Source organism: Mesorhizobium sp. WSM4808 (genome assembly GCF_055811675.1).
In genome coordinates this window covers 57,047-106,323 of sequence record NZ_JBVVQX010000011.1, presented here as the reverse complement: position 1 = coordinate 106,323, position 49,277 = coordinate 57,047, and the positions used below count along the sequence as shown (strand labels likewise).

Sequence of the window (49,277 nt, the reverse complement as noted above, 5' to 3'; positions counted from 1 at the left end):
CGGGCTGCTGCTGGGGCCCGCCCCCGCCCCCCTCCCCCCCCCCCCCCCGCCCCCGGGGGGGCGGGGGGGGGCCGCGCCCCCCCCCCCCCCCCCCCCCCGCGGCCGCCCCTCCCCCTCCCCCCCCCCCCCCCGCCCCCCTCCCCGCCCCCCCCCCCCCCCGGGGGGCCCCCCCCCCCCCCCCCCCCCCCCACTTCTTAAAGCATTTCTTCGCTGGGCTGGTTCAGGTGACCAGGAAAGACGATGCGGTAATCGACAGATGCGGAGAGAGGCTCGCGAAATGGATCTGGTTTGCGCCTCCGACGCCGTCGCTGTCGAAAGAAAGAGCTCCCGTCGAACTGTTGTAGATAATGTGATCGGAACTGTCATGCGCGGTTTTGCCGGCAAAGAAAGCGTCCGACGAGAGGCCCCCCTGATCGAGACCGGCAAAGATGGAATGATCGAGGTGGATTTTGTCCTGGGCTTTGTTGAAATCAGTGATCCTGTCGACATTTCCGTCGCCAAGAGCGGTACTGAAAACGAAGACATCACTGCCGCGGCCGCCGGTCAAAGTATCGGCTCCACCGCCGCCGTCGATCTTGTTGGCGCCGGCGTTGCCTTTGACGGTCTGAGCGAACTCATTGCCCGTCAGGTCGATCGCGGCCTTGCTGGACGCCTTGCTGGTCGCGAGTTGTTCGATGTGCGAGCCAGCCGATAGGGCGAAACTCACAGAGGCGAGGACTTTATCGATGCCGCTGCCCTTCTGCTCCACCACCTTGTCGTGAGCATTGTCGACGGAGTAGGTGTCATTGCCACCATATCCGGTCATCTTGTCGGCGCCACCGCCACCATTAATCTTGTTGGCGCCGCCATTCCCATAGATAGCTTGATCGAATTCGTTGCCGGTCAAGTTGATGGACCCCCTGCCACCCGAACTGGCGGTGGAGAGCTGCTCGATATGTGAGCCCGCCGTAAGAGCGTAACTCACCGAGGCCGCGACCTTGTCGAACCCCCCGCTTGGCGCTTCCATCGCCTTGTCATGGGCATTGTTGACGAGATATTTGTCATTGCCCGTGGTCGCGTGAAAAACGTCTGCGCCGCGCGTGCCATGGAAGACATGATCGCTGTCCGACGGGGCCGGCGCGGCCGGAACTGGAGCGGCGGCATCTGTCGGAGGCGTGGCCGGAGCAGGGGCGGCGACGTCGGTTGGAGGCGGGGTCGTGGTATCGATCGGATCGGTTACTGGGGGGGCGGCAGAGCCACCGGTGCTTTGGAGGTTGTGCTGCTGGAAGAAGGCCTGCAGCGCCGGCGAATTCTCCAGAGCTGTGTCTCCGTTCTGCGAACCCCAAGCATAGGCATAATCGAAAGCAGGCGACGGAACCAGTGCTGCCCAATGATCTATCATCGTTTGCATCTGTTCCGTCGTCGGCATCTGATGCTTCCCGCCCGTGTCGGTCGTCCAGTTGCCACCGCCAAAAGTCTGGTAGACCGGAATGATCTTGTCGATCGGGATGCCGGACTTCACTGCCGCGCCCACGGCCCTGTCGATCATGTTGTAGTCGACCGTGCTCACGTCATCGCGCACCGGGTAGGGGTCCAACCCATAGTAGTCGATGCCGGTACTTGCCGGATTATACGTGTTGGAAAAATCCGGGTTTGTTGGAGAGCCCATATTCATCATGGTGATGAACGTCTTGGCGCCTGGAAAATGGGAATGGATCCAGTCCGACTCCGCCTTCAGGGTTTCGGCACTTGCATATGTGCCCCATCTGCCGGTGGGATCTGGCTCGTCCATCAGGAAGAACCCGAACACCTTGGGATTGTTGAGAAAGGGCGTAACTTGTTCGATGAAAGAGGAGGTGACGCCGTCGTGGGCGCTGAGATAGACGAGGCCTTTCATGCCGTCCGGCAAAGCATTGACCTGCGAGAGATATTGAACATCGACCAGGTTGAACCCGGCGGTTGCGACTTCGGTGGCTGATCCACCGGACGCATAATGGAGTGTCATCCAATGATCCTTTGGTTGATTCGACTTATGCCCCGCGTCTGCTTAGGTGATTGCTACATTAGGATGAAATCAAATACGAAACACAGCGGGATAGAATGTTTGATTGATCTAAGTTGTTACTCAGAAGCAGGTATTTTGCTCAGCCTATCGTGGCACCTTTGAAAGTGTTTGGGAGCAAGGACATACGCCTCTTTGGCCGGCTCCGTTCTGACCAGTTCCTTTAGCGAAAATCGTCATCTTTCGGGAAGTTATCCCCAGACAGGGAGACGTCGGCGGTCGCGTTTCGCTGGTTCAGGCCACGAATCCGCTGCATTTTCCTCAAAGTCGACGTATGTAAGCAGAGCGTAATAAGGGGGGCGACGGATAGCGGCTGCTATGCGCACTAAGAAAGGTTTGAGCCATTACAACTTACGGAAGTAACGGCGCGGCAGTGTCGCGCGAACGACCGCTGGTCATGAAAACATCGGGGGCCGGTTCTCCCGAGCTCCGTTCCGCCATTCTCGCCTGCATGCCTGGGCTGCTTGGCGTGGCGCTGTTCTCGGCAGTGATAAACATTCTCGCTCTGACCGGTTCGGTCTACATGCTGCAGATCTATGATCGCGTTCTGCCGTCGCAGAGTGTTCCCACCCTGGTGGGGTTCACGATCGGAATGCTGGGCCTGTATGCCGTATACGGGCTTCTGGATTTCGTGCGGCTTCGCGTGCTGGTCCGCATCGGCAGCCGTCTCTATAGGAATTTGCAGCAAAAGGTGTTCTCCATCTCCCTGTCCCTGCCGCTTAAGGCAGGGCGTGATGCGGACCGTCTGCAGCCTTTGCACGATCTTGACCGACTGCGCGGCTTTCTCTCCGGAACGGGACCGACGGTCATCTTTGACGCCCCGTGGATCCCCTTTTATCTGCTGATCATTTATTTGCTTCATCCTTCGCTCGGCTTGCTGGCGACGGTTGGTGCGATCGCTGTGGTCCTCTTAACAGGGATCGCGGAAGTGTTTAGCCGAGGCCCCGCCGCGCGTGCCTCGGAGGAGCTGCTGTCGCAGCGGGCGCTTGCCGATTCCGGCCGCCGCAACGCCGAAGTCGTTCACGCAATGGGGCTTTCTGGTCGACTGGCTCGACGCTGGAGCGACGTCAGCCGAGCCTATCTCGCCCAGCAGGAACGCCTCTCTGACGTCGTTGGTGGCGCCAGTTCGCTGTCGAAGGCCCTGCGGATGGCATTGCAGTCCTGTGTTCTCGGTCTCGGCGCTTACCTGGTGATCGGCGGCGAGGCTTCACCTGGGGTGATCATCGCATCTTCCATTCTGCTTGGCCGCGCCTTGGCCCCGGTCGATGCTGCGATCGCAAACTGGAGAGGCTTTCTGTCGGCCCGGCGCAGCTATTCCGAGCTGGCAGCGGTCATGGCGGCATTCGGCCGCCAGGACGAGCCAATGGAGTTGCCTCGGCCGCAGGCGCGGTTTGCGGTCGAGCAATTGACCATTGCGCCGCCCGGCTTGCCAAAGCCGACCGTGGTGAATGTGAGCTTCCATCTGTCGAGAGGCGCTGGGATGGCCGTAATCGGCCCAAGCGGTTCCGGCAAGACAACTTTGGTGCGTTCGTTGGTCGGGGTGTGGAAGCCGCTCCATGGCTCGGTGAGATTGGACGGCGCCTCTCTCGATCAATGGAACTCGGAACAGCTCGGCGCCCATATCGGCTACATGCCGCAGGATGTGGAGTTGTTTGACGGCACGGTAGCAGACAACATTTCGAGGTTCCGAGGCAAGACGGATCCAAAAGGCGTCCTTGCGGCGGCAAGAGCAGCCGGCGTCGAGAAAATGATAATGCAACTCCCCCAGGGATTTCAGACCCGCATCGGCGAGGGCGGAGCGGCCCTGTCGGCAGGGCAGAGGCAACTCGTGGGTCTCGCCCGAGCACTTTATGGCGAGCCGTTTCTTGTCGTGCTCGACGAGCCGAACTCGAACCTCGACGTGGACGGGGACGCTGCCCTGGCCGGCGCCATACGGGCAGTGCGTCAGCGCGGAGGCATCGTCATTGTCGTTGCGCATCGTCCCTCAGCTCTCGCCAACATCGATCAGGTACTGGTTATGTCGAATGGGACGGTTCATGCCTTTGGCTCGCGCGAAGAGGTCTTGGCGAACGTGCTCCGACCGTCACCGCCTGTTCCACCTCGGCCATCTTCTTTGGCGCCGATACCGGGGGTTGCCGGGCATGCATGAGGCTCTGCTCGAAACATTCGTCACCTTCTCGTCGTATGCTCGGACCCTTCGTGGCAGCAAACCGCCTGCCGTGAGCGCGCCAGATCTGTCGGACGGTATACGGGCCAACCTGATATTCGGCTTGGCGATTACCGGTCTGCTGGTTCTTGGCGGTGGCCTGTGGCTGGGGTTGACCAACATCGCCGGCGCTGTGGTTGCACCAGCCACCGTGGTGGTGGAAACCAACGTCAAGAAGGTCCAGCATCAAACCGGAGGCACAGTGGGCGGGATCTTCGCGCAGGACGGAGATCATGTACGAGCCGGCGACGTGCTGGTCAGACTGGATGACACGCTGACTCGTGCGAACCTGCAAATCATCAGTGAGGATCTCGATCGCGCGACCGTCCGCCTCGCCCGGTTGGAGGCCGAGCGCACGGGCCTGGCGGAAATGCAGCTGCCGGCCGGCCTGAAGGCGCGAATGAACCAGCCGGAGCTGGCTGCGCTCGTCAATGGCGAGCGCGCTCTCTTTGAAACGCGCGCTTCGGCTTTGGCTGGACAGAAGGCACAGTTGAGAAGCCAATCCCAGCAACTTGAACGTCAGATCGACGGCCTTAAGGCGCAACAGAGCGCGGTGGATGAATCGGTTGCTCTGCTGAACAAGGATTTCGCGGACGTTGATTCCCTCTACGCCAAAAAACTCGTTTCCAAGGAGAGGCTAAGCAACATCAAGCTGGATGCCACCCGGGCCAGGGGAGAATCGGGGCGCCTCGCTGCAGCAGTAGCTGAAGCGCAGGCGCGCATCAGCGAAACGGGGTTGCAGATGCTGCAACTGGATGACCAAAGGCGCACTGACGTGACGACCGAACTCCGCGAGACGGAAGCTAAGCAGACCGAACTCAACGAACGGAGGATTGTGGCCCAGGATGAATTGACCAAGACAACGATCCGCGCGCCGCAGTCCGGAACGATACAGGAATCGGCTGTCCATACCGTCGGCGGCGTTATCGCGCCTGGCGAGATGCTCATGACCATCGTACCTGATGCCGATGATCTTGTGGTGGACGCGCTGATCCCGCCGTCGCGGGTCGACGACGTCCGCCCGGGGCAGCCAGTATCGATCCGTTTTCCGGCGTTCGACGTGGGAACCACTCCGGTCTGCCAAGGGTCAGTGAAACACATCTCGGCAGATCTGATTAAAGATCCGCAACGTCAGCTTTCCTATTTCTCGGCGCGTATCAAGGTTGAAAGCAAATCGAACTGCCTGACCGAAGCGAAGGTGCTGAGGCCAGGTATGCCCGCCGAGGTTCATATCCGCACCGATGAACGCAATGTCTGGTCCTATCTGTTGAAACCCTTTGTGGACCAGATGTCCAAGGCGTTTACGCAGTGATGGCGAGGTGGAGGAGGGAGAGCCAATAGGATATCGGGATTTCTGGCGGCCCGACGGCTTTTGGGGGCGGGCGGCCGTCGAGCCTAACCGGCGACGCGGGGATGAAGCGCCTCCGGCTGGAGGAAACATGCGCGTTATGTGACGCCACCGCATCATTCGAATAGCGAGGCTGGATTACCGCCCCCAGACGACGGCATTCTCGTGCCGTTTGATGATGTGCTTCAGATTCTCGAAGGCGGTCGTGACGTGGCCGGCGAAGCGCTCTGCCGCGGGCGAGCGTGGCCCGCTGACCCGGCGCAGGATTCCAAGCGAGCGGCTGGGCTGCGGAATTTCGTAGGGTAGCACCGTCACCCGGTTTTCCTTGCGCTGCGCGAAGACCACGGAGAACGGCAGCACCGCCAGCGCATCGGTTTCGGCAAGGAAGTTGATCACGCTCATCAGCGAGCCTCCCGAATAGCGGACGTTGAGGTCCGACATGCCGATGCTCATCAGGATCATCTGCAGGTCCGACATCAGCGGAGAACCGGGTAGGGGGGCAACCCAGGGAAAGCTGGTCAGGTCATGCGCCCTGAGGCGGCGATTTCGCAGCAGGGGATGGTCGGGCCGGCAAGCCACGACGTTGCGTCCGGGCAGGATTTCCGTGAATTCGAAGCCGGGTCCCAGGTCGAGCACGCCGATCGGCACGATCCCGAGATCGATCTGGTTGCTCTCCAGCGCCGCGACCATCTCGGGCAGGTTCATGTAGCTTTGCTGGACGGTGACCTCGGGCACGAGCTTCTGGAATTCTCCGATCATCCGGCTGATCATCGCATCCATGAAGAAAGGCACACCGCCGACACGGACGACGCCCTTGGTGCCTTTCATGAAGCCCTGCACCGCATCCGACGCCTTGCGCGACGCGGTGATCATCGTGCGGCCCTGCGCCGCCAGCTGGAAGCCGAGCGGTGTCGCCTGCAGCGGCCGGCGACCCTTGAGGAAAAGCGGCTCGCCCACCCGTGCCTCCAGCATGGCCAGCGATCGGCTGACTGCCGGCTGGGTCAGGCCCAGCATGGCGGCTCCTTCCGACACGCCGCCGGCATCCAGCACCGCGGCGAGCTGCATGAGGTGGCGCTCGTTCAGCTTCATAGCAAAACGCTATACAAGGGACGTCACATCTCATCAAGCATCGCGTCGGGCCGTGCTATCCCGCTTGGCAAGGGGAAGGGAGGCCCCGGCGGAATGCACGGCCATCACGACCCGAAGCGAGATGAATTCCCCAAGGCGATCTCGACGCAGGCCGAGGAATTCTCACGGCGCCTGACGGCAATGGGCCAGTCCCGCCTGGCGGCGGCGGCACAGGCAGCCGTCGACGGTTTGCACGCGCTGATCGTCGAGTTGCGGCCCTCCGGCGAGGAATTCCGGCAGGCGATCGATTTTCTGACCGAGGTTGGCCACTACGCCGATGCGCGGCGCCAGGAATGGGTGCTGTTCGCCGACGTCCTGGGCGTGTCTTCGCTGATCGAGGATCAGAACAGCCCGCGCCCTGTTGGGGCGACCCCAAACACCCTGGCCGGCCCCTTCTACCGGGCCGACGTGCCGGAGATGCCGCTCGGCGCGAACATTTCGCGCGATCACAAGGGTGAGCCGCTGGAAGTTGCCGGCCGGATCGTCGCGCTCGACGGCGCGGGGATCGGCGATTCGATGGTCGAGATCTGGCAGGCCAATGCCGAGGGTCTCTACGAGAACCAGGAACCTGATAAGCAGCCTGAATTCAATCTGCGCGGACGCTTCCGTACCGATCCGCAGGGGCGGTTCCGCTTCACGACGGTGAAGCCGAAGGGCTACACGCTGCCGTCGGACGGCCCAGTCGGCCAATTGATGTCGGCGCTTGGCCTTGGCCTCGAGCGGCCGGCCCACATCCATTTTCGCGTCTCGGCGGAGGGCTTCGAAACGCTGACGACCCACATCTTCGACCGGTCGGACCTCGCGATCGGCCGGGATGCGATCTTCGGGGTCAAGCCCGAACTCATGGCCGAGTTCCGCGCGCTGCCGCCCAACGGAGGAAAACGGAAGCACGCGCTCGACCTCAACCTCGTGCTCTGTCCGCAGCGGCGGGGCGAAACCGAAACCTCTGGGAGGAGATGACCGATGGCACGTGTCAGCGGCTACCACCATTTGACGCTCTCGACGGACAGCGCTCAGGAAGATTTTGATTTCTATACCAAGGCACTGGGCCTGCATTCGGTGAAGCGCACCGTCTTGTTCGATGGCGTCATCCCGGTCTATCACCTCTATTACGGCTCGCCCAACGGCGATGCCTCGACGATCATCACCACCTTCCCGTTCCGCAAGCCAGGCGTCTATGGCCGCCGCGGATCCAACCAGTCGCGTACCATCATGCAGTCGATCCCCAAGGGGGCCGCGGATTTCTGGGTCGACCGGTTGAATGCGCGTGGCATCGAGGCCATCAAGGTCACCCGTTTTGGCGCCGACCGTGCGGCTTTCGCACATCCCTGCGGTATCCCGCATGAGCTGGTGGAAAGCGACAGGGATCCACGCGCGCCCATCGCCAACGAAACGCAGGGCATCGGCAAGGCCCACGGCATCAAGGGAATCTACGGCGCCGTGGTGGCGGTGATGGACCGCACCGCCATGGACGACTTCCTGACCATCGCATTGCCGATGGAGAAAGAGGCCGACGACCACGAAGGGCTGGTGTTCCGCGTGCCCGACGCGGCCGGCGTCGCTCAGCGCGTGGAGGTCATTGTCGACCGCGACAGCCCGCAGGGCACCTGGACGCTGGCGGGCGGCACGATCCACCACCTCGCCCTCAACACCGGCGACGAAGAGAACCAGTTGAAACTGCGCGCCCATATAGAGGGCCTCGGCTTCACCGATATTTCGGAGCAGAAGGACCGCAACTACTTCAAGTCCTGCTATGTCCGCTCCCCCGGAGGCGCGCTGTTCGAAATTGCCTGGACCACGCCCGAAGGCTGGGCCAAGGACGAGCCCCCGGGCCAGATCGGCAAGACGCTGGTCTTCCCGCCATGGTTCAAGGACCGCGAGAGTGAATTGCAGGCCGGCCTGGAAGAGGCGGATTTCGCGTGAGTTCAGGCAGCGGTCCGCTCCGGCTTGGGCCAAGAGGTCCGGAGGCGAAGGCGATTTGCGTCTTCGTCCACGGCCGCGGCCAATCGCCCGAAGAGATGCAGTCGCATGTGCTGTCGCGGCTTTCCGCGACCGCCGTGGCCTTTATCTTGCCGCGTGCACCACACGGCATGTGGTGGGAGGCGCGTGCCGTCGACCCGTTGACGCCGGTCGCCCGCGCGCAGCTTTCCGACGCGCTTGACCACCTTGCGGCCGCAATGGTCGCGGCGCGGGCCGAACTGCCCGGACTGCCGCTTCTTCTCGCGGGCTTCTCGCAAGGGGCGTGTCTGTCGATCGAATATCTCTGCGCGGGGCTGCCGCCGCCGGACGCTTTGGCGGCCTTCACGGGCTGCCGTGTCGGCGTTCCGGCGGACGAAAGATCCGAGGCGGCGCCGGCCGGAATGCCGATCTATCTTTCCGGCGGCGATGCCGATCCCTGGATACCAGTCTCGGCGTTTGCCGATGCCGCGCAATCGCTAGGCCGGTTTGGCGCGAGCCTGCGGGCCGATCTGTTCCCGGGCCGCGGCCATGAGGTCTCGGACGCCGAGATCGCCATGCTGGGCACGATCCTCGACGACCTCGCGGCCGGGCGTGGCCCGCGCATGGAGGCGGCGCGATGATGGACAGCTTCACCTTTCCGGGCCTGACGACACGGGTGGTCTTCGGTTCCGGCACCATGGCTCGCGTCGAGGAGGAAGTCCGGCGGCTTGGCCATGACAAGGTGATGGTGCTGTCGACATCGCATCAGATGGGCGATGCGGAAAGACTGGCCGCAAGCCTTGGTGGCCTCGCCGCCGGGATATTTGCCGGCGCGGTCATGCATACCCCTGTCGATGTCACGGAAAAGGCCGTCGATGCCTTCCGCAGCAGCGGCGCTTCGGCGGTCGTCAGCCTCGGCGGCGGCTCGACCACCGGGCTCGGCAAGGCCATTGCCGTGCGCACCGGCGCCGACCAGGTGGTCATTCCCACCACCTATGCCGGCTCGGAAATGACCGACATCCTCGGCGAGACCGCGGCCGGCGAGAAGACCACCCGCCGCTCGCCGGACATCCGCCCCGAGACGGTGATCTACGACGTCGATCTGACATTGAGTCTGCCGGTAGGTCTCACCGTGACCTCGGCGATGAACGCGATCGCTCATGCGATGGAGACCTTCTATGCCCCCGATCGCAACCCGGTGATCGTGCTGATGTGCAGGGATGCCATGATTGCCTTCAAGGACGGCATTCCAAGGCTGATCGGCGACCCGCAGGATCGCGCGGCGCGGACGCAGGCGCTCTATGCGGCGTGGTGCTGCTCGACCGCACTCGGCTATGTCTCGATGGCGCTGCATCACAAGCTGGCGCATGTCTTCGGCGGCTCGTTCGATACGCCGCATGCCGAAACCCACGCCATCCTGCTGCCCTACACGACCGCCTTCAACGAAGCGGCAGTGCCCGATCTGCTGCGCCCCATCGCCGAGGCATTCGGCGGCGGCTCGGCGGGCGGCGGGCTCTGGGATTTCGCACAGTCGGTCGGCTCTCCGCTGAGCTTGAAGGCGATCGGCATCGCGGAGACCGATCTCGACCGCGCGGCGGCGATCGCGGTCAAGAATGCCTATGCGAATCCGAGGCCAATCGATCCAGGATCGATAAGGGAACTCCTTCAGGCGGCGTGGGAGGGACGCCGTCCGGGGGCTTGAGAATAAAACAAGAGGGAGGAACTGCACATGATCACAAGACGTAGCCTACTGAAAGCCTCGGCGGCGACAGGCCTGACGCTCGCCGGTTCGCGCCTGGCGACGCCGGCCATCGCGCAAGGCGCCAAGATCCGCCTGGGCTATGTTTCGCCGCAGACCGGGCCGCTTGCCGGCTTCGCGGAAAGCGATGCCTACAATATCAAGGCCTTCCTCGCTTCCGAGGCAGGCAAGAACTTCGAGGTCATCGTCAAGGACAGCCAGTCGAATCCCAATCGCGCGGCCGAGGTGGCGAAGAGCCTGATCGTCGATGACGAGATCAACCTGATGCTCGTCGGCTCGACGCCCGAGAACACCAACCCTGTGGCCACCACCTGCGAGGCGGAGGGCGTGCCGGTCATCTCGACGATGGCGCCGTGGCAGCCCTGGTTCATCGGCCAGCAGGGCAATCCGGCCGATCCGTCCTCATGGAAGCCTTTCAACTTCGCCTATCATTATTTCTGGGGTCTCGAAGACATCATCGCCGTCTACACCGGCATGTGGAAACAGCTTTCCACCAACGGCAAGGTGGGCGGGCTGTTCCCCAACGATGCCGACGGCAATGCCTGGGGCGACCCCAAGAATGGATTGAAGCCCGGCCTCGATGCCGCCGGCTTCAGCCTTGCCGATCCTGGCCGCTATCAGAACCTTTCGGACGATTTCACCGCGCAGGTCAACGCCTTCAAAGCCGCCAATGCCGAGATCGTTACCGGGGTGGTCATTCCCCCCGACTTCACCACCTTCTGGAACCAGGCCCGCCAGCAGGGCTTCAACCCCAAGGCGGTGACGGTCGCCAAGGCGATCCTTTTTCCGCAATCGGTCGAGACGCTCGGCGATGCTGGCCACAACCTCTCGTCCGAGGTCTGGTGGTCGGCCTCGCATCCGTTCAAATCGTCGCTGACGGGCGAGAGTTCGGCCGAACTCGCTGCGGATTTCACCGCCAAGACCGGCCGTCCCTGGACCCAGCCGATCGGTTTTGTCCATTCGCTGTTCGAGGTGGCGGCCAATGTCATGGGCCGCGTGTCGGATCCAACCAATGCCGAGGCGATCGCGGCGGCGATAGCGGCCACCGACATGACGACGGTGGTGGGCAAAGTGGCCTGGAGCGGTGCGGGATTGCCACCTTTCGCCGCGAAGAACGTCTGCAAGACACCGCTCGTTGGCGGGCAGTGGCGCAAGAAGGCCGGTGGCGGCTTCGATCTGGTGATCGTCGAAAACGCCGGCGCCTCCGAGATACCCACCGCCGGCAAGATGGAAGCCCTGGCCTGACGCTGCCGAGGGCGGCTGATACCGCCGCCCTCGTTCGGCGCGACCCAAGGATGATAGTGATGATACTCAGGCTGGAAAACGTTTCGAAGTCCTTCGGCGCCCTGAAGGTTGCGGATTCCGTGACCGTCAGCGTGCCGCGCGGCGAAGCGCTGGGCATTATCGGCCCGAACGGCGCGGGAAAATCGACGCTCTTCAACCTGATCACCGGCAATCTGTTTGCCAATGAGGGGCGCATCGAATTGCTCGGCCGCGACGTGACCCGTGCTCCGGCGATGGAGCGGGTGCGCATGGGCGTTGGCCGCAGCTTCCAGATTCCGCAGCCTTTCGAGGGGCTGACCGTGTTCGAAAATCTCTTGACCGCTGCCGCTTTCGGCCGCGGCGGACGCGAGGCCGAGATGGTCGACGATTGCGCTGGTATCCTCGAGGAGACGGAGCTTCTCAGGAAGGCCAATTTCGTGGCCGGCTCGCTGAGCCTTCTCGACCGCAAGCGCCTCGAACTCGCCCGCGCCCTGGCGACAGGCCCTGAGCTTCTGCTTCTGGACGAGATCGCCGGCGGTCTGACGGAGGGCGAATGCAAGGCCCTGGTCGCGACGATCAAGGCGATCCACGCCAGGGGCACGACAATCATCTGGATCGAGCATGTGCTGCACGCCCTGAATTCGGTGGTAGAGCGGCTTCTCGTGCTGGATTTCGGGCGTGTGATCGGGATCGGTGCGCCTGATGAGATCATGGCCTCGAAGGCGGTTCGCGAAATCTATCTGGGGCTCGAGGTCTGATGCTGGAAACGCGTGGCCTCACCGCGAATTACGGCCAGTTCCGGGCGCTGTTCGGTGTGGATATCAGCGTGGCCGCGGGCGAATGCGTGGCGATTATCGGCGCCAATGGCGCCGGAAAATCCACGCTGATGCGCTCGATCACGGGCGTGATCGGCAACGAGCCCGGCATGGTGCTGCACAGGGGCGAGTCGATCGGCGCGCTGTCTTCGGCCCAGATCATGAAGTGCGGCATCGCCATGGTGCCGGAGGGGCGCCGACTGTTCCCTTCGCTCACCGTCGAGGAAAACCTGCTGGTCGGCGGGCAAGCGCGCAAGGTGCCGGGGCCGTGGAACCTCGACGCGGTCTATGATCTTTTTCCGATCCTGCGCGAGCGGCGCAAGAGCCCCGGCACAGCGCTCTCGGGCGGCCAGCAGCAGATGGTGGCGATCGGCCGGGCGCTGATGTCGAACCCCGAATTGCTGCTCTGCGACGAGATCAGCCTCGGCCTCGCGCCCGTCGTCATCCGCGACATCTATGCAGCCCTTCCCAGGATCCGCGAAGGCGGCGCCGCGATCGTGCTGGTGGAGCAGGATATCGGCAAGGCGCTGGCGGTCGCCGACCGTGTCTACTGCATGATGGAGGGCCGCGTCACGCTGGCCGCCAGGGCGGCCGAGGTCAAGCGCGAAGACATCCATTCTGCCTATTTCGGAGTGGCGGCATGATCCGGAAACCGAGGCTCCGTCATCTGCTCGCGCAGCGCTCTTGTGGCCTGATCGAGGTGGCGCGGCGATGATCTGGCTGGACACCCTCGTGCAGGGGATTCTGCTGGGCGGGCTCTATGCCCTGTTTGCAGCGGGATTGAGCCTCGTCTTCGGCATCATGCGGCTGGTGAATCTCGCCCATGGCGACCTCATCATTCTTGCCGCCTATCTGGTTTTGATGGGCGTCACGCTGCTCGGCCTGTCGCCCTGGATCGCTGCCCTGGTCGCCATGCCGGCGATGTTCGCGCTCGGCTGGCTGCTGCAGACCGTCGTGCTGAACCGCGTGCTGGGCAAGGACATCCTGCCGCCGCTTTTGGTCACCTTCGGCCTGTCGGTCGCCCTGCAGAACGGCCTGCTCGAGGCCTTCTCCGCCGACAGCCGCCGCATTCCGGTGGGCGCGTTGGAAGGGGCATCGCTCGATCTCGGGCTGGTCACGGTGGGGATCATGCCGCTGATGACCTTTGCCTCGGCGATCGTGATGATCATTGCCCTGAACGGGCTCTTTTACCACACCGCGCTCGGCCGTGCCTTCCGCGCCACCTCGGACGACGCCGTGACGGCGGGGCTGATGGGGATAGAGCCGAAGCGGATTTTCGCGATCGCCACCGGGATCGCCATGGTCGTGGTGACGCTGGCGGCCCTCTATCTCGGCATGCGGGCAAACTTCGATCCTTCGATCGGGCCGGCGCGGCTGATCTATGCCTTCGAGGCGGTGATCATCGGCGGCCTCGGCAGCCTATGGGGAACGCTCGCGGGCGGGATCATCATCGGCGTGGCGCAGACGTTTGGTGCCGCGCTCAATCCGGAATGGCAGATCCTGGCCGGCCACATCGCCTTCCTGGCCGTGATGCTGCTCAAACCGCGCGGGCTTTTTCCGCGCGCAGTGGATTGAGGGGCGGCATGTATCGACTGACAACCCGCACCCGCGCCGGAACCGTAACCGCGATCACGGTGCCGATCGTCATCGTCGCCGCGCTCGCGCTGCCTGCCGTGGCCTCGCGGGGCGTTATACAGGATCTGTTCTTCATCCTCACCATGCTGACGCTGGCGCAGATATGGAACCTTCTAGCGGGCTATGGCGGCCTGGTCTCGGTGGGTCAGCAGGCCTTCGTCGGCATCGGCGCCTACGCGATGTTCGCCGGCGTGATCCTGCTTGGCTGGAATCCGGTCCTGGCGATCCCACTGGGGGGGCTTGCGGCGCTGGTGCTGGCGGTTCCGACGGCCTTCTTCGCATTCCGTTTGCAGGGCGCCTATTTCGCCGTCGGCACCTGGGTGATCGCTGAAGTGACGCGCCTGCTGGTCGCGCAGTGGAAGGCGCTCGGCGGCGGCACCGGCACTTCGCTGCCGCGCGAGGCGACGAGCAGTATTCTGGGCACCGATGCGATCAGGGCGCTGTTCGGCGTCCGCGAGGCCGCGGCACGCGATGTCCTGGCCTACTGGCTGGCTTTGGCGCTGGTCGTGGCTGTGACCGGCGGCATCTATTGGCTGCTGCGCAATCGCCTCGGGCTGGCGCTGGCGGCGGTGCGCGACAATGTCGACGCGGCGCAATCGGTCGGCGTCGATACTGGTCGGCTCAGATGGGCGGTCTTTCTGATCGCCGCGGCCGCCACCGGGCTGACCGGCGCGCTGATCTTTCTGCAGACGGCCCGCATCTCGCCGGGAGCGGCCTTTGCCGTCACCGACTGGACCGCCAACGTCATCTTCATAGTCGTCATCGGCGGCATCGGCACCATCGAGGGGCCGATCCTCGGTGTGCTGGTCTTCTTTGCGCTGCGCTCGGCGCTGGCCGACTACGGCAGCTGGTACTTGATGACGCTCGGCCTCATCGCCGTCGTCGTAATGCTTTTTGCACCAAAGGGGCTGTGGGGCCTGATCGCGTCCCGCAAGGGCCTGCACCTGTTTCCGGTTCGCCGCAGGCTGACCGGTCCGAAGATCGAGGGAGGAATTTGATGGCGGATATCGAAACCGACGTGCTGATCGTCGGCACTGGCCCGGCCGGCTCGGCCACCGCCGCGCTGCTGTCCAGCTATGGCGTCGCCAACATGATCGTCAATCGCTATCGCTGGTTGTCGAACACGCCGCGTGCCCACATCACCAACCAGCGCACCATGGAAGTGCTGCGCGACCTTGGGCCGGAGGTAGAGGCCGAGGCCATAATGCACGCCTCCCCGCAGGAGCTGATGGGCGAGAACGTGTTCTGCGAAAGCCTGGCCGGCGAGGAGATCGGCCGCATGAAGAGCTGGGGCGTCCATCCGCTCTCCAAGGCCGAACATCTCCTGTCGTCTCCCTGCTTCATGAACGATCTGCCGCAGACCTTCATGGAGCCGATCCTGTTCAAGTCGGCTTGCGCCCGCGGCACGCAGGCCCGCATGAGCACGGAATATGTCTGCCATGTCCAGGATGCGGACGGCGTGACGACGACCTGCCACGATCGGCTGTCGGGCAAGGATTTCACCGTGCGGTCGAAGTTCCTCGTCGGCGCCGACGGCGGCAACTCGCTGGTGGCCGAGCATCTGGGCCTGCCGCTCGAGGGCAAGATGGGCGTCGGCGGCTCGATGAACATCCTGTTCAGGGCCGATCTCTCGAAGTATGTCGCCCACCGGCCGAGCGTCCTCTACTGGGTCATGCAGCCCGGCGCCGACGTCGGCGGCATCGGCATGGGTCTCGTGCGCATGGTGCGGCCGTGGGACGAATGGCTGATCGTCTGGGGCTACGACATCAACCAGCCGCCGCCTGAAGTGACGCCGGAACTGGCCACCAGCGTCGCGCGTCAACTGGTCGGAGATCCCGCGCTCGAGATCGAGCTCCTGGGCGCCAACACTTGGACCGTGAACAACTGCTTCGCCACGCACATGCAGAAGGGGCGGGTGTTCATTATGGGCGATGCCGCGCACCGGCATCCGCCCTCGAACGGGCTCGGCTCGAACACATCGATCCAGGACGGGTTCAACCTCGCCTGGAAGCTTGCCAAGGTCGTCAAGGGGCAGGCGGGGGTCGGGCTTCTGGACAGCTTCTCGGCCGAGCGCGCACCGATCGCGCGCCAGATCGTGACACGGGCGAACCAGTCCATCGCCGAATTCGGACCGATCTTCGAGGCGCTCGGCATGGACGGCGGCGTGGATCACGACAAGATCCACAGGAACATGGAGGCTCGCGCCGATGCGACGCCCGTCGCCGAAGCGCAGCGCGAGGCGCTCCGCAAGGCCATCGCCTTCAAGAAATACGAGTTCGACGCCCATGGCGTCGAGATGAACCAGCGCTATGCCTCCGGCGCGGTGGTGACCGACGGCCAGCGCGAGCCGCCTTTCGAGAAGGATCGCGAGCTGCATTATGCGCCGACAACGTGGCCCGGTGCGCGCTTGCCGCATGTCTGGGTCTTCGAGCGCTCCGGCAGGAAAGTCTCGACGCTCGATCTTTGCGGGCATGGCGAGTTCACGCTGTTGACCGGCATTGGCGGCGAGGCGTGGGTCGCAGCGGCGGAGACGGTGGGCGCGGAACTCGGTCTGCCGATCCGCAGCCATGTGATCGGCCCGCGTCGCGCGATCGAGGATCATACCGGCGACTGGGCCGGCGCGCGGGAGATCCGCGACAACGGCTGCCTGATCGTTCGTCCCGACCATCATGTTGCCTGGCGTTCCGAAACGCTGGCGGCCGATCCGGCGGCCGAACTGCGCCGGGTCTTCAAATCCGTTCTGGCGCGCTGAGGAGGATCGCATGATCGACGAACACGAATCCGGCTATTTCACCGAAGCGAACTCGGCCGAGGTCGTGGTGGCGCGGAACAGGAACGCCAAGGACGAGCGACTCAAAGAGGTGATGGAGGTCATCACCCGCAAGCTGCACGAGGCGGTGAAGGAGATCGAGCCGACACAGGAGGAATGGTTCGGCGCGATCATGTTCCTGACGCGGACAGGCCAGATCTGCAACGAGTGGCGGCAGGAATACATCCTGCTGTCGGATGTTCTCGGTGTCTCGATGCTGGTCGATGCGATCAACAACCGCAAGCCGTCGGGCGCCTCGGAATCGACGGTGCTGGGACCCTTCCACGTCGCCGATGCGCCCGAACTGCCGATGGGCTCGAACATCTGCCTCGACCAGAAGGGCGAGCCCATGTTCGTGCATGGCCGCATCCTCGATACCGAGGGCAAGCCGATCGCAGGCGCCAAGATCGACGTCTGGCAGGCCAATGACGAGGGCTTCTACGACGTGCAGCAGAAGGGCATCCAACCCGACTTCAACCTGCGCGGCGTCTTCCGCACCGGCGCGGACGGGCGCTACTGGTTCCGCGGCGTGAAGCCCAAATACTACCCGATCCCGGACGACGGCCCGGTCGGCAAGCTGCTGGGCGCGCTGGGGCGTCACCCAAATCGTCCGGCGCATCTCCACTACATCGTCGAGGCCGCGGGCTTCGAAGCGCTGACCACGCACATCTTCGACCCGGACGACCCGTACATCGATTCAGATGCCGTCTTCGGCGTGAAGAAGAGCCTGCTCGCCGAATTCCGCAAGGTCGAGGACGCCGAAGCTGCCGCCAGGGTCGAGGTTGCGGCCCCGTTCTACGACGTGGAGTTCGATTTCGTGCTGTCGCACAAGGGAGGAAACTGATGGCCGCACTTGAGAAGATGTTCGATGTCAGAGGCAAGTCGGTGATCGTCACCGGGGGCGCCAGCGGCATCGGGCAGGCCTATGCCGAGATCATGGCCGAGCACGGAGCGAAGGTCTGTATCTTCGACCTGAACCCTGCCGGGCTTGACGCGACCGTGGCCGCGATCAGGGCGGTGGGTGGCGATGTCTGGGGCCAGGTTGTCAATGTCGGCGACCGCGCGGCCATGGCCGCAGCCTTCGACAAGGTCGCCGGGAAGGCAGGCTCGATCGATGTCGTGTTCGCCAATGCCGGGATCGATGCCGGGCCGGGCTTCAACACCCCGACGGGCGAAAGGAACCCCGAGGGCGCCATCGAGAACCTGCCCGACGAGCACTGGGACAAGGTGATCGAGATCAACCTGACCTCGGTCTACACCACGATCAAGCATGCCGTCCGGCATATGAAGCCGAATGGCGGCGGCCAGATCATCGTCACGTCGTCCATTGCATCGCTGATCAACGAGAGCATCGTGGGCACGCCCTACATGCCCGCCAAGGCCGCGGTGAACCATCTCGTTCGCCACATGGCGATGGAGCTTGGCGACTACAACATCCGCATCAATGCCATCCTGCCCGGACCGTTCATCACCAACATCGCCGGCGGCCGGCTGCGCAATCCGGCGGACCGCAAGGCCTTCGAGGCCCAGTCGCTGCTCGGTCGGATCGGCGACCCGGAAGAGATCAAGGGCCTGGCGCTTTATCTGGCGTCGCCGGCCGCGTCTTACGTCACGGGCTCGCTGATCGTAATCGATGGCGGCTCACTGCTGAGGATGACCTGAAGCCGCTTTGAACTGAGACCGGTCCCGTGGGCCGGAGAAACTTAACCCAGGGAGGAACCGACGATGAGCTACTACAACAGACTGGTGAAATCGGGCTTGCGGCCCAGCCGCCGAAGCGTCCTGAAGGGGATTGGAGCCGGCCTTGCCGCCAGCACGCTTGGCATGCCGGCCTATGTGCGCGCCGCGACGGCGGGAAAGATCAAGCTCGGCTATCTCAGCCCGACGACCGGACCGCTCGCCCTGTTTGGTGAAACGGATGGCTACACCTTGCAGAAGATCCGCGCCCTGCTCGGCGGCCAGCTGCAATGCGCCGACGGCAATACTTACGAAATCGAGATTCTTGACCGCGACAGCCAGTCCAATCCGAACAAGGCATCGGAAATCGCCGGCAATCTGATCCTGAACGACGAGGTGCATCTGCTCGTGCCGGCCTCGACCACCGACACGATCCTGCCCGCGGCCGAGCAGGCCGAGCTTTATGAAACGCCCTGCATTTCCTCGGGCGCTCCCTGGCAAGCGGTGATCATGCCGCGCGGCGGCGGCAAGCAGACTTTCGACTGGACCTATCATTTCTTCTGGGGCCTCGACGAGGCGTTGAACACCTTCGTCGGGCTCTGGAACCATCTGGAGACCAACAAGAAGGTCGGGATGCTGTTCCCCCAGAACATCGACGGCGAGACCTGGGGCAACGACGAATATGGCTTGCCAGCGCCGACCCGCAAGGCCGGCTACGAGGTCGTGGTGCCCGGCTATTTCCAGCCCCGCACCAATGATTTTTCCGCACAGATAGCCGAGTTCAAGAAGCAGGGCTGCGAGATCATCGGCGGCATTACCTATCCCGACGATCTGAAGACCTTCGTCACCCAGTGCAACCAGCAGGGCTTCAAGCCGAAGGCGGTCACGGTGGCGGCGGCGCTCTTGTTCCCGGGTGGCGTCGAGGCCATGGGTCCTCTAGGCAACGGCATGTCCTCGGAGGTCTGGTGGACCCCGGCCTTCCCGTTCAAGTCGTCGCTGACCGGCCAGGTCAGCAGCGACATCGCCAGCGAATGGGAAGCCGATACGAAGCGCCAGTGGACGCAGCCGCTGGGCTATTCGCATGCCTTGCTCGAGGTCGCCCTCGACATACTGAAGCGCTCTTCCAATCCGCTCGACCGTGCGGCCAATCGTGACGCTCTGGTCGCTACCGATCTGCAGACGCTGGTCGGTCATATCAAGTTCGACGGCTCGCCCCACAAGAACATCTGCAAGACGCCGATCTTCGGCGGCCAGTGGGTGAAGGGCGAGAAATGGCCTTATGACCTGAAGATCGTCGACAACACTGTCAATCAGCTCTTCGCGCCGCAGCAGGCTATCCAGCCGATCGCCTGGTGACATGAGCGGGAACGCGGGCAGAGTTATGAGTAGGGAAATCCTGCTGAAAGCGCACGGCGTGTCGAAGTCCTTCGGCGCTGTCCGCGTCCTGCATGACGTGACTTTCGACGTGCATCGGGGCGAGGTGCTTGGCATCCTCGGCCCGAACGGGGCGGGCAAAACGACGCTGTTCAACATGATCAGCGGCGATTTGAAGACGTCCGGCGGCGAGATCCAGCTCGGCGACACCGCGCTTCGCGGCGAGCCGCCCTTCCGGCGCTGCCAGATGGGCATCGGGCGGACCTATCAGATCCCGCGTCCCTATTCCGGCATGACCACCTTCGAAAACCTGCTGGTCGCCGCCGCTTTCGGCGACGGCCGGTCGGAGAAGAAAAGCTATGCCTTCTGCGCCCAGGTCCTGCGCGATTGCGAGCTCTCCGACAAGGCCAATGTCTCGGCCGGCGCGCTCACTCTGCTCGATCGCAAGCGGCTGGAGCTGGCGCGCGCGCTGGCGTCGGATCCGAAGCTGCTGCTTCTGGACGAGATCGCGGGCGGCCTGACCGACGATGAATCGAAGGCGCTGGTGGCGCTGGTGCGCCGCATACGCGACCGCGGCATCACCATTGTGTGGATCGAGCATGTGCTGCACGCGCTGCTGGCGGTGGCCGACCGGCTGTTGGTGCTGAACTTCGGCGAGAAGATCGCTGAAGGCGTGCCAGCCGAAGTGATTGCGCTGCCCGAGGTCCAGCGCGTCTACATGGGGATCGAGGCATGACGGCCGTTCTTTCCACCCACGGCCTGTTGGCCCGCTATGGCGATTTCCAGGCGCTCTACGGCGTCGACATCGAGCTGCACCAGGGTGAGGCCGTGGCCTTGATCGGCGCTAACGGGGCAGGAAAATCCACACTCCTGCGTTCGATCATGGGCCTGCTCCCGGTCCGGCGCGAGATGGTGCTGCTGCACGGCGAGGCCGTTGGCGGCACCACCACGGACCGCATGGTGCAGAAGGGTGTCGCCATCGTGCCGGAGGGCCGTCGGCTCTTCACCGGCATGTCGGTCGAGGACAATCTGCGCGTCGCCATCGACCAGGCCGCGCGCATGGGCGCCAAGGGCGGATGGACGCTGCCGCGGTTGCACCTGCTGTTCCCGATCCTAAAGGAGAAGGCCCGCACGCAGGTCCAGAGCCTCTCGGGCGGGCAGCAACAGATGGTGGCGATCGGCCGCGCACTGCTCTGCCAACCTCGCGTGCTGCTCTGCGACGAGATCAGCCTTGGTCTTGCGCCGAAGGTGATCCGCGAGATCTATGCCGCCTTGCCCGAAATCCGCGCCACCGGAACGGCGATGATCGTGGTCGAACAGGATGTAGGCCTCGCCCGAACCGCCACGGACCGCCTCTACTGCATGCTGGAGGGGCGCGTGACCCTGACCGGCAGGTCCGCCGAGATCACGCGTGAGCAGATCGGCAAAGCCTATTTTGGAGCAGGCCATGGAGTGGTTTGACGCCTTGGTGCAGGGAGTCCTGCTGGGCGGCATGTATGCCCAGTATGCGCTCGGCATGGCGCTGATGTTCGGCGTCATGCGGATCGTCAACATCAGCCATGGCGATCTGGTGATCCTTTTGTCGCTGATAGGCATTTCGATAGCCACGGCCTGGGGTCTGGGACCGCTGCCTGTGCTGATCTTACTGGTGCCGCTCGCGGTGCTGATGGGCTGGGTGCTGCAGAAGGCCGTGCTGAACCGCGTGGTGGGCAGCGATCCGCTGCCCTCGCTGATCGCCACCTTCGGACTTTCGATCGCGCTGCAGAACCTGATGCTGCAGATATGGTCCGCGAACAGCCGATCGTTGCCCGGCCATGGAATAGAGAGTCAATCCATCGAGATCGGCGGTATCTATGTCGGCCTCCTGCCGCTGATCGTGCTGGCCGTCGCCACGGGGTTGACAGGAGGCCTCGACCTGACGCTGAAGCGCACGCGCTTTGGCCGGGCGCTCCGCGCCGCGTCGGCCGATGTCGAGGCAGCGGCGATGACCGGCATCAATCCGCGCGCCGTCTATGCTATGGCGACAGCGGCAGCGGTCGGCATCCTCGGCTTTGCAGCCGTCTTCCAGGCGTTGCGGTCGACCGTCGCGCCGGCCGACGGACCTGCCCAGCTGATCTACGCCTTCGAAGCGGTGATCATCGGCGGCATGGGGACGGTATGGGGCGCCTTCGCTGGCTCGATGGTCCTCGGCATCTCGCAGGCCATCGGCTTCCGCATTGATCCGGGCTTCGGCGTGCTCGCCGGACATATCGTCTTCCTGATCGTGCTGGCGACCCGCCCGCAGGGCCTGTTCGGAAAGGCATTGTCATGAGTGCGATCCCCTATGTGGCAACCGAGGTGCCTGAGGTCCTGGTCCAGCGCCAGACCCGGTCCGGTCGCATCGCGATGACGCTGGCTGTGCTGGCGCTGATCGGTGTCGCCGCCATGCCATGGTGGGCCTCGACCGGCACGATCCGGTCGATTCTGGTGCTGTGCTGCTACATCGCCGTCGCTCAGATGTGGAACCTGCTCGCCGGCTATGCCGGCCTCGTCTCGGTGGGTCAGCATGCCTTCATGGGAGCGGCCGGCTATGCGCTCTTCGTGTTGGCCCAGACTTACGGCATCAATCCGTTTGTGGCGGTCTTCCTTTCGCTGCTGGTGCCGGCCGCGCTGGCCGTGCCGATCTACCTGCTGCTGCATCGCCTGGATGGCCCCTATTTTTCGATCGGCACATGGGTGGTGGCCGAGGTCTTCCGGCTGACCGCCTCGAACCTGCCGCTCGTCAATTCCGGCGCGGGCATGTCGCTTCGCGTGATGAAGGACTATTCGGCCTTCGAGCGGAATGTCGCCATGTCGCTGCTCTGCGCGGGGATGCTGCTCGTCACGCTGGGCGGCAGCTACTGGCTGCTTCGCTCGCGCTTCGGCCTTGCGCTGATCGCCATGCGCGACAATCCGGTCGCGGCCGCAAGCCAGGGCGTGAATGTCGTCAAGCTGCGCTTCCTGATCTACGTCGCGTCGGCGGTCGGCTGCGGTCTTGCCGGGGCGATCTATTTCATGGCGCAGCTCCGCATCACCCCGGGTTCGGCCTTCGATCCGATGTGGGCCAACGTCGCGATCTTCATCGTCATGGTCGGCGGAATCGGCTCCATCGAGGGCGTTCTGATCGGATCCCTGATTTTCTTCATCGCGGACCGCTGGTTCGGCGAATACGGCGCGACTTATTTCGTTGTCCTCGGCCTGATGACGCTTCTGGTCGCGCTCTACGCCCGGACGGGCATCTGGGGCCTGATCTCGAAACGGTGGGATGCACCATGGTTCCCGATCCGACGCAAGCTCGTCGACCCGAACCGCTGACGAGGAGGATTCATGAAAGCCGCCATCTTCGATAGGGTCGGCGTCCCGCTGCGGATCGGCACGGTGCCGGACCCGACGCCGGCACCGGGCGAGGTCGTCTTGCGTGTCGCCGCCTGCGGCATCTGCGGCAGCGATCTGCATATCACCGAGGACCCCGTGCCTTTCGGCATCGAGGCAGGCTTCGTGCTCGGCCATGAATTCTCTGGGGACATCGTCGCGGTCGGATCGGAGGCAACAGGCCTTCGGATCGGTGACCGTGTCGCCGTCGCGCCTATGCGCGGTTGCGGACACTGCGAAGCCTGCGAGCGCGGCGATCCGGCGCGCTGTCGCGAGATGGAGCTGATCGGCGGCGGCTATGCGCAATACGCGACCGTGGCCGCACGCCAGTGTCATATCCTGCCCGGCGATGTGGCGCTCGAGGATGGTGCGTTGGCCGAGCCACTGTCGGTCGCTCTGCATTGCATCGTCCGCTCGGGCATGAAGCCGGGGGATCGGGTCGGCATCCTGGGCGCTGGGCCGATCGGACTGCTCGTCGCCTTCTGGGCGCGGCGGATGGGGGCGTCGCGTGTCGTGGTGGCCGACATCCACGGCCATCAGCGCGAGCGTGCGCTTGCTCTCGGCGCGACCGGCTTCGCGCTTTCGGGCGAAAAGCTGACCGAAAACCTCGCCGATCTCTGTGGCGGAGCGCCAGACATTGTCTTCGAATGCGTCGGCAAGCGCGGCCTCATCGGCGCGGCGGTCGAAGCGGTGCGGCTGCAGGGCACGGTGGTTGGCGTCGGCTTGTGTATCGGCGGCGACGAATGGGATCCGTTCATTGCGCTGACCAAGGAAGTGAACCTGCTGTTCTCGGTCTTCTTCCATCAGCGCAACGAATTCGGCGTCGCCCTCGATGCGCTGCGCGGCGGACCTTTCGCACCGCAAGCTCTGGTCACCGACCGGATCGATCTCTCGCCAGTTCCGCAGATATTCGAGAGCCTTCGCCGCCGCACCACGCAATGCAAAGTGCTGATTCAGCCGGACCTTGTTTGAGGCCGCACCTGTTTGAGGAGAGTGAAAATGGCCGTTCAATTCGAAACGCTCGAATACGATATCGGCGGCACGGAAACGGTGGTGAAGGCCATCGGTAGAGGCAAGCCCGTGCTGTTCCTGCACGGCGCCTCGACGCTTGAAGGCTTCGGCTTCGCGGAGGGCCTCGCCGACCGCTTCCGCGTGCTCTGCCCGAGCCATCCGGGCTTCGGCTTTTCTGGCCCGGCGCCGCATGTCGCTGCGATGTCCGACCTGGTTCTGCACTACCTGAACCTGCTCGATGTTCTGAACCTGCCGGAGAAGCCTCATCTCATCGGCTTTTCCATGGGCGGCTGGATGGCGACCGAGCTCGCCGGCCTTGCGCGCGAGCGTTTCGACAAGGTGGTGCTGATCGCTCCCGCCGGGCTCAACGACCCCGCGCATCCGGCCACCGATCTGGGCGCGGTCGCGCCGCAGGAGCTGCCGGCCTATCTGGCGCATGACGTCTCGGTGGCGCTGCGCTATTTCCCGGACGGCTCAGACCCCGCCTTTGCCGAGGCCTTCGGCGCCGACCGCGTCCGCGAAGGCGACACGCTCGGCCGGCTGCTGGCGCCGTTCGGCATGGGCCATCCGAACCTGCGGCGCTTTCTGGCGCGTATCGCCAATCCGACGCTGGTCGTCTGGGGCACCAGGGACCGTCTGCTGCCGGCTGGCCAGGCGCCGCTCTTCGTCGAAGCCCTGCCCGACGCACGCCTGATCCTGGTCGAGGATGCCGGCCATTTCGTCATGCAGGAGAAACCCGAAACACTCAGGAAGATCGGCGATTTCCTCGCCGGCTGACCGCATTGAAAAGGAGGAGAAGACAATGAACAAACCCATCAAGCACGGCTCGTGGGGGACGACCACCGACTATCGCGACTTGCTCAGCAAGATCACGGAGATCGGGCCGGCCCTGGAAGCCAACACCACCGCCGATGAGGAGAATGGCGAACTGACTGCGGCCACGTTCGAGCTGCTGAAGCCGCTGCGCATGTCGCATATCTTCGCCGCGGAGAGCCTCGGCGGTGCGCAGCTGCGACCCACCCAGGGTCTCGAACTGCTGGCGGCGATCACCTGGCACTCTGGGGCGGCTGGTTGGGTTTCCATGGTGCATTGCTGCATCGGTGCGATGTCGGCAGCCTTTCTGCCGGACAGCGCGGTCGAGCGGTTGTTCGCGCCGGGCACCGAAAACCGGTTCTCGGGGCAGGGCGCGCCGCTCGGTATGCTGAAGAAAGTCGATGGCGGCTACCGGCTGAATGGCAAGTGGAGCTATGGCAGCGGCTTCAGCCACGCCACCTACAGCCACAGTGCCGCCTTCGTCGACGACGGCACCGGCAAGCCCGCCAAGGACGAGAAGGGCAACTTGATCATCATGTGCGCCCATGCCCCGATCTCTCAGCACAAGCAGCTCGGCAATTGGGACGTTCTGGGCCTCGGCGGCACCGGCAGCATCGACTATGCGGCCGAGGACGTCTTCATCGCCGACGATCTCGTTTTCCCGATCCTGACCGCACCGCCGCTGCGTCAGAAGGAGTTCTTCAGTCTCGGTGTCGTCGGCCTCGCCGCAATCGGGCATACCGGTTGGGCTCTCGGCACTGGGCGGCGGATGCTGGACGAGATCGCCAAGTTCGCCCGCACGAAGTCAGGCCGCGCTGGGCTGATCGGCGAGAGCGAGAAGTTCTGGCACGACTATGGCCGCGCCGAAGCTCGATATCGCGCTGCCCGCGCCTTTGTCTTCGAAGTCTGGCGCGACATCGAGGCGACGGTCGAGGCCGGCAACAGCGTATCGACGCGACAGATCAGCCTTGTCCATCTGGCCAAATCCGAGATTCACGAGGTTGGCGTGGATATCTGCAATTTCGCCTACCGCGCCGGCGGCGGCGCGTCGCTGCGCGCCGGCGTGATCCAGCGCACCTTCCGCGAGATGATGGTGGCTGCCAATCATTTCACGATCGCGCCGTCGATCGTCACCTCGGCTGGTCGCGACATCGGCGGCCTGTGGAGCGATCGCACCTGGCAGTTCTACGACCTGATCGAGAAGAAGTAGTCGCAAGGGCCGGACGGCGGACGCCGTCCGGCCCCTATTTCACGCTGCAGAAGAGAGATGTCGATGAGCTTCCCGCATCCGATGACCAACGCCTTCCGCGAAGCCTTTCGCCACCATCCGGCCGGTGTTGCCGTGATCACGGCCGATCCCGGCGACAGGCCGGTGGCGATGACCGTATCCTCGCTGATCTCGGTAAGTGCCGCGCCGCCGGTCGTCGCCTTCTCGCTCTCGATGAAATCGACTTCGTCCGAGCCCTTGCTGCGGGCCGAGACCATGGTGATCCACCTGCTGCGCTTCACTGATATCGACCTGGCGCAGCTCTGCGCGTCCAGCGGCGCGGAACGTTTCCCGCCGGGAGGCGCCTGGGCGCGGCTGCCCACCGGCGAACCGCGCTATACCGGCGTTTCGACCTGGTTCCGCGCCCGTCGGCTCGGCGTTCTGCCGATTGAGGGCGCGACGCTTGTCGCGGCCGAACTCCTTGACGGCGAGGTGCTGCCGGACGAGGTCCCTCCGGAGGCGCATTCGCTGGTTTATCTCGACCGTCGCTGGCATCGCCTGCACAAGGAACTGGACGGGGTGGCTGAGCTTCTTGAGTCGTCGCGTTTTCTTTGAACGGCGCCGAAGCGGCGCTGGTTATCAGGTCGTTGCGCACGGAACTCGGAAAGCCAGTCGAAGCGCGTTCGGCGTCAATCGTGCCGTGCTCTCTGGCTGCCAGCGCGGGGTTGAGGGCTATCCGGCCAGTTGGCACTAGCCGGAATTTCGTCCGCATCGGATGCGGTACGAGGGGAAGGCAATTTCGTCGCAGATGACGTCAGACATTTCCGCAAATATCTCACGTATTGACGTTAACTTAACATTCTATTATGGTCTATTTACCGTGTCGGATGCGTCGCTTTTGTATCACTGCTGCTCGTTGATCGTCGTCATGCCTGTCATCCCTATCCCAACCTGCAGGATTGCCTTGCAGCGCCCTTCACCAGTTGCTGAAAGCGGCGGCGCCCATGCCCAGTCTGCTCGGAATCGATAACGGTCTCACGGTCACCAAGGCGGTGATCTTCGATGCCGATGGCACGCAGTTGTCGGTGGCGCGTCGGCGCGTCCCGCAGTCGATGCCCCATGCCCGCTGGGTGGAGCGCGACATGGCCGGCCTCTGGCAAGCGACCGCCGACGCGATCAAGGAGGCGATCGCGCTGTCCGGCCGCCCGGCAGGCGACATCAGGGCGGTGGCGGCGACCGCGCATGGCGACGGTCTTTATCTGCTCGACAAGGATCGTCGGCCGCTAGGCCCCGGAATCCTGTCGCTCGACAGCCGCGCCGGCGAGATTGTCGAACGATGGTCGGCGGATAGGGTCTTCGAAGACGCCTTGGCGCGCACGGGCCAGGCGCCGCACGTGTCGGCGCCGTCGGCGCTGCTGGCCTGGATCAGGAAGAACGAACCCGACCGCTATGGGCGCATCGGGCATATACTGGCCTGCAAGGACTGGCTGCGCTTTTGCCTGACCGGCACGATCGGCACCGACCGTACCGAGGCCAGCACCTCATTCACGGATTTCCGCACGCAGGATTACGCGCTGGAAGCGATGCGCATCTTCGAACTGGACGATCTTTTCGACGCGCTGCCGCCGATGGCGCATTCGGCCGAGATCGCCGGCCACGTTACCGCCGAGGCCGCCGACATGACCGGCCTTGCCAAAGGGACACCGGTCGCGAGCGGCCTGCATGACGTAACTGCCTCCGCACTTGGCATGGGCGGCCATGAGGAGGGCGTGCTTGCCATTGTCGCCGGGACCTATTCCATCAACGAAGTGGTCTCTTCGCAACCGCGCGTCGATCCGCGTTGGCTCTGTCGCAACGCCATCGACGCCGGCCGCTGGAACAACATGGCGATCTCGCCGGCCTCGACCGCGAACTACGATTGGTTTCTCGACACGTTCTGCCGCTCGGAACAGGAGAGGGCATCGGTCGGTGGTGGCTCGATCCACGAGGTTTTGGCGGCAGAGATCGACGAGGCGCTTAAAAAGCGGTCGACCATCCTGTTTCATCCTTATCTGTTCGGCTCCCCCTTTGGCGATGTCGCCAGCGGCAGCTTTGTCGGCCTTCATGGCTGGCACAATCGCGGCGATATGCTCAAGGCGGTTCTGGAGGGCATTGCTTTCAATCATCGTACCCATGTCGAAGCCTTGCGCGACGGCTTTGCCATCAGCGAAATCCGCCTGACGGGCGGCGGCTCGCGCAATCCGGCCTTCGTCCAGATGTTTGCCGATGTGCTGAACGCCCCGGTCACCGTCACCTCGACCGACGAGGCTGCGGCGTTTGGCGCTGCGCTTTGCGCTGGTGCGGCGGTTGGCATCTTCGCGACGCCGCAAGAAGGCGCCCGGCAGGTCGGCATGACGGCGCGCCAATACGAGCCAGTGCTGGCCTCGAGTGCTGTGTTCAACGAGCGCTTTTCCCTCTATGGCCGCATAGCCGGTGCGCTCGTGCCGCATTGGCCCGACATCGAGAAGCTGGCGCGGCCAGACACCGAGGGGACCGCATGATCAAGGCCGACGAACGACGCGAAGAGATCGCCGACTATGTGATCAAGCTCGGCCAGGTACGCATCGACGATCTGGTCGAGCATTTCGGCGTATCGCGCATGACCATCCACCGGCACATCGACCGGCTGGCGCAGCAGGGCGTGTTGCGCAAGCTGCACGGTGCGGTCACGGTTCAGCCTTCCGGTCTCTACGAAAGCGCCTTCCGCTACCGGGTGACGGTCAACCGGGCCGAAAAGGATGCGCTGGCGCGGACAGCACTCGATTATATCGAAGCTGGCCAGGTGGTGATGCTGGACGATTCGTCAACGGCAAATGCGGTCGCTACGCTCCTGCTCGACGTCAAGCCGCTGACCGTCATCACCAACTCAGTGGCGACGGCTGCACTGCTGACCCATGTCGACGAACTCGACTTCATCTGTCTCGGCGGCCAGTACCACAACACCTACAACGCCTATATCGGCATCGTCTGCGAGAACGCGGTGGCGCAGCTGCGCGCCAATGTGCTGATCTGTTCGGCTTCGGCCATCACCGGAACCACCGCCTTCATCCAGGATCCCAATGTCGTGCGGGTCAAGCAGGCGATGATGGCCGCATCGGTCAAGCGTATCCTTCTGATCGACCATGCCAAGTTCGACAGGATCGCGCTGCATGTCTTCGATGATCTGACCAGCTTCGATGTCGTGCTGGCGACCGAAGGCCTGGGCGATGCGCGGGCGCAAGCCCTCGAACGGGCCGGCGTGAAGCTGCGCATCGTCAAGACGAAAGCGCCATGAGCTCGAGCGAAGCAATACGTACGGAAAATCCAGCCGGGCGTCTGGCCGCTATGGCCGGAGCCGGGGAGGTCGACGTCGTCATTCTTGGCGCCGGCATCAACGGGGCAGGGCTGTTTCGCGATCTGTGCGCGCAAGGCGTCAGCTGCCTGATCGTCGACAAGGCGGATTTCGGCTCCGGCACGAGTGCTGCGCCATCGCGGCTCATTCATGGCGGTCTGAAATATCTCGAAACCGGCGAGTTCAGGCTGGTGGCGCAGTCGACGCTCGAACGCAATTTGCTTTTGAAAAACGCGCCGCACTATGTCAGCCCGCTGCCAACGGTCATCCCGATCTTCTCCTGGAGCAAGGGCATGCTGGCTGCGCTGCGGACGCTGTTCGGCTCGACCAGCGCGCCGCGCAGCCGTGGCGCCGTCCTGATCAAGATCGGCCTGATGATCTATGATTTCTATGGCTCGCGAAACCAGGTCATGCCGCGTCACCGCATGGTCGGGCGGCGCCAGGCGCTCAGTGAGATGCCGGCGCTCGCCCCCTCGATCGTCGCCACCGGCACCTATTACGACGCCAAGATAAGCCACCCCGAGAGGCTCGTGCTCGAACTGATCCTCGATGGGCTGCAGGCAAACGAGGCCTCGGCCAGCGCGAACTACACGGCGCTGGCGAAGTCCGCCGATGGCGTGCTGACGTTCCAGCCGGAAAACGGCGCGGCCTTTTCGGTGCGGCCGAAGCTGGTGGTCAATGCCGCCGGTCCATGGATCGACGATGTCAACGATTCGCTAGGCGCGCCGTCGAAGATGATCGGCGGCACCAAGGGCTCGCACATCCTGTTGAAGCACGACGAGCTGGTCAAAAGCCTGGCCGGACGCATGCTCTATTTCGAGGCCGATGACGGCCGCATCTGCCTTGTCTACGACTATCTCGGCCTGGCGCTGGTCGGCTCCACCGACATCAAGGCCGACAACCCCGACGCGGTGCGCTGCGAACCTGACGAAGTCGAGTACCTGCTCGACAGCGTACGGACGCTGCTGCCGGGGATGGCGTTCGAGCGCGACCAGATCGTCTATGCCTATAGCGGCATCCGGCCGCTGCCGGCCTCGGATGCATCGGTGCCCGGCTTGATCAGCCGTGACCACTCGGCGCCCGTCGCCGAGCCGGATCGGAACAGACCATTCGCAGTCATCTCGCTGATCGGCGGCAAGTGGACGACCTTTCGCGGCTTCGCCGAGGAAGTCGCCGACACCGTGCTCGGCCGCCTGCAGCGCAGCCGCAAGGTGACGACGCAGACCATGCCGATCGGCGGCGGCAGGGATTTCCCGGCTGATGCTGCAGCGCGAGCAAGTTGGCTGGCTCTGGCTCACTCGGAGACGGGCGCTGGAGAACGGCGTCTCGAGGCGCTGCTGTCGCGATATGGCACCAGAGCCACGCAGATCGCCACACATGAGCCGGATGATGAGGGCCGACTGCCGGATTCAGAAAGCTACAGCCGATCGGAAATTGACTACATCGTCCGCACCGAGTTCGTCGAACATCTGGCCGATATCGTCATGCGCCGCAGCACCCTGGCGATATCAGGGTCACTGACGGGCCGGGATCTGCAGGAGATTGCGACGATTGCCGGACGGGCGCTGGGCTGGAGCGCCGGGCGCCTCGCAGAGGAAGTCGAGGCCGCCGCCCTGGAACTCGAGGACCGGAACCTGATGCGGCTGGGCTGATCATTCCGTCGCCGATGCTCTTTCCCAAGGCAATCCGGTCGGTTTGCCTAAGGATGCGTCGCATCCCCAATCGCTCAACTCACAGGTGGATTGGGATTTTGCCGATGTCAGATATTATTATGGAGAAACAGCTAGTTAGAAAATAATTAGATAGCCGATGGCTGTGAAATTCTACTGGCTCAGGCACGAAATAACACAGATTGACGTTAAATTAACATAGCCGTATGATCGAGTAACATGCTCACCTGCTAATGGGTCGATGTTGCCCGCCGAAATGCCGGCAGACCGGCGTTTCGGGAAGGGCGAGACCTGTGAATTCCCCATATGTGCATGCGCCAAATCCGGCGAGGGATTGACAGCGATGCAGAGATGTGAAAATTTTTGCACACAAAGATAATAATATCATCTCAGGGAGGAGATGTCTTGAAATCCGGCGGAGCCGCTAACCGCGATCATGAGTCCAGCCTCGCCACCCGCGCGGCCTGGCTTCACTATGCCGGGGGTCTGACGCAGGCCCAGGTGGCCAAGCGGCTCGGCCTGACCAGCCTCAAGGCGCATCGGCTCATCACCCGGGCCACCCAGGATGGCCTTGTCAGGGTGATCATCGACGGCGATGTCGGCGAATGCATCGACCTCGAGCAGCAGCTGATCAATGCTTACGGGCTCGATTACTGCGAGGTCGTTCCCGATCTCGATCAGGACGAGCTGCCGCTGAAGGCGCTTGGCATCGCCGGCGCTCAGTTTCTGAAGCGGGAGATCGATCGCGGCGAGGACATGCTGATCGGCGTCGGCCATGGCCGTACCCTTGCCGCAAGCGTCGAGTATCTGACGCGCACCGCCGCTGCCCATATCCGTTTCGTCTCGCTGCTTGGCGGCGTGACGCGCAAATTCGCGGCCAACCCGCACGATGTCATGCATCGGCTAGCCGAGCGGACCGGCGCGCAGGCTTATGTGATGCCGGTGCCTTTCGTCGCCAACACCGCCGAGGACCGTGAAGTGCTGCTTGGTCAGCGCGGCATTAGCGATGTCTTCGACCTCGCAAGCCGGTCCGACCTGATGTTCGTCGGCATAGGGACCGCCGAGCGGGAAGCTTCGTTGGTCGCTACCGGCATGATCGAACATTCCGAAATCGATGAGGTGAAACGCGATGGCGGCGTCGGCGAGCTGCTCGCCCACTTCTTCGACGACAAGGGGCGCCCGGTGGAAACGGCGCTGTCGGACAGAATTCTCGCGCTTCCGCGGGACCAGTTGAAGGGCCGCCGGATCGTCGCCGTCGCCGGCGGCAAGATCAAAGTGCGTGCCATCAAAGCGGTGCTCGAAAGCCGCTATCTGAGCGGCCTGATCACCGACGAGTCCACCGCTCGTGCCCTTGTCGAACAGAACAAACCCAATGGCGCGAAGCGCCATGTGAACGGAGGATCGTCAAATGCGTGACAAGCGCGGATCAGCCTTGCTGGCGGTTGCGTCATGAGCGCGAAAGCCGCCACCGCATCGACCAGGCCGGCTTCGCCCGCCCTGCGTCGGGCACTTGCCGGCGCCGCGGTTGTCGTCCTGCTCGGCGCCATGGCGCTCGACACCAAGGTGGTCAGGATCGGCTCTGCCGGCGATGTCCGCAGCGCCGTGTTTTCCGCCGCTGACTACGGCAAGTCGGAGTTTCCCAAGGTGCAGGCCGATGTCGAGGCACGCGCCGCCGACGCGGTGACGGTGGCTGCTGCTATCGCCAAGGACAGGGCGACGGCGGAAAAGGAATATGGCGTGCCGGCGGGCGTCGGACCGGTCATCTCGGTCAAGTTCACCGGTGTCGTCGGCGAAGGAAAATCCGGCATCTACAAGGTCGCCGTCGAAGGCGTGCCGGACACGCTGATGATCCGGGTGCAAACGGGACCGGCGATCAACGGCACCGAGCTTCGCGACGCCACCGGCAAGATCACATTCGGCCAGTTCACCAACCAGATCGAATACCAGGACGCCGGTTCGGCGCTGAACAACGAGATGAAGAAGGAAGTCCTGGCCAAGGTCGACACCAGCACCTTGACCGGCAAGACCGTATCGGTGGTCGGCGCATTCAAGCTGGTCAACCCGAAGAGCTGGCTGGTCACTCCGGTGAGGCTGGAGGTCAAATGAGCGCGGCTGCAGACACCGGACCCGCGACCGGCGACGCCGTGCTTTCGGCGCGCAACATCGTCATGTCGTATGGCGGCGTTCATGCGCTCAAGGGCGTCAATTTCGACATCCATCGCGGCAAGGTCACGACGCTGTTCGGCGAGAACGGCGCCGGCAAGTCGACGCTGATGAAGATCCTGTCCGGCGTCGTCACGCCGACATCCGGCGACATCGTGCTCGACGGCAATCTCGTCAGCTTTTCCTCATCCTCGGACGCGCGCGATCGCGGCATCTCGATCATCCACCAGGAACTCAGCCTGGCGCCGAACCTCAGCGTTCGCGACAACATCTTCATGGGCCGCGAACTGCGCACCAGAACCGGCCTCGACTTCGCCGAAGAATCGCGCCAGGCGCGCGCGCTGATGGCCGATCTCGAAGAGGACATCGACCCGATGACTCTCGTCGAGGATCTGCGCCTGGGTCAACAGCAGATCGTCGAGATCGCGCGGGCGCTGTCGGTCGATTCACGCATCCTCATCATGGACGAGCCGACCTCCGCGCTCAGTGCAACCGAGGTCGAGGTGCTGTTCAAGGTGATCCGCGATCTGACCAGCCGCGGCGTCTCCATCGTCTACATTTCACATCACCTCGAAGAGGCGCTGCAGATCACCGACTACGCCGTTGTCCTGCGCGACGGCGCCATAACGGCGACGGCCGAGGCCAGGGACATCGACCTCGAGTGGATCGTGCGCAACATGGTCGGCGAGAATTTCGATCTCGGCTCGCCGCCGACCGGTCATGCGTTCGGCGAGGTCGCCCTTTCGATCGAGGACGTCAGCGTCGTTGACACTTCGGGCTCGGGCTATTCCGTCGTCGATCACCTGTCGCTGGACGTCAGGGCCGGCGAGATCGTCTGCATCTATGGGCTAATGGGCGCCGGGCGCACGGAATTGCTGGAGGCCGTCGCCGGACGAGTGCCGATGGCGGGCGGTCGCGCGCTTCTGGAAGGCGAGGACGTCTCGGGGTTGAGCATTGCCCAGCGCATCTCCAGAGGGCTTGTGCTGGTCCCCGAGGACCGCCAGCGCGACGGGCTGGTGCAAACGATGACCGTCGGCCGCAATCTCTCGCTTGCCAGCATCGAGGCGTTCGCCAAGGGGCTGTTTCTGTCCCGTTCCAGGGAGCGAGAGCTGGTCGAAGACTCGATCCGCAAGGTGACTGTCAAGACCGCAGGTGGCAACGCCATGATCGGATCGCTGTCGGGTGGCAATCAGCAGAAGGTCGTCATCGGCAAGATGCTGACGACCAACCCCAAGGTCATCCTCCTCGACGAGCCGAGCCGCGGCATCGATGTTGGCGCCAAGGCCGAGGTCTTCCGCTTGTTGAGCGAACGCGCCGCTCAAGGGCTTGCGGTAATCTTCTCGACCTCTGAGGTCAACGAATGCCTCAGCATTGCCCACCGCATCGTCGTCATGCGGCGTGGCAGGATTTCAGCTGAATTCGGCGCCAACGCCACCAAAGAGCAGATCATGGCCGCCTCCGGCGAAGCCGTGGTCGCCTGATCACCAGAATTTCGGAGCCCAGACCCATGACCGACGTCAGCCAGGCCAGAAAACAGTCCAGTCCAAGCGCGAGCGAAGGCTTCGATCTCGCCAAGTTGCTGCTCGAGGGCCGTGCCTTCTTTGCCCTGATCGTCATCATCGTCGTCTTCTCGATCCTGTCGCCCTACTACCTCTCGGTGGCGAACTTCCTGACCATGGCTTCGCATGTCGCCATCTTCGGAATCCTCGCGATCGGCATGCTGCTCGTCATCCTCAATGGCGGCATCGATCTGTCGGTGGGGTCGACGCTAGGCTTGGCCGGCGTCGTTGCCGGATTCCTGATGCAAGGGGTGACGCTGACCTGGCTGGGCGTCGTTCTCTATCCGCCGGTCTGGGTGGTCGCGGTGCTGGCCTGCATGCTGGGCGCGGTCGTCGGGCTGATCAACGGCGTGCTCATTGCGCGCTTCAAGGTTCCGGCGTTCGTCGCCACGCTCGGCGTCATGTACATGGCACGCGGCCTGGCGCTGCTGATGACCAGCGGCCTGACCTATAACAATCTCGGCGGCAAGCCGGAGCTCGGAAACACCGGCTTCGATGCGCTTGGCTTCAACCGTCTGTTCGGCGTGCCGACGGGCGTCGTGGTTCTCGCGATTATCGCGCTCATCGGCAGCATCGTCCTGAACCGCACCGCTTTCGGGCGCTGGCTCTACGCCTCGGGCGGCAATGAACGCGCGGCCGAACTCTCCGGCGTTCCGGTCAAGACGGTCCAGATTTCCGTCTATGTGCTGTCGGGCATCTGTGCCGCCATCGCGGGCCTGATCCTGTCCTCGCAGTTGACGTCGGCTGGACCGACCGCCGGCACCACCTACGAACTGACGGCCATCGCGGCCGTCGTCATCGGCGGCGCGGCACTGACCGGCGGCCGCGGCAACATCCGCGGAACCCTGCTCGGGGCCTTCGTCATCGGCTTCCTGTCCGACGGTCTGGTGATCATCGGCATCTCATCCTACTGGCAGACAGTGTTCACGGGCGCGGTCATCGTGCTCGCCGTGCTCCTCAATGCCGTTCAGTATCGCCGCCGCAGCAAGCTCCCAAGCGCGACAGGTGGCCACCCGACTTCTCAGAAACGGGGGAAGGCCGAACCGGCCAATCCTGCCCAAGGGAAGACTGCCAGGTGAACTGGCAGCAACACCGCGTAATCATTGGAGGAATGTACATGAAAACCATGCTGAAAAGTCTGCTCGCCGCCGCGATGGTCGTCGGATTCACGGCCGCCGCGTCAGCCGCGGGCCTGATCTCGATCATCGTCAACGATCCGGCCAACCCCTACTGGCTGACCGAGGGCAACGTCGCCAAGGCCGAGGCCGAGAAGCTTGGCTACACGGCCAATGTCGGCGCCCACAAGGGCGATACCAATACCGAAAGCAATTTGATCGACACCGCCATCACCAACAAGTCGGTGGCGATCATCCTCGATCCGGCCAACGCTGACGGCTCTGTCGGTGCGGTGAAGAAGGCGATTGCAGCCAACATCCCGGTGTTCCTCGTCAATGCCGAGATCAATCAGGAAGGCCTCGCCAAGGGTCAGCTCGTTTCCAACAACGCGCAAGGTGCTGCTCTCGGTGCCCAGCAGTGGGTGCAGGCCGTCGGCGAAAAGGGCAAATATGTCGAACTGCTCGGCGCTCCGTCGGACAACAACGCCGCCACGCGCTCGAACGGGTACGCGACTGTGCTGAGCCAGTACCCGGATCTCGAAAAGGCTGCTTCGCAGGTCGCCAACTGGGATCGTACCCAGGGCCACGACAAGATGCAGAGCATGCTGCAGGCCAATCCCGACATCATCGCCGTGATCAGCGGCAATGATGAGATGGCGCTTGGCGCGGTTGCGGCGCTGAAGGAAGCCGGCAAGCTCGCTGGCATCAAGGTCGGCGGCTTCGACGGCTCCCCGGATGCGGTTGCGGCGATCAAGTCCGGCGAACTGCAGTACACCGTGCTTCAGCCGGTCGCCATCTTCTCGGCCAAGGCCGTGCAGCAGGCGGACTCGTTCATCAAGACCGGAGCCACCGGCGCGGCGACCGAGAAGCAGCTGTTCGATTGCCTTCTCATCACCAAGGACAATGTCGATAAGTACACCGCTCCCTTCGTCCTGTCGGAATGAAACCTGCACAGGGGGTGTCCTTGCGGACACTCCCTGCCTCTTCTACGAAATGACTACCCTCGTGAACTGCCTTCGCAACCAACCGGAATTTGCGGCATGAAAGACCTGCTGATCGGCATCGACGCGGGAACGTCGGTGATCAAATCGATCGCTTTCGACCTGTCCGGGCAGCAGCTCGCCATGACGTCGGTGCCCAACAGCTTCGTCACGCTGGAAGGCGGCGGCGCCGAGCAGGACCTCGACCAGACCTGGCGCGACATGGCGCGGACCGTTCGCGATCTCGCGGCCAAGGTTCCCGACCTCGCGCAACGAACCGCAGCGGTTGCTATCACCGGGCAGGGCGACGGAACCTGGCTGATCGATGGCGAGGGCTTGCCTGTCTCGCGCGCCTGGCTGTGGCTCGATGCCCGCGCCGGACATTTGGTGGACGAGATGCGCGCCGATCCCCGGGATCGCAGGCGGTTCGAGCTGACCGGCACGGGCCTGAATTCCTGCCAGCAAGGCGCCCAGCTTGCCTTCATGAAAAAAAACCATTCCGACATGCTGGAGCGGGCGGCGACCGCACTGCATTGCAAGGATTGGCTCTACTTCAAAATGACGGGCGAACGCGCCACGGATCCCTCCGAGGGAACCTTCACCTTCGGCGATTTTCGGTCGCGCACCTATTCCGACGAAGCCCTCGACATCCTGGATCTGACGACGCATCGCCGCCTGTTGCCTCCCATGCTCGAAGGCACCGCCGACCATCATCCGTTGTCGCGATCGGCGGCGGCAGAGACTGGCCTGCTCGAAGGCACCCCGGTGGTGCTGGGTTACGTCGATATGGTCATGACGGCGCTCGGAGCCGGCCTCTATGATCCGTCGGGCAATGTCGGCTGCACGGTCATCGGCTCGACCGGCATACACACGCGCTTCGCCGCCACGCCCGACGATGTCGTGCTGAACGACGATGGCTCCGGCTACACGATTGCCATGCCTATTCCGGGTGCCTTTGCACAATTGCAATCCAACATGGCGGCGACGCTCAACATAGACTGGCTGCTTGGCCTTGCGCGCGACGTGCTCGCCACGGCTGGCGGCAAGTCTTCTCATGACGAGTTGCTGAAGGCCCTCGACGCTTGGGTGGAAGCATCGGAGCCTGGTTCGCTGATCTACCAGCCCTACATATCGCTGGCCGGTGAAAGAGGACCGTTCGTCGATCCTGACGCACGCGCTGGCTTCATCGGCCTTTCGGTCAAGCACGGCTTTGGCGATCTGGCACGCGGCGTCCTCGAGGGACTGGCCTTCGCCGCACGCGATTGCTACCAGGCGATGGGCGCCGTGCCGGGCGAAATCCGCCTGTCGGGCGGCGCCGCGCGCAGCCCGTCCCTACGCCGCATCATCGCAGCGGCGACAAGGGCACAGGTGCGCACCAGCAGTCGCCAGGAAGCCGGCGCGGCAGGCGCCGCGATGATGGCCGCGGTCGGCCTCGGCGTCTATGGCTCGATGGAAGACTGCGCCGCCGAATGGGTGACGCCGCTTCTCGGCGACTGCGATGCCTATGACGAGGCGCTTTCGCAAACCTACGATGCCCTCTTCCCTTCCTTCGTTGCAGCGCGTCAGGCGCTTCGGCCGGTGTGGAAGGGCATGGCGCACCGCACAGGAGCAGGATCTTGAGCAATACAACAGATGTCGTCGATCTTTTCGTGATCGGCGGCGGCGTCAATGGAGCCGGCATAGCGCGTGATGCGGCAGGTCGCGGGCTGTCCGTCATCCTGTGCGAAAAGGACGATCTCGCGCAAGGCACGAGCTCGCGCTCCGGCAAGCTGGTGCATGGCGGCCTGCGCTACCTCGAATATTATGAATTCCGGCTGGTTCGCGAAGCGCTGATCGAACGCGAGGTGCTGCTTGAGGCGGCGCCGCACATCATCTGGCCGATGCGCTTCGTTCTTCCGCACAGCCCGCAAGACAGGCCGGCATGGCTGGTCCGGCTCGGGCTGTTTCTCTACGACCACCTTGGCGGCCGTAAACGCCTGCCGGGGACAAGAACGCTGAACCTCAAGACTGCGCCGGAAGGCGCGCCGATCAAGGACGAGTTCAAGCGCGGTTTCGAATATTCCGACTGCTGGGTCGACGATGCGCGCCTGGTGCTGCTCAACGCCCTGGATGCCAGGCAGCGCGGTGCCAGAGTGCTTACGCGCACCGCCTGTGTCGCGGCCCGCCGCGAAAACGGACTGTGGTCGATCGACATGCAGGATGGTCGCACGGGTGCGGTGACGAAGGTCCGGGCGCGGGCGCTGGTCAACGCGGCAGGTCCCTGGGTCAACGACATTGTCAGCCGCGTCGCCGGGCAGAATTCAACGCGCAATGTTCGGCTCGTTAAAGGCAGCCATATCGTCGTGCCCAAATTCTGGGAGGGGCGGCAAGCCTATCTCATTCAGAACAACGACAAGCGGGTGATCTTCGTCAATCCGTATGAGAACGATCTGGCGCTGATTGGCACCACCGACATTCCCTACGAAGGCAGGCCCGAGGAAGTGGTCGCCGAGGCCAGCGAAGTCGACTATCTGATCAAGGTGGTCAATCGCTATTTCAAGCGGCAACTGACGCCACAGGACGTGGTCTACAGTTTCTCGGGCGTGCGTCCGCTCTATGACGACAATGCCGACAATCCAAGCGCGGTGACGCGCGACTATATTTTCGAACTCGACGCCTCCAATGGCAACGCACCGCTGCTTTCGGTGTTCGGCGGCAAGATCACCACCTTCCGCAAGCTGTCCGAACATGCGCTGGAAAAGATCCAGCCGTTCTTTCCGACGATGAAGAAAGCCTGGACGGCCAAATTTCCCTTGCCGGGGGGCGACCTGCCCAATGCGGACTTCGAGCAATTCCTGAGCGATCTGCATTCCGAGTTATCGTGGCTCAGCCCGTCGCTGGTGAAGCACTACGCTCGAAGCTACGGCACCCGCGCCCGGCAATTGCTCGCCGGCGCGCAAAGCGAGGCTGATCTCGGCCGACGCTTCGGTCCCGATTTATATGAACGGGAGGCAAAGTTCCTGGTCGAGACCGAATGGGCCGGCACATCAGCCGATATCCTGGAACGCCGCACCAAACATGGCCTGCATCTCAATGCGGCCGAGCGGAAAGGATTCGAAGACTGGTTCGATAACATCATGGCGGCGGCAGACTGATGGCCTTCACGCTTTCCCTCAACACCAATCCGCTGGTCAATCGTTTCGCCGATCCAGACGATCTGATCGACGCGATCGCCTATGGCATCGGCATCCGCGACGTGCAGCTGACGCATGAATTCGTCAATCCGGGCTGGCCGGCGGCGACGATTGCCAAATTCCTGCGCCTGTTCAACAGCGCACTTTCGCGGACCGGCGTGCGGATCACCTCCGGCATGACGGGGCCTTATGGCCGGCTCAACCATTTCGGCCACCCGGATGCGGATGTGCGGCGCTATTATGTCGACTGGTTCAAGACCTTCGCCGACATTTCCGCCGATCTCGGCGCGTCCGGCATGGGCACGCAGTTCGCCATCTTCACCCACAAGGACTTTGACGATCCGCAACGGCGGGCAGCACTTCTCGATATCGCGCTCGAATGCTGGCGCGAGGTGGCCGAACACGCCAGGGCGGCGGGTCTGACATACCTGTTCTGGGAGCCGATGTCGGTCGGCCGCGAGTTCGGCCACACGATCGAAAGCTGCGCCACGCTGCAAGGCGCCATCGATGCGGCGAAGCTGCCCATACCGATGAAGATGATGGTGGATATCGACCATGGCGACGTGACCTCGGCCGATCCTGCCGATACCGATCCCTATGCTTGGGCGAAAGCGTTTCCATTGCAATCGCCGATCATCCACATCAAGCAGTCTTCCATGAACAAGGGCGGGCACTGGCCGTTCACGGCCGCCTACAACAAGGACGGCCGCATAGTGCCGCAGAAGTTGCTGGACGCGGTTCGGCAGGGCGGTGGAACCGACAATGAAATTTGCCTTGAACTTTCCTTCAGGGAGAGGGAACCAGTCGACCATCAGGTTATCGAGATGATCCGCGAGTCGGTGGATTTCTGGGCGCCTTACGTCGACAGTGGCCGCGACAGCCTCAAGCCTCGGACTTGAGCGAATACGTCGCCCGAAAGCCGGCTTCGGCCGCAAAAGTATCGAAGGAGAAGAAGAATGGCCCCATATTGGGTCGGCACGAGCTGGAAGATGAACAAGACGCTGTCGGAGGCGTTGCAGTTCGCCGATGCGCTGGCGGCCTTTGTGCCCGATTTCGATCCGGCAATACAGCCTTTCGTCATTCCGCCGTTCACCGCAGCGCGCCAGGTCAGCGCGGCGCTGGCCGACACCCGCGTCAAAGTTGGGGCCCAGAACATGCATTGGGCCGACGCGGGCGCCTGGACGGGAGAGATTTCGCCGGTGATGTTGAAAGACTGCGGGCTGGATGTGATCGAACTCGGCCATAGCGAGCGCCGCGAGCATTTCGGCGAGACGGATGCGACTGTGGGACTGAAAACGGCGGCCGCAGTCAGGCACGGTTTCGTGCCGCTGATCTGCGTCGGCGAGACGCTGGCTGAGCGTGAATCAGGCCGCGCCGAGGCGGTGCTGACGGCACAGGTTCTCGGCGCGCTGCAAGAGCTGAGCGGCTATCAACTGAAGGCGGAAATCCTCTTTGCCTACGAGCCCGTCTGGGCAATCGGCGAGAAGGGCATTCCCGCAAGCGCCGACTATGCCGACAAACAGCAACAGCTGATCAAGAAGGTTGCCGCCGACCGGCTGCCGATTGCTCCACCTGTGCTTTATGGTGGCAGCGTCAATCCAGGCAACGCGGCCGAACTCATCGGCCAGCCGCATATCGATGGCCTGTTCATCGGCCGCTCGGCGTGGCAAGCGGAAGGCTATATCGACATTCTGAAAAAGGCGTCGGCCGCCATCGCGCGCTGACTGCCAAAAGACCTAGCAAAGGAGTTCATCATCATGAAGATCGCACTCGGAGCCGACAGTGCCGGAAAGCCGCTGCTCGACGTCATCGCCAAGCATCTCGCCACCAAACCCGAACTGCAGGTCGTCGACCTCAGCCAGGCCGGATTCTACGCCGACATCGCTGCCTCGGTAGGCCACGAAATCCTGGACGGCAATTACGACCGGGCCATCCTGTTTTGCGGCACCGGCATCGGCGTCAGCATCTCAGCCAACAAGGTGCCGGGCATTCGCGCCGCATTGACCCACGACACCTATTCCGCTGAGCGCGCCGCCAAGTCCAACAACGCCCAGATCATCACCATGGGCGCCCGCGTCATCGGCCCCGAACTGGCGAAATCGATCGCCGACGCATGGTTGGCCTCGGAGTTCGATCCGAATGGCCCCTCCGCCACAAACGTGCAGGCCATCGACAAGCTCGACGCCAAGCGCTGAAAGACGCGGGAAACCCGTTACTGAGTTAACTGGTCAAGGCGACCCGCATCGCCTCGATCACGGTTACGGCGGAGGCGGCGCCCGGGTCCATGTGGCCAAGCGAGCGTTCGCCGAGACGCGATGCCCGGCCTTTCGTGGCGACCATCGACTTAGTAGCCTCCGCGCCTGCGTTTGCCGCTTGTGCAGCAGCTTCGAGACTGCCCGCCAGATCCTTGCCGGAGGTCAGCGCTTCGCCCGCTGCCTGCGCAGCCGGCGCCCATGCATCGATCATCGTCTTTTCGCCAGGCTCGGCCTTGCCGCGATCCTGAATGCCCTTGGCCATAGCCTGGAACAGGGCGACCACGTCCGAATCGTCGAGCGTCGTCTTGCCCTTGACGGCTGCCGCGCCCCGCATGAACGCGGTCGCATAGAGCGGCCCGGAGGAGGCGCCGACGGCATTCAGGAACGATTTGGCAGCGGTGTTCAGCAAGGTGGTCGGGTCGGTTGCCTCTGCATCCAGTGCGGCGACGGCATCGCGTGCAGCGGAAAATCCAAGCTCCATCGCGATGCCGTGGTCGGCGTCGCCGATAACCCCGTCAAGCGCGCACAGTCGGTCCCGGTCGGCAGACATGGCGGTTGCGATCGCCGCGAACATCGCGACAAGGTGGGCGGTGTCGATTGTCGTCATGTCTTAGTCCTTGCCACAGAAGTGGCTTTAGCCGGCGCGAAACATGGCGCAGTCGCAGGGGTGGTCCAGCATCGTCTGCAACTCGCCGTCCAGCCGATGCAGAGTGATCGAGGCCCCTGCCATTTCGAGCGAGGTGCAGTAATTGCCGACCCAGCTTGCGTGTATGGACACACCGATCTCGTCGAGCCTCTGCTTCACGCGCCGGTTCATGATGTAGAGTTCCATCAGCGGCGTTGAGCCCAGCGAATTGACGAGCACCGCGACCTTGTCGCCGCGCGTAGGCGCCATCTCGTCGAGGATCCTGTCCAGCATCTCGTCGGTGATCTCGTCGGCTGTTTTCAACTTTTCGCGCGCGATGCCCGGCTCGCCATGGATGCCCATGCCGATCTCCATCTCGTCCGGCCCGATCTCGAAATTCGGCCGGCGGGTCTGCGGCAGCGAACAGGGCGACAGCGCCACGCCCATGGTGAAGGTGTGGTCGTTGGCCTTGCCGGCGATGCGCTCGCATTCGTCGAAGGACAGCATCCGGTCGCAGGCGGCACCGGCCGCCTTGAAGATGAAGAAATTGCCGGCGACGCCGCGCCTCTTGTGCCGCTGGTCGCGCGGTGCCGAGGCGACGTCGTCGGTGCTCAGCACCGTGCGCACCTCGATGTCGTCCATGGCGGCCATCTCGGCCGCCATGTCGAAATTCATCACGTCGCCGGCATAGTTGCCGTACATGAACAGCACGCCGGCGCCGCCGCTGACTGCCTTTGCGCATTCGAGGATCGGGTCCGGCGGTGGCGAGGCGAAGACATTGCCGATGGCCGCCGCATCGGCCAATCCCTTGCCGACGAAGCCAAGAAAGCTCGGCTCGTGGCCCGAGCCGCCGCCAATGACGAGGCCCACCTTGCCCTGGCGCGGTCCGTCGCAGGCGATGATGGAGCGAGGACTGCCGTCCACGCTTTTGAGATGGCGGGGATGCGCTGCCAGGATGCCTTCCAGCATCTCGTCGACGGCGCGGTTGCCGGCATTGATGATCTTCTTGGTCTGCACCCGGCATCCTCCCGATTTCGGCATTTTCGCAGATAATACCGGGTGTTACCGGGATTTCCACCCGGCAAGGAGCATTTCGTGCGCAGAGGTGTTCCCGCAGGCTATCACCTGGACGTAGGCGTTAGTTGTTTCAACCGCCGAGGCCGTCGCGGATGGCTGAGAAATAGCGATCAGTTCCGACCTGGCCGCCCTTGAGCGCGACCTCCAGTCCGTCGATCGCCTTGACGCGCGCGTGAGCAACGCAGAGCGGCGAGCCCGGCGAAGCGGGCAGCGGCATGCGGATTGTCAGGGCATCGACACCCATTTCGCCGAGTGCATGGCTCGACGTGTCGCCGCCGGCAATGACCACGCGCCGCAGGCTCTGTTCGATCGTCAGGCCGCGAAGGATTTCTCCGAGTCCGCGGCCAAGCCTGTGGCGGGCGCCTTCCTGCCGGTCGATTTCGGCGCCCCTGTCGGCATCGGGGCCAAGCGCGGTGTAGAGGATGACGCTGCGCCCGGCTTGCAGACTGGCACGGCCGCTTGCCGTTGCGCGCGCGATCGCCTGCTGCGAAGCCTCCGAAACCAGTTCGACTGGATCGACCTCGATGCCGTCGAAACCGTCGGTCAGGGCATGCTGGATCTGCCGTTCGGTGGTCGGCGAGCAACTTCCCGACACGACGGCTATCCGCTCGGCTGCGCCCGGTGGCGTGAAGCCATGTCCGGCGCTGACGATGCCATTCGACGCCCATTCGGCCAGCAACGCATACTCGACCCCTGACGAGCCGACGACAAAAGAACCGCCGGGCTTGCGAACGCGCCACAGCTCCTTGCCGGCCAGAGCCTGCGTTTCCAGATTGTCGACATCGACAAGCACGATGGGGGTGCCGTTTCCGGTCAGCCGATCGAACGCCGCCGACCGCGACGCGGACTGCAGCGTCGCAAGGTCGACCAGCCCCGAGCTCAGCGCCGTCTGCCGCGACAGATGGATCAGCAAATCCGACTCATCCATCGGCGTCGTCGGGTGGCGGCTCATCACCGGGTGGCGGTCGATGCGGAAATATTGGTCGCGATAGGCGGCGAACAGGTGCCCGAAGGTGGTGTAGCGCTTGAGCTGCGGCGCGCCGACCAGCAGCGGCACGCTGGCTTGCGCGAACACCGAGCGGCCGATCTCGATGGCCCGGCCGATGCTGCCGATCGTCGGGCTGGAATCGAAGGTCGAGCAGACCTTGTAGTGGCAAATCTCGGCGTTCAGCGTCTTCAGCCAGGCAAAGGCATCGCGCAAATGCGTGTCCATCCATTGCGGCGTCTCGCTGCGGCTGGTGCCGGCCAGTCCGATCGCCCGGCAATGGCCAAACCGGGACAGCAGGGCCGCGTCCGGCTGGCGCATGAACAGCACTGTCGGCACGCCGCCGAGTTCGAGCGCCTCCATGACATCGGTCGAGCCGGTCAGGTCGTCGCCATAATAGCTGAGAAGCAGGTCCTGCATGGCTTCAGCCTGCCTTGTCGTCGCCGAATTTTTCGATCGACCGCGCCAGTTCGGGATGGTTCAGGGCAAAGTCCGCCAGCGGAATGCCGTCGACCGCCGCTTGCCAGGCTTGCTGCACGGCACGCACGCCGGCGCCCGGCCCGTCCGGATGGCTGACGATGCCGCCGCCGCAGAGATAGAGAAGATCGACCGTCCGGCCGGTCCGCGCATATGTCTCAGGAGCCTGGCCGCCCCACTGGCCAGAGCCCGCCACCGGCAAGGCGCAGTCCTCGGGTGAAAAGATCGGTGTCGTCACCGCCTTGAACGATTCGACGAAAGAATCATCCGGTTCCCAGTATTTCGAGGCGATGCCGTTGATCTGGAATTGGTCGACGCCGAGCAGTCGCCAGAATTGCTGCCAGACCTTGAAGTCCATGCCTAGCCCGGGGTGCCGGGTGAGGATGTCCCAGCCGTTGCGGTGAGCATGCAGCACCAGACTGGAGCGCTTCCTCAGGAACGCCATGCCACCGAAGCCGATCGAATTGATGTTGATAACAGCGCAATTGCCGCCAGCCTTCGCCACCATATCGTGGTTGCGCATCATCTCATCGGGGTCGGCATGCGAGATGCCGAAGGCATACATCACCTTCTTGCCGGTCTTCTGCTCGTGGTCGAGGATCAGCGGCACGATCGCCTTCACTCGTTCCGACAGGGGCGAATAGGCCGGGCTCATCAGCTTCTCGTCGTCCTTGATGAAGTCGACACCGGCGGCGATCAGTTCCGCCACCATTGCCGCCGTCTCATGTGGCCGCAAGCCCAGCGCCGGCTTGACGATGGTGCCGATGATCGGACGATCCGTCACATTGGTCAGCCGACGGCTGCCGGCGACACCGAACTGGGGGCCGGGATGCGCGCCGCGATACTCCTCCGGCAATTTCATGTCGACGATGCGAATCCCGGTGAGGCCCTTGATTGAATAGGTGCCGCCGATGGCAATGGTCATCAGTGCCGAAAGGTCGGTGCCGATGGCATCGAATGGAAAGGCGATATCGACATCGGCGCGCCTGAACGGCCCGTTGCCGCTGTCGGGAAGCGACGGCCGCTCGGCATCGGCCAGAGGCCGTATCGCCAGCACGCGCGCCGCCACCCGGGCTTTCAGTTCCTCGGTCTCGCCGGGCAGCGCGACGAAGGTGCCGGTCGACTGATCGCTGGCGATCTTGGCCGCCAGGACTTCGATGCTTCCAGGCGTTTCGATGCGGTAGGTGAGCGTGATCATGGTCCGCTGTCTCAAGCCGAGGCGTTCGAAAAAGGTTCACCGGTGTTTCAAATCTGGTATAATGAGTACATAAGTATTGCAAGTCATATCCGGCAGAGGGATCGACAGACGGCAATTCCGGGAATTGTGGCGGCAGTGTTAGATAAGGCCGGGTCAAGGGAGTGATTCGCGACGATGAACCGTTCGGAACCGATTGTCCGGCGCAAGCTTTCCGATGAGGTCTTCTTGCGGCTGAAACGCCTGATCACCAGCGGCGAGCTGATGCCGGGCGACGACATGCCGTCGGAGCGTGAACTGATGGAGCGCTTCGAGGTCGGCAGGCCGGCGATTCGCGAGGCGATGCAGGCGCTGAGCAATATGGGCCTGGTGGCGATCTCGCATGGCGAACGCGCCAAGGTGCTGCAACTCACCGCCAAGTCGATCATCAAGCAGGTCGACGGCGCCGCCAAGATCATTCTGTCGTCGTCGAAGGACACGCTTGAGCACCTGAAGACCGCGCGCATCTTCTTCGAGCGCGGCATGGTTCGGGAAGCCGCCGAGAAGGCCACCGCTGAGGATGTGCAGCGGCTGCGGGCCACTGTTGCCGAACAGCGCGGCTTTCGCGGTGATTCCGAAGCCTTCATCTCCGCCGACATGAAATTCCATACGCAGATCGCCGCGATCTCCGGTAACCCGATCTATGTTGCCGTCAGCGAGGCGATGCTGGGCTGGCTGAAGGAATACCACACCGAAATGCTGATCTGGACCGGCAAGGAAAAGTTCACGCTGACCGAGCACGAAGAGATCATCGGCCGCATCGAGAAGAAGGATGCCGATGGCGCCGAGAAGGCGATGATCAAGCATCTCGAACGCTCGCGCGCGCTCTATGTGATGAATTCTGAAAAATGATCTCGGCGGTTCAGCCGATCCGAACGATCGCGTAAGGCGTCATTGCGACCTGGCCTCGGCCAAAAGCTGAAATGTCGACCTGCACGTCTTCCGCCGTCAGGTTCGCCAGCCACGCGATTGTCTTGCCCGAGGCGGAGCGCCCGGCCAGCGCCAGCACCTTGGTTTCATCGCTCGTCCTTGCCGACACATGCGCAAGGCCGGCCAGCTCGCAAAGCCCCTTGATGGGCTGGAAGATTGGCCGGTGTGATCCTTCCGCGACAGGTTCCCCTGATGAAGCGAGCACGCCGAAAGGTCCAGTGAAGCTGGAAAGTGTCAACATCTCCAGTCCGACCGGTGCGACACGCGCGGCATAGCCGATCGTCCATGCAGCAGCGAACTGACCGGTGTGGCGAGGATCGCTGTCGGCCATGGCAACGCGCTGTCCCCCGGGATTGGGCTTGGTCGCGCTGCCATAGGGGTTCTGGCGCATGGCAATCGTCGACGGGCCGATCCGATAGGGCTTTGCCCCGAAGATCGCCCGCGCCGATCGGGTGATGAAAGGCAGCGCCTCCAGCGATTGCATGATGCTGAGATCGTCGGCGGCATGCACGATCGGGCAAGTACAATGGGTGATGAAATCGAGCTGGTCCGCCGGCACGCGCTTGCGGTTGAGTTCGGTGAAGTAGCTGAACATGCCGCCGCCGAGGCGGATATCCGGAAAGGCGCGCCGCGCGGCCGCGTAAACGTCCTCGAGCGGCGGACAGTCCGGCCACGTGCTGCCCGGCGGTGTCGACTGCCGGTCGACCGAAGGCGACACGGCAATGGCCGAGAGTTTTAGCCCGGCCTGGCGCACCAGGTCGGCGACACCTGACATCTCGGCGTCAAGATCGCCGGCGCACACAACGACGCATTCGAGGGTCGTTGCGGCAGCGTGGGCATTTGCGAGCCGGGCGAAAGCGCGCAAGGCGTCGAGCCCGTGGCCGCGCGTCGGATCGTAGTGAAACAGCAGCTGTTGTGGGCCGAGTGTCGTCAGCGTGGAGAGGTTCGCCAGTGCCGTCTCGACATCTTCGGGATAGATGACCACGCCGACATCCGGCAGCGTTGGCCCTGCTTCGCCGAGTTCGACGCGGACCGGTTCGCTGGCCACGGCGGCAGCCGGCGCTTTGCCTTCACCTGCGATGCGCAGGCTGATCGTCTGGCGCAGGGTTTGGCCGGCAGGCAGCACATAGGGCCAGGGCAGCGCCAGCGGTCGCACATAGGTCTTGTAGGAGGCGTCCGACCAGTTGCGCTGGTCCTCCATTTCGAAAGTATCGCCTTCCATCCGGCATTCGGCGGTGACGCCAGGCCGA

Annotated in this window: 44 protein-coding genes (1 of these 44 cut by a window edge); 37 read left to right on the top strand and 7 right to left on the bottom strand. The window is 63.6% G+C overall.

Translation table 11 applies throughout. The annotated features are described in order from the left end of the window. Positions 1 to 220 precede the first annotated feature (220 nt). Positions 221 to 1,984, bottom strand: a complete 1,764-nt coding sequence (locus AC0L2U_RS20610; RefSeq protein ID WP_473602580.1) for a calcium-binding protein — start codon at positions 1,982 to 1,984, stop codon at positions 221 to 223. Between the two features lie 454 nt (positions 1,985 to 2,438). On the opposite strand from AC0L2U_RS20610, the gene AC0L2U_RS20605 reads away from it, so the two are divergent. Together AC0L2U_RS20605 and AC0L2U_RS20600 are read left to right on the top strand one after the other, a co-directional pair. Beyond that, entirely contained in the window at positions 2,439 to 4,190 is a 1,752-nt protein-coding gene (locus AC0L2U_RS20605) for a type I secretion system permease/ATPase (protein WP_473602578.1), read from the top strand. After that, positions 4,183 to 5,559, top strand: coding sequence for an HlyD family type I secretion periplasmic adaptor subunit (locus AC0L2U_RS20600; protein WP_128307791.1), 1,377 nt, complete (start codon positions 4,183 to 4,185; stop codon positions 5,557 to 5,559). Before AC0L2U_RS20605 ends, AC0L2U_RS20600 begins: the two co-directional genes overlap by 8 nt. A 174-nt stretch (positions 5,560 to 5,733) precedes the next feature. Here AC0L2U_RS20600 and AC0L2U_RS20595 read toward each other — a convergent pair whose 3' ends face one another. Next, the gene (locus AC0L2U_RS20595) at positions 5,734 to 6,684 is read right to left on the bottom strand and encodes a LysR family transcriptional regulator (RefSeq protein ID WP_473602577.1); all 951 of its coding nucleotides are present in this window, start codon (positions 6,682 to 6,684) and stop codon (positions 5,734 to 5,736) included. 93 nt (positions 6,685 to 6,777) lie between these two features. Here AC0L2U_RS20595 and AC0L2U_RS20590 point away from each other — a divergent pair, with 93 nt between their 5' ends. The 34 genes from AC0L2U_RS20590 (at position 6,778) to derI (ending at position 42,639) form a co-directional block, all read left to right on the top strand. Further along, positions 6,778 to 7,683: a dioxygenase family protein gene (locus AC0L2U_RS20590; protein ID WP_473602575.1), complete on the top strand. Its 906-nt coding sequence runs from the start codon at positions 6,778 to 6,780 to the stop codon at positions 7,681 to 7,683. Between the two features lie 3 nt (positions 7,684 to 7,686). Then, positions 7,687 to 8,646, top strand: a complete 960-nt coding sequence (locus tag AC0L2U_RS20585; RefSeq protein ID WP_473602574.1) for a VOC family protein — start codon at positions 7,687 to 7,689, stop codon at positions 8,644 to 8,646. After that, positions 8,643 to 9,302, top strand: a complete 660-nt coding sequence (locus AC0L2U_RS20580; protein WP_292335692.1) for an alpha/beta hydrolase — start codon at positions 8,643 to 8,645, stop codon at positions 9,300 to 9,302. The genes AC0L2U_RS20585 and AC0L2U_RS20580 overlap by 4 nt, the downstream gene beginning before the upstream one ends. After that, positions 9,299 to 10,363: a maleylacetate reductase gene (locus AC0L2U_RS20575; protein ID WP_473602573.1), complete on the top strand. Its 1,065-nt coding sequence runs from the start codon at positions 9,299 to 9,301 to the stop codon at positions 10,361 to 10,363. The genes AC0L2U_RS20580 and AC0L2U_RS20575 overlap by 4 nt, the downstream gene beginning before the upstream one ends. Positions 10,364 to 10,390: 27 nt before the next feature. After that, a complete protein-coding gene (locus AC0L2U_RS20570; RefSeq protein WP_473602571.1) occupies positions 10,391 to 11,665 on the top strand; it encodes an ABC transporter substrate-binding protein in 1,275 nt (424 codons plus the stop codon). Positions 11,666 to 11,724: 59 nt separating this feature from the next. Further along, positions 11,725 to 12,441 carry an ABC transporter ATP-binding protein gene (locus AC0L2U_RS20565; RefSeq protein WP_127266437.1) on the top strand — a complete coding sequence of 239 codons (717 nt, stop codon included), beginning with the start codon at positions 11,725 to 11,727 and terminating at the stop codon, positions 12,439 to 12,441. After that, on the top strand, positions 12,441 to 13,142 hold the full coding sequence (locus tag AC0L2U_RS20560) for an ABC transporter ATP-binding protein (RefSeq protein ID WP_473602570.1): 702 nt from the start codon (positions 12,441 to 12,443) through the stop codon (positions 13,140 to 13,142). Before AC0L2U_RS20565 ends, AC0L2U_RS20560 begins: the two co-directional genes overlap by 1 nt. Before the next feature lie 67 nt (positions 13,143 to 13,209). Continuing rightward, positions 13,210 to 14,073 carry a branched-chain amino acid ABC transporter permease gene (locus AC0L2U_RS20555; RefSeq protein WP_352581658.1) on the top strand — a complete coding sequence of 288 codons (864 nt, stop codon included), beginning with the start codon at positions 13,210 to 13,212 and terminating at the stop codon, positions 14,071 to 14,073. Positions 14,074 to 14,081: 8 nt separating this feature from the next. Continuing rightward, a complete protein-coding gene (locus AC0L2U_RS20550; RefSeq protein ID WP_128363643.1) occupies positions 14,082 to 15,131 on the top strand; it encodes a branched-chain amino acid ABC transporter permease in 1,050 nt (349 codons plus the stop codon). Continuing rightward, a complete protein-coding gene (locus AC0L2U_RS20545; protein ID WP_473602568.1) occupies positions 15,131 to 16,885 on the top strand; it encodes an FAD-dependent oxidoreductase in 1,755 nt (584 codons plus the stop codon). Before AC0L2U_RS20550 ends, AC0L2U_RS20545 begins: the two co-directional genes overlap by 1 nt. A gap of 10 nt (positions 16,886 to 16,895) precedes the next feature. Then, the gene (locus AC0L2U_RS20540) at positions 16,896 to 17,786 is read left to right on the top strand and encodes an intradiol ring-cleavage dioxygenase (RefSeq protein ID WP_473602567.1); all 891 of its coding nucleotides are present in this window, start codon (positions 16,896 to 16,898) and stop codon (positions 17,784 to 17,786) included. Beyond that, entirely contained in the window at positions 17,786 to 18,604 is an 819-nt protein-coding gene (locus AC0L2U_RS20535; RefSeq protein ID WP_473602565.1) for an SDR family NAD(P)-dependent oxidoreductase, read from the top strand. Before AC0L2U_RS20540 ends, AC0L2U_RS20535 begins: the two co-directional genes overlap by 1 nt. Positions 18,605 to 18,667: 63 nt before the next feature. Further along, entirely contained in the window at positions 18,668 to 19,975 is a 1,308-nt protein-coding gene (locus tag AC0L2U_RS20530) for an ABC transporter substrate-binding protein (RefSeq protein ID WP_127396230.1), read from the top strand. Positions 19,976 to 20,000: 25 nt separating this feature from the next. Further along, positions 20,001 to 20,729, top strand: coding sequence for an ABC transporter ATP-binding protein (locus tag AC0L2U_RS20525; protein WP_473602564.1), 729 nt, complete (start codon positions 20,001 to 20,003; stop codon positions 20,727 to 20,729). After that, positions 20,726 to 21,454: an ABC transporter ATP-binding protein gene (locus tag AC0L2U_RS20520; RefSeq protein WP_128287378.1), complete on the top strand. Its 729-nt coding sequence runs from the start codon at positions 20,726 to 20,728 to the stop codon at positions 21,452 to 21,454. Before AC0L2U_RS20525 ends, AC0L2U_RS20520 begins: the two co-directional genes overlap by 4 nt. Beyond that, complete coding sequence (locus tag AC0L2U_RS20515; protein WP_127266427.1) at positions 21,441 to 22,304, top strand: branched-chain amino acid ABC transporter permease; 864 nt, start codon at positions 21,441 to 21,443, stop codon at positions 22,302 to 22,304. Before AC0L2U_RS20520 ends, AC0L2U_RS20515 begins: the two co-directional genes overlap by 14 nt. Further along, entirely contained in the window at positions 22,301 to 23,326 is a 1,026-nt protein-coding gene (locus AC0L2U_RS20510; RefSeq protein ID WP_127266426.1) for a branched-chain amino acid ABC transporter permease, read from the top strand. The genes AC0L2U_RS20515 and AC0L2U_RS20510 overlap by 4 nt, the downstream gene beginning before the upstream one ends. Before the next feature lie 12 nt (positions 23,327 to 23,338). Further along, on the top strand, positions 23,339 to 24,355 hold the full coding sequence (locus AC0L2U_RS20505; RefSeq protein ID WP_473602562.1) for a zinc-dependent alcohol dehydrogenase: 1,017 nt from the start codon (positions 23,339 to 23,341) through the stop codon (positions 24,353 to 24,355). 27 nt (positions 24,356 to 24,382) lie between these two features. Next, a complete protein-coding gene (locus AC0L2U_RS20500) occupies positions 24,383 to 25,171 on the top strand; it encodes an alpha/beta fold hydrolase (protein ID WP_128287376.1) in 789 nt (262 codons plus the stop codon). Between the two features lie 25 nt (positions 25,172 to 25,196). Beyond that, a complete protein-coding gene (locus AC0L2U_RS20495; protein ID WP_128287375.1) occupies positions 25,197 to 26,417 on the top strand; it encodes an acyl-CoA dehydrogenase family protein in 1,221 nt (406 codons plus the stop codon). 63 nt (positions 26,418 to 26,480) lie between these two features. Next, a complete protein-coding gene (locus AC0L2U_RS20490) occupies positions 26,481 to 27,029 on the top strand; it encodes a flavin reductase family protein (RefSeq protein ID WP_127319879.1) in 549 nt (182 codons plus the stop codon). A 389-nt stretch (positions 27,030 to 27,418) separates the two neighbouring features. Further along, positions 27,419 to 28,954: an FGGY-family carbohydrate kinase gene (locus AC0L2U_RS20485; RefSeq protein WP_128287374.1), complete on the top strand. Its 1,536-nt coding sequence runs from the start codon at positions 27,419 to 27,421 to the stop codon at positions 28,952 to 28,954. Continuing rightward, a complete protein-coding gene (locus AC0L2U_RS20480; RefSeq protein WP_127269804.1) occupies positions 28,951 to 29,727 on the top strand; it encodes a DeoR/GlpR family DNA-binding transcription regulator in 777 nt (258 codons plus the stop codon). Before AC0L2U_RS20485 ends, AC0L2U_RS20480 begins: the two co-directional genes overlap by 4 nt. Then, the gene (locus AC0L2U_RS20475; RefSeq protein WP_127269802.1) at positions 29,724 to 31,436 is read left to right on the top strand and encodes a glycerol-3-phosphate dehydrogenase/oxidase; all 1,713 of its coding nucleotides are present in this window, start codon (positions 29,724 to 29,726) and stop codon (positions 31,434 to 31,436) included. The genes AC0L2U_RS20480 and AC0L2U_RS20475 overlap by 4 nt, the downstream gene beginning before the upstream one ends. A 423-nt stretch (positions 31,437 to 31,859) precedes the next feature. Continuing rightward, entirely contained in the window at positions 31,860 to 32,870 is a 1,011-nt protein-coding gene (locus AC0L2U_RS20470) for a sugar-binding transcriptional regulator (RefSeq protein WP_128287373.1), read from the top strand. Between the two features lie 33 nt (positions 32,871 to 32,903). Then, on the top strand, positions 32,904 to 33,560 hold the full coding sequence (locus tag AC0L2U_RS20465) for a DUF2291 domain-containing protein (protein WP_127269798.1): 657 nt from the start codon (positions 32,904 to 32,906) through the stop codon (positions 33,558 to 33,560). Further along, positions 33,557 to 35,098 (top strand): sugar ABC transporter ATP-binding protein, encoded by a 1,542-nt coding sequence (locus AC0L2U_RS20460; RefSeq protein ID WP_128287372.1) that lies wholly within the window; start codon positions 33,557 to 33,559, stop codon positions 35,096 to 35,098. The genes AC0L2U_RS20465 and AC0L2U_RS20460 overlap by 4 nt, the downstream gene beginning before the upstream one ends. A gap of 26 nt (positions 35,099 to 35,124) precedes the next feature. Beyond that, positions 35,125 to 36,255: an ABC transporter permease gene (locus AC0L2U_RS20455; RefSeq protein WP_127811168.1), complete on the top strand. Its 1,131-nt coding sequence runs from the start codon at positions 35,125 to 35,127 to the stop codon at positions 36,253 to 36,255. Between the two features lie 38 nt (positions 36,256 to 36,293). Beyond that, positions 36,294 to 37,235, top strand: coding sequence for a D-ribose ABC transporter substrate-binding protein (locus AC0L2U_RS20450; RefSeq protein ID WP_013533072.1), 942 nt, complete (start codon positions 36,294 to 36,296; stop codon positions 37,233 to 37,235). A 96-nt stretch (positions 37,236 to 37,331) separates the two neighbouring features. Next, entirely contained in the window at positions 37,332 to 38,891 is a 1,560-nt protein-coding gene (locus AC0L2U_RS20445; protein WP_128287371.1) for an FGGY-family carbohydrate kinase, read from the top strand. Then, positions 38,888 to 40,405 (top strand): glycerol-3-phosphate dehydrogenase, encoded by a 1,518-nt coding sequence (locus AC0L2U_RS20440; RefSeq protein ID WP_127811166.1) that lies wholly within the window; start codon positions 38,888 to 38,890, stop codon positions 40,403 to 40,405. Before AC0L2U_RS20445 ends, AC0L2U_RS20440 begins: the two co-directional genes overlap by 4 nt. Continuing rightward, a complete protein-coding gene (locus AC0L2U_RS20435; protein WP_127811165.1) occupies positions 40,405 to 41,343 on the top strand; it encodes a sugar phosphate isomerase/epimerase family protein in 939 nt (312 codons plus the stop codon). Before AC0L2U_RS20440 ends, AC0L2U_RS20435 begins: the two co-directional genes overlap by 1 nt. Positions 41,344 to 41,400: 57 nt before the next feature. Then, positions 41,401 to 42,168, top strand: coding sequence for a triose-phosphate isomerase (locus tag AC0L2U_RS20430; RefSeq protein WP_128287370.1), 768 nt, complete (start codon positions 41,401 to 41,403; stop codon positions 42,166 to 42,168). Positions 42,169 to 42,201: 33 nt separating this feature from the next. Next, positions 42,202 to 42,639, top strand: a complete 438-nt coding sequence (derI, locus tag AC0L2U_RS20425) for a D-erythrulose-4-phosphate isomerase (RefSeq protein ID WP_013533067.1) — start codon at positions 42,202 to 42,204, stop codon at positions 42,637 to 42,639. A gap of 25 nt (positions 42,640 to 42,664) precedes the next feature. Here derI and dhaL read toward each other — a convergent pair whose 3' ends face one another. From dhaL to oiaX, 4 genes are all read right to left on the bottom strand, one after another. Then, positions 42,665 to 43,306: a dihydroxyacetone kinase subunit DhaL gene (gene dhaL, locus AC0L2U_RS20420; protein ID WP_127269792.1), complete on the bottom strand. Its 642-nt coding sequence runs from the start codon at positions 43,304 to 43,306 to the stop codon at positions 42,665 to 42,667. Between the two features lie 27 nt (positions 43,307 to 43,333). Continuing rightward, positions 43,334 to 44,341 carry a dihydroxyacetone kinase subunit DhaK gene (locus AC0L2U_RS20415; protein ID WP_127395895.1) on the bottom strand — a complete coding sequence of 336 codons (1,008 nt, stop codon included), beginning with the start codon at positions 44,339 to 44,341 and terminating at the stop codon, positions 43,334 to 43,336. A 130-nt stretch (positions 44,342 to 44,471) separates the two neighbouring features. After that, positions 44,472 to 45,806 carry a four-carbon acid sugar kinase family protein gene (locus tag AC0L2U_RS20410; protein WP_127811162.1) on the bottom strand — a complete coding sequence of 445 codons (1,335 nt, stop codon included), beginning with the start codon at positions 45,804 to 45,806 and terminating at the stop codon, positions 44,472 to 44,474. A gap of 4 nt (positions 45,807 to 45,810) precedes the next feature. Beyond that, positions 45,811 to 47,061 (bottom strand): 3-oxo-isoapionate-4-phosphate decarboxylase OiaX, encoded by a 1,251-nt coding sequence (oiaX, locus tag AC0L2U_RS20405; RefSeq protein WP_127811161.1) that lies wholly within the window; start codon positions 47,059 to 47,061, stop codon positions 45,811 to 45,813. 174 nt (positions 47,062 to 47,235) lie between these two features. On the opposite strand from oiaX, the gene AC0L2U_RS20400 reads away from it, so the two are divergent. Next, a complete protein-coding gene (locus AC0L2U_RS20400) occupies positions 47,236 to 47,949 on the top strand; it encodes a transcriptional regulator NanR (protein WP_023808899.1) in 714 nt (237 codons plus the stop codon). Between the two features lie 10 nt (positions 47,950 to 47,959). On the opposite strand, the gene apnL is transcribed toward AC0L2U_RS20400, so the two are convergent. Beyond that, positions 47,960 to 49,277, bottom strand: the 3' portion of a protein-coding gene (apnL, locus tag AC0L2U_RS20395) for a D-apionate lactonase (protein WP_127811160.1). It continues 521 nt past the right edge of the window; the window shows 1,318 of its 1,839 coding nt (coding positions 522-1,839); the start codon falls outside the window, past its right edge; its stop codon occupies positions 47,960 to 47,962.

Excerpts from the sequence above, each read along its gene's own strand:
- AC0L2U_RS20610 (WP_473602580.1), bottom strand. The coding sequence starts at position 1,984 with ATGACACTCCATTATGCGTCCGGTGGATCAGCCACCGAAGTCGCAACC.
- AC0L2U_RS20605 (WP_473602578.1), top strand. The coding sequence starts at position 2,439 with ATGAAAACATCGGGGGCCGGTTCTCCCGAGCTCCGTTCCGCCATTCTC.
- AC0L2U_RS20600 (WP_128307791.1), top strand. The coding sequence starts at position 4,183 with ATGCATGAGGCTCTGCTCGAAACATTCGTCACCTTCTCGTCGTATGCT.
- AC0L2U_RS20595 (WP_473602577.1), bottom strand. The coding sequence starts at position 6,684 with ATGAAGCTGAACGAGCGCCACCTCATGCAGCTCGCCGCGGTGCTGGAT.
- AC0L2U_RS20590 (WP_473602575.1), top strand. The coding sequence starts at position 6,778 with ATGCACGGCCATCACGACCCGAAGCGAGATGAATTCCCCAAGGCGATC.
- AC0L2U_RS20585 (WP_473602574.1), top strand. The coding sequence starts at position 7,687 with ATGGCACGTGTCAGCGGCTACCACCATTTGACGCTCTCGACGGACAGC.
- AC0L2U_RS20575 (WP_473602573.1), top strand. The coding sequence starts at position 9,299 with ATGATGGACAGCTTCACCTTTCCGGGCCTGACGACACGGGTGGTCTTC.
- AC0L2U_RS20570 (WP_473602571.1), top strand. The coding sequence starts at position 10,391 with ATGATCACAAGACGTAGCCTACTGAAAGCCTCGGCGGCGACAGGCCTG.
- AC0L2U_RS20565 (WP_127266437.1), top strand. The coding sequence starts at position 11,725 with ATGATACTCAGGCTGGAAAACGTTTCGAAGTCCTTCGGCGCCCTGAAG.
- AC0L2U_RS20560 (WP_473602570.1), top strand. The coding sequence starts at position 12,441 with ATGCTGGAAACGCGTGGCCTCACCGCGAATTACGGCCAGTTCCGGGCG.
- AC0L2U_RS20555 (WP_352581658.1), top strand. The coding sequence starts at position 13,210 with ATGATCTGGCTGGACACCCTCGTGCAGGGGATTCTGCTGGGCGGGCTC.
- AC0L2U_RS20550 (WP_128363643.1), top strand. The coding sequence starts at position 14,082 with ATGTATCGACTGACAACCCGCACCCGCGCCGGAACCGTAACCGCGATC.
- AC0L2U_RS20545 (WP_473602568.1), top strand. The coding sequence starts at position 15,131 with ATGGCGGATATCGAAACCGACGTGCTGATCGTCGGCACTGGCCCGGCC.
- AC0L2U_RS20540 (WP_473602567.1), top strand. The coding sequence starts at position 16,896 with ATGATCGACGAACACGAATCCGGCTATTTCACCGAAGCGAACTCGGCC.
- AC0L2U_RS20535 (WP_473602565.1), top strand. The coding sequence starts at position 17,786 with ATGGCCGCACTTGAGAAGATGTTCGATGTCAGAGGCAAGTCGGTGATC.
- AC0L2U_RS20530 (WP_127396230.1), top strand. The coding sequence starts at position 18,668 with ATGAGCTACTACAACAGACTGGTGAAATCGGGCTTGCGGCCCAGCCGC.
- AC0L2U_RS20525 (WP_473602564.1), top strand. The coding sequence starts at position 20,001 with ATGAGTAGGGAAATCCTGCTGAAAGCGCACGGCGTGTCGAAGTCCTTC.
- AC0L2U_RS20520 (WP_128287378.1), top strand. The coding sequence starts at position 20,726 with ATGACGGCCGTTCTTTCCACCCACGGCCTGTTGGCCCGCTATGGCGAT.
- AC0L2U_RS20515 (WP_127266427.1), top strand. The coding sequence starts at position 21,441 with ATGGAGTGGTTTGACGCCTTGGTGCAGGGAGTCCTGCTGGGCGGCATG.
- AC0L2U_RS20510 (WP_127266426.1), top strand. The coding sequence starts at position 22,301 with ATGAGTGCGATCCCCTATGTGGCAACCGAGGTGCCTGAGGTCCTGGTC.
- AC0L2U_RS20505 (WP_473602562.1), top strand. The coding sequence starts at position 23,339 with ATGAAAGCCGCCATCTTCGATAGGGTCGGCGTCCCGCTGCGGATCGGC.
- AC0L2U_RS20500 (WP_128287376.1), top strand. The coding sequence starts at position 24,383 with ATGGCCGTTCAATTCGAAACGCTCGAATACGATATCGGCGGCACGGAA.
- AC0L2U_RS20495 (WP_128287375.1), top strand. The coding sequence starts at position 25,197 with ATGAACAAACCCATCAAGCACGGCTCGTGGGGGACGACCACCGACTAT.
- AC0L2U_RS20490 (WP_127319879.1), top strand. The coding sequence starts at position 26,481 with ATGAGCTTCCCGCATCCGATGACCAACGCCTTCCGCGAAGCCTTTCGC.
- AC0L2U_RS20485 (WP_128287374.1), top strand. The coding sequence starts at position 27,419 with ATGCCCAGTCTGCTCGGAATCGATAACGGTCTCACGGTCACCAAGGCG.
- AC0L2U_RS20480 (WP_127269804.1), top strand. The coding sequence starts at position 28,951 with ATGATCAAGGCCGACGAACGACGCGAAGAGATCGCCGACTATGTGATC.
- AC0L2U_RS20475 (WP_127269802.1), top strand. The coding sequence starts at position 29,724 with ATGAGCTCGAGCGAAGCAATACGTACGGAAAATCCAGCCGGGCGTCTG.
- AC0L2U_RS20465 (WP_127269798.1), top strand. The coding sequence starts at position 32,904 with ATGAGCGCGAAAGCCGCCACCGCATCGACCAGGCCGGCTTCGCCCGCC.
- AC0L2U_RS20460 (WP_128287372.1), top strand. The coding sequence starts at position 33,557 with ATGAGCGCGGCTGCAGACACCGGACCCGCGACCGGCGACGCCGTGCTT.
- AC0L2U_RS20455 (WP_127811168.1), top strand. The coding sequence starts at position 35,125 with ATGACCGACGTCAGCCAGGCCAGAAAACAGTCCAGTCCAAGCGCGAGC.
- AC0L2U_RS20450 (WP_013533072.1), top strand. The coding sequence starts at position 36,294 with ATGAAAACCATGCTGAAAAGTCTGCTCGCCGCCGCGATGGTCGTCGGA.
- AC0L2U_RS20445 (WP_128287371.1), top strand. The coding sequence starts at position 37,332 with ATGAAAGACCTGCTGATCGGCATCGACGCGGGAACGTCGGTGATCAAA.
- AC0L2U_RS20435 (WP_127811165.1), top strand. The coding sequence starts at position 40,405 with ATGGCCTTCACGCTTTCCCTCAACACCAATCCGCTGGTCAATCGTTTC.
- AC0L2U_RS20430 (WP_128287370.1), top strand. The coding sequence starts at position 41,401 with ATGGCCCCATATTGGGTCGGCACGAGCTGGAAGATGAACAAGACGCTG.
- derI (WP_013533067.1), top strand. The coding sequence starts at position 42,202 with ATGAAGATCGCACTCGGAGCCGACAGTGCCGGAAAGCCGCTGCTCGAC.
- dhaL (WP_127269792.1), bottom strand. The coding sequence starts at position 43,306 with ATGACGACAATCGACACCGCCCACCTTGTCGCGATGTTCGCGGCGATC.
- AC0L2U_RS20410 (WP_127811162.1), bottom strand. The coding sequence starts at position 45,806 with ATGCAGGACCTGCTTCTCAGCTATTATGGCGACGACCTGACCGGCTCG.
- oiaX (WP_127811161.1), bottom strand. The coding sequence starts at position 47,061 with ATGATCACGCTCACCTACCGCATCGAAACGCCTGGAAGCATCGAAGTC.
- AC0L2U_RS20400 (WP_023808899.1), top strand. The coding sequence starts at position 47,236 with ATGAACCGTTCGGAACCGATTGTCCGGCGCAAGCTTTCCGATGAGGTC.